The sequence below is a fragment of the Streptomyces sp. NPDC037273 genome, from assembly GCF_055603625.1.
This window is the reverse complement of the sequence record NZ_JBVJVO010000026.1, coordinates 1-56,836: the sequence shown is the minus strand read 5'-3', so window position 1 is coordinate 56,836 and position 56,836 is coordinate 1. Positions and strand designations below refer to the sequence as shown.

At 71.7% G+C, this 56,836-nt stretch carries 48 protein-coding genes and 2 pseudogenes (1 of these 50 cut by a window edge); 15 read left to right on the top strand and 35 right to left on the bottom strand.

Features of this window, described 5'->3' with window-relative positions; all coding sequences use genetic code 11:
• Positions 1-540, top strand: the 3' portion of a protein-coding gene (locus ACZ7G1_RS37505; protein WP_470881706.1) for an ABC transporter permease. The gene continues 501 nt to the left of window position 1, outside the view; only the last 540 of its 1,041 coding nucleotides appear in the window; its start codon lies off the left edge, out of view; it ends in the stop codon at positions 538-540.
• Between the two features lie 45 nt (positions 541-585).
• Here the strand turns inward: ACZ7G1_RS37505 and ACZ7G1_RS37500 are convergent, their stop codons facing one another.
• The 6 genes from ACZ7G1_RS37500 to ACZ7G1_RS37475 form a co-directional block, all read right to left on the bottom strand.
• Positions 586-1,026, bottom strand: coding sequence for an SRPBCC family protein (locus ACZ7G1_RS37500; protein ID WP_470881705.1), 441 nt, complete (start codon positions 1,024-1,026; stop codon positions 586-588).
• A gap of 45 nt (positions 1,027-1,071) precedes the next feature.
• Complete coding sequence (locus ACZ7G1_RS37495; RefSeq protein ID WP_470881704.1) at positions 1,072-1,407, bottom strand: ArsR/SmtB family transcription factor; 336 nt, start codon at positions 1,405-1,407, stop codon at positions 1,072-1,074.
• Positions 1,404-1,883 (bottom strand): SRPBCC family protein, encoded by a 480-nt coding sequence (locus ACZ7G1_RS37490; RefSeq protein WP_470881703.1) that lies wholly within the window; start codon positions 1,881-1,883, stop codon positions 1,404-1,406. The genes ACZ7G1_RS37495 and ACZ7G1_RS37490 overlap by 4 nt, the downstream gene beginning before the upstream one ends.
• 81 nt (positions 1,884-1,964) lie before the next feature.
• Positions 1,965-3,254 (bottom strand): hypothetical protein, encoded by a 1,290-nt coding sequence (locus ACZ7G1_RS37485; RefSeq protein ID WP_470881702.1) that lies wholly within the window; start codon positions 3,252-3,254, stop codon positions 1,965-1,967.
• A gap of 5 nt (positions 3,255-3,259) precedes the next feature.
• Positions 3,260-4,174, bottom strand: a complete 915-nt coding sequence (locus ACZ7G1_RS37480) for an ATP-binding protein (protein WP_470881701.1) — start codon at positions 4,172-4,174, stop codon at positions 3,260-3,262.
• A gap of 100 nt (positions 4,175-4,274) precedes the next feature.
• Positions 4,275-5,228, bottom strand: a complete 954-nt coding sequence (locus ACZ7G1_RS37475) for an ankyrin repeat domain-containing protein (RefSeq protein ID WP_470881700.1) — start codon at positions 5,226-5,228, stop codon at positions 4,275-4,277.
• Between the two features lie 244 nt (positions 5,229-5,472).
• Here ACZ7G1_RS37475 and ACZ7G1_RS37470 point away from each other — a divergent pair, with 244 nt between their 5' ends.
• Positions 5,473-5,997, top strand: a complete 525-nt coding sequence (locus tag ACZ7G1_RS37470) for a hypothetical protein (protein WP_470881699.1) — start codon at positions 5,473-5,475, stop codon at positions 5,995-5,997.
• Positions 5,998-6,016: 19 nt separating this feature from the next.
• Here the strand turns inward: ACZ7G1_RS37470 and ACZ7G1_RS37465 are convergent, their stop codons facing one another.
• The 3 genes from ACZ7G1_RS37465 to ACZ7G1_RS37455 all read right to left on the bottom strand — a co-directional run bounded on the left by ACZ7G1_RS37465 (position 6,017) and on the right by ACZ7G1_RS37455 (position 8,271).
• The gene (locus tag ACZ7G1_RS37465; protein WP_470881698.1) at positions 6,017-6,820 is read right to left on the bottom strand and encodes a thioesterase family protein; all 804 of its coding nucleotides are present in this window, start codon (positions 6,818-6,820) and stop codon (positions 6,017-6,019) included.
• Between the two features lie 126 nt (positions 6,821-6,946).
• A complete protein-coding gene (locus ACZ7G1_RS37460; RefSeq protein WP_470881697.1) occupies positions 6,947-7,291 on the bottom strand; it encodes a GNAT family N-acetyltransferase in 345 nt (114 codons plus the stop codon).
• A gap of 53 nt (positions 7,292-7,344) precedes the next feature.
• Complete coding sequence (locus ACZ7G1_RS37455; RefSeq protein ID WP_470881696.1) at positions 7,345-8,271, bottom strand: pirin family protein; 927 nt, start codon at positions 8,269-8,271, stop codon at positions 7,345-7,347.
• An 88-nt stretch (positions 8,272-8,359) separates the two neighbouring features.
• Between ACZ7G1_RS37455 and ACZ7G1_RS37450 the strand changes: the two genes are divergently transcribed.
• Positions 8,360-8,866 carry a carboxymuconolactone decarboxylase family protein gene (locus ACZ7G1_RS37450; protein ID WP_470881695.1) on the top strand — a complete coding sequence of 169 codons (507 nt, stop codon included), beginning with the start codon at positions 8,360-8,362 and terminating at the stop codon, positions 8,864-8,866.
• A 16-nt stretch (positions 8,867-8,882) separates the two neighbouring features.
• Here ACZ7G1_RS37450 and ACZ7G1_RS37445 read toward each other — a convergent pair whose 3' ends face one another.
• Together ACZ7G1_RS37445 and ACZ7G1_RS37440 are read right to left on the bottom strand one after the other, a co-directional pair.
• A complete protein-coding gene (locus ACZ7G1_RS37445) occupies positions 8,883-10,343 on the bottom strand; it encodes a CBM96 family carbohydrate-binding protein (RefSeq protein WP_470881694.1) in 1,461 nt (486 codons plus the stop codon).
• A 98-nt stretch (positions 10,344-10,441) separates the two neighbouring features.
• The gene (locus ACZ7G1_RS37440; RefSeq protein ID WP_470881693.1) at positions 10,442-10,927 is read right to left on the bottom strand and encodes an Lrp/AsnC family transcriptional regulator; all 486 of its coding nucleotides are present in this window, start codon (positions 10,925-10,927) and stop codon (positions 10,442-10,444) included.
• A 158-nt stretch (positions 10,928-11,085) separates the two neighbouring features.
• Here ACZ7G1_RS37440 and ACZ7G1_RS37435 point away from each other — a divergent pair, with 158 nt between their 5' ends.
• Both ACZ7G1_RS37435 and ACZ7G1_RS37430 read left to right on the top strand, forming a co-directional pair.
• Positions 11,086-12,138 (top strand): DMT family transporter, encoded by a 1,053-nt coding sequence (locus ACZ7G1_RS37435; RefSeq protein ID WP_470881692.1) that lies wholly within the window; start codon positions 11,086-11,088, stop codon positions 12,136-12,138.
• Between the two features lie 112 nt (positions 12,139-12,250).
• Positions 12,251-13,456 carry an amino acid aminotransferase gene (locus ACZ7G1_RS37430; RefSeq protein ID WP_470881691.1) on the top strand — a complete coding sequence of 402 codons (1,206 nt, stop codon included), beginning with the start codon at positions 12,251-12,253 and terminating at the stop codon, positions 13,454-13,456.
• A 21-nt stretch (positions 13,457-13,477) separates the two neighbouring features.
• Here ACZ7G1_RS37430 and ACZ7G1_RS37425 read toward each other — a convergent pair whose 3' ends face one another.
• From ACZ7G1_RS37425 to ACZ7G1_RS37395, 7 genes are all read right to left on the bottom strand, one after another.
• On the bottom strand, positions 13,478-14,344 hold the full coding sequence (locus ACZ7G1_RS37425) for a hypothetical protein (protein WP_470881690.1): 867 nt from the start codon (positions 14,342-14,344) through the stop codon (positions 13,478-13,480).
• Positions 14,341-16,185 carry a GMC family oxidoreductase gene (locus ACZ7G1_RS37420; protein ID WP_470881689.1) on the bottom strand — a complete coding sequence of 615 codons (1,845 nt, stop codon included), beginning with the start codon at positions 16,183-16,185 and terminating at the stop codon, positions 14,341-14,343. Before ACZ7G1_RS37420 ends, ACZ7G1_RS37425 begins: the two co-directional genes overlap by 4 nt.
• The gene (locus ACZ7G1_RS37415) at positions 16,182-16,520 is read right to left on the bottom strand and encodes a hypothetical protein (protein ID WP_470881688.1); all 339 of its coding nucleotides are present in this window, start codon (positions 16,518-16,520) and stop codon (positions 16,182-16,184) included. The genes ACZ7G1_RS37420 and ACZ7G1_RS37415 overlap by 4 nt, the downstream gene beginning before the upstream one ends.
• Before the next feature lie 200 nt (positions 16,521-16,720).
• Positions 16,721-17,629, bottom strand: a complete 909-nt coding sequence (locus tag ACZ7G1_RS37410) for a M56 family metallopeptidase (RefSeq protein WP_470881687.1) — start codon at positions 17,627-17,629, stop codon at positions 16,721-16,723.
• A complete protein-coding gene (locus ACZ7G1_RS37405) occupies positions 17,626-17,994 on the bottom strand; it encodes a BlaI/MecI/CopY family transcriptional regulator (protein WP_470881686.1) in 369 nt (122 codons plus the stop codon). Before ACZ7G1_RS37405 ends, ACZ7G1_RS37410 begins: the two co-directional genes overlap by 4 nt.
• 80 nt (positions 17,995-18,074) lie before the next feature.
• Complete coding sequence (locus ACZ7G1_RS37400) at positions 18,075-19,115, bottom strand: C40 family peptidase (RefSeq protein WP_470881684.1); 1,041 nt, start codon at positions 19,113-19,115, stop codon at positions 18,075-18,077.
• 175 nt (positions 19,116-19,290) lie between these two features.
• Positions 19,291-19,674 (bottom strand): VOC family protein, encoded by a 384-nt coding sequence (locus tag ACZ7G1_RS37395; RefSeq protein WP_470881682.1) that lies wholly within the window; start codon positions 19,672-19,674, stop codon positions 19,291-19,293.
• Between the two features lie 127 nt (positions 19,675-19,801).
• On the opposite strand from ACZ7G1_RS37395, the gene ACZ7G1_RS37390 reads away from it, so the two are divergent.
• Complete coding sequence (locus ACZ7G1_RS37390; RefSeq protein WP_470881680.1) at positions 19,802-20,800, top strand: ArsR/SmtB family transcription factor; 999 nt, start codon at positions 19,802-19,804, stop codon at positions 20,798-20,800.
• A gap of 62 nt (positions 20,801-20,862) precedes the next feature.
• On the opposite strand, the gene ACZ7G1_RS37385 is transcribed toward ACZ7G1_RS37390, so the two are convergent.
• Positions 20,863-21,834 carry an FG-GAP repeat domain-containing protein gene (locus ACZ7G1_RS37385; protein WP_470881678.1) on the bottom strand — a complete coding sequence of 324 codons (972 nt, stop codon included), beginning with the start codon at positions 21,832-21,834 and terminating at the stop codon, positions 20,863-20,865.
• A gap of 106 nt (positions 21,835-21,940) precedes the next feature.
• Positions 21,941-25,321: a pyruvate carboxylase gene (locus ACZ7G1_RS37380; protein WP_470881676.1), complete on the bottom strand. Its 3,381-nt coding sequence runs from the start codon at positions 25,319-25,321 to the stop codon at positions 21,941-21,943.
• 330 nt (positions 25,322-25,651) lie between these two features.
• Between ACZ7G1_RS37380 and ACZ7G1_RS37375 the strand changes: the two genes are divergently transcribed.
• Together ACZ7G1_RS37375 and ACZ7G1_RS37370 are read left to right on the top strand one after the other, a co-directional pair.
• The gene (locus ACZ7G1_RS37375; protein WP_470881674.1) at positions 25,652-26,842 is read left to right on the top strand and encodes a serine hydrolase domain-containing protein; all 1,191 of its coding nucleotides are present in this window, start codon (positions 25,652-25,654) and stop codon (positions 26,840-26,842) included.
• Between the two features lie 75 nt (positions 26,843-26,917).
• A complete protein-coding gene (locus ACZ7G1_RS37370; RefSeq protein WP_470881672.1) occupies positions 26,918-27,178 on the top strand; it encodes a hypothetical protein in 261 nt (86 codons plus the stop codon).
• A gap of 31 nt (positions 27,179-27,209) precedes the next feature.
• Here ACZ7G1_RS37370 and ACZ7G1_RS37365 read toward each other — a convergent pair whose 3' ends face one another.
• On the bottom strand, positions 27,210-30,452 hold the full coding sequence (locus ACZ7G1_RS37365; protein WP_470881670.1) for a hypothetical protein: 3,243 nt from the start codon (positions 30,450-30,452) through the stop codon (positions 27,210-27,212).
• Positions 30,453-30,816: 364 nt separating this feature from the next.
• Between ACZ7G1_RS37365 and ACZ7G1_RS37360 the strand changes: the two genes are divergently transcribed.
• On the top strand, positions 30,817-31,800 hold the full coding sequence (locus ACZ7G1_RS37360; RefSeq protein ID WP_470881669.1) for a LysR family transcriptional regulator: 984 nt from the start codon (positions 30,817-30,819) through the stop codon (positions 31,798-31,800).
• Positions 31,801-31,979: 179 nt separating this feature from the next.
• Here the strand turns inward: ACZ7G1_RS37360 and ACZ7G1_RS37355 are convergent, their stop codons facing one another.
• The 3 genes and pseudogenes from ACZ7G1_RS37355 to ACZ7G1_RS37345 form a co-directional block, all read right to left on the bottom strand.
• Positions 31,980-32,522 carry a GNAT family N-acetyltransferase gene (locus ACZ7G1_RS37355; protein ID WP_470881667.1) on the bottom strand — a complete coding sequence of 181 codons (543 nt, stop codon included), beginning with the start codon at positions 32,520-32,522 and terminating at the stop codon, positions 31,980-31,982.
• Positions 32,523-33,010: 488 nt separating this feature from the next.
• Positions 33,011-33,160 (bottom strand): annotated as a pseudogene (locus ACZ7G1_RS37350) (IS481 family transposase); the annotation flags it as partial.
• A gap of 245 nt (positions 33,161-33,405) precedes the next feature.
• The gene (locus ACZ7G1_RS37345; RefSeq protein ID WP_470881665.1) at positions 33,406-34,311 is read right to left on the bottom strand and encodes an alpha/beta hydrolase family protein; all 906 of its coding nucleotides are present in this window, start codon (positions 34,309-34,311) and stop codon (positions 33,406-33,408) included.
• Positions 34,312-34,476: 165 nt separating this feature from the next.
• On the opposite strand from ACZ7G1_RS37345, the gene ACZ7G1_RS37340 reads away from it, so the two are divergent.
• Positions 34,477-35,415, top strand: a complete 939-nt coding sequence (locus ACZ7G1_RS37340) for a helix-turn-helix domain-containing protein (RefSeq protein WP_470881664.1) — start codon at positions 34,477-34,479, stop codon at positions 35,413-35,415.
• Positions 35,416-35,487: 72 nt separating this feature from the next.
• Positions 35,488-35,727, top strand: a complete 240-nt coding sequence (locus tag ACZ7G1_RS37335) for a hypothetical protein (protein ID WP_470881663.1) — start codon at positions 35,488-35,490, stop codon at positions 35,725-35,727.
• A gap of 192 nt (positions 35,728-35,919) precedes the next feature.
• Here the strand turns inward: ACZ7G1_RS37335 and ACZ7G1_RS37330 are convergent, their stop codons facing one another.
• Positions 35,920-36,549: an SMI1/KNR4 family protein gene (locus ACZ7G1_RS37330; RefSeq protein ID WP_470881661.1), complete on the bottom strand. Its 630-nt coding sequence runs from the start codon at positions 36,547-36,549 to the stop codon at positions 35,920-35,922.
• A gap of 310 nt (positions 36,550-36,859) precedes the next feature.
• Between ACZ7G1_RS37330 and ACZ7G1_RS37325 the strand changes: the two genes are divergently transcribed.
• From ACZ7G1_RS37325 to ACZ7G1_RS37315, 3 genes are all read left to right on the top strand, one after another.
• Positions 36,860-38,461 carry a M4 family metallopeptidase gene (locus ACZ7G1_RS37325; protein ID WP_470881660.1) on the top strand — a complete coding sequence of 534 codons (1,602 nt, stop codon included), beginning with the start codon at positions 36,860-36,862 and terminating at the stop codon, positions 38,459-38,461.
• A 186-nt stretch (positions 38,462-38,647) separates the two neighbouring features.
• Positions 38,648-39,838: a 4-hydroxybenzoate 3-monooxygenase gene (locus ACZ7G1_RS37320; RefSeq protein ID WP_470881658.1), complete on the top strand. Its 1,191-nt coding sequence runs from the start codon at positions 38,648-38,650 to the stop codon at positions 39,836-39,838.
• 86 nt (positions 39,839-39,924) lie between these two features.
• A complete protein-coding gene (locus ACZ7G1_RS37315; RefSeq protein ID WP_470881656.1) occupies positions 39,925-41,757 on the top strand; it encodes a methyltransferase in 1,833 nt (610 codons plus the stop codon).
• Positions 41,758-41,833: 76 nt separating this feature from the next.
• Here the strand turns inward: ACZ7G1_RS37315 and ACZ7G1_RS37310 are convergent, their stop codons facing one another.
• From ACZ7G1_RS37310 to ACZ7G1_RS37280, 7 genes are all read right to left on the bottom strand, one after another.
• Positions 41,834-42,580 carry an IPT/TIG domain-containing protein gene (locus tag ACZ7G1_RS37310; RefSeq protein ID WP_470881655.1) on the bottom strand — a complete coding sequence of 249 codons (747 nt, stop codon included), beginning with the start codon at positions 42,578-42,580 and terminating at the stop codon, positions 41,834-41,836.
• Between the two features lie 244 nt (positions 42,581-42,824).
• Complete coding sequence (locus ACZ7G1_RS37305) at positions 42,825-44,081, bottom strand: TIR domain-containing protein (protein ID WP_470881653.1); 1,257 nt, start codon at positions 44,079-44,081, stop codon at positions 42,825-42,827.
• A gap of 5 nt (positions 44,082-44,086) precedes the next feature.
• On the bottom strand, positions 44,087-47,002 hold the full coding sequence (locus ACZ7G1_RS37300) for a DUF3459 domain-containing protein (RefSeq protein ID WP_470881651.1): 2,916 nt from the start codon (positions 47,000-47,002) through the stop codon (positions 44,087-44,089).
• Positions 47,003-47,055: 53 nt separating this feature from the next.
• On the bottom strand, positions 47,056-48,159 hold the full coding sequence (locus tag ACZ7G1_RS37295; RefSeq protein ID WP_470881649.1) for a hypothetical protein: 1,104 nt from the start codon (positions 48,157-48,159) through the stop codon (positions 47,056-47,058).
• Positions 48,156-49,037: an AAA family ATPase gene (locus ACZ7G1_RS37290; protein WP_470881647.1), complete on the bottom strand. Its 882-nt coding sequence runs from the start codon at positions 49,035-49,037 to the stop codon at positions 48,156-48,158. Before ACZ7G1_RS37290 ends, ACZ7G1_RS37295 begins: the two co-directional genes overlap by 4 nt.
• A gap of 56 nt (positions 49,038-49,093) precedes the next feature.
• Positions 49,094-51,283 carry an NACHT domain-containing protein gene (locus ACZ7G1_RS37285; RefSeq protein WP_470881645.1) on the bottom strand — a complete coding sequence of 730 codons (2,190 nt, stop codon included), beginning with the start codon at positions 51,281-51,283 and terminating at the stop codon, positions 49,094-49,096.
• Positions 51,268-52,158 carry a DUF4231 domain-containing protein gene (locus ACZ7G1_RS37280; RefSeq protein ID WP_470881643.1) on the bottom strand — a complete coding sequence of 297 codons (891 nt, stop codon included), beginning with the start codon at positions 52,156-52,158 and terminating at the stop codon, positions 51,268-51,270. Before ACZ7G1_RS37280 ends, ACZ7G1_RS37285 begins: the two co-directional genes overlap by 16 nt.
• A gap of 130 nt (positions 52,159-52,288) precedes the next feature.
• Here ACZ7G1_RS37280 and ACZ7G1_RS37275 point away from each other — a divergent pair, with 130 nt between their 5' ends.
• Entirely contained in the window at positions 52,289-53,245 is a 957-nt protein-coding gene (locus ACZ7G1_RS37275; RefSeq protein ID WP_470881641.1) for a nucleoside hydrolase, read from the top strand.
• 27 nt (positions 53,246-53,272) lie between these two features.
• Here ACZ7G1_RS37275 and ACZ7G1_RS37270 read toward each other — a convergent pair whose 3' ends face one another.
• The 3 genes and pseudogenes from ACZ7G1_RS37270 to ACZ7G1_RS37260 all read right to left on the bottom strand — a co-directional run.
• A complete protein-coding gene (locus ACZ7G1_RS37270; protein WP_470881639.1) occupies positions 53,273-54,868 on the bottom strand; it encodes a hypothetical protein in 1,596 nt (531 codons plus the stop codon).
• A gap of 252 nt (positions 54,869-55,120) precedes the next feature.
• Positions 55,121-56,548, bottom strand: coding sequence for an amidase (locus tag ACZ7G1_RS37265; RefSeq protein ID WP_470881637.1), 1,428 nt, complete (start codon positions 56,546-56,548; stop codon positions 55,121-55,123).
• A 132-nt stretch (positions 56,549-56,680) separates the two neighbouring features.
• Positions 56,681-56,836 (bottom strand): annotated as a pseudogene (locus ACZ7G1_RS37260) (sugar ABC transporter substrate-binding protein); the annotation flags it as partial.

Genomic DNA, 56,836 nt, shown 5'->3' with positions numbered 1-56,836 from the left:
GGCTACGTCCTCAACGACGACGTCTTCGTCTTCCTCGGCCGCGGAAAGATCGCCGGGCTTCCCGTCATGGTCTGGATCCTCGTCGTCGTCGCCGTCACCGTGCACCTGCTGCTCAAGTACACCGACATCGGGCGCAACCTGTACGCGATCGGCGGCAACGACACCGCCGCCCGGCTCGCCGGCATCGGCATCAACAAGTACCTGATCTGCGTCTACACCCTCATCGGTGCCGTCGCCGCCCTCGCCGGCATCCTGCTCACCGCCCGCACCGGCTCCGGCCAGCCCGTCTCCGGCAGCGAGGGTCTCGAACTCAAGGCCATCACCGCCGCCGCGCTCGGCGGTGCCGCTCTCAAGGGCGGCAAGGGCGGCATCGGCGGCACCCTCCTCGCGGTGGCCCTCCTCGGCTGCCTGGAGAACGGCCTGACGGTGCAGGGCATCAACACCTTCTGGCAGAACGTCGCCCAAGGCGCGCTGCTCGTCCTCGCCGTCGTCATCCAGCAACGCCGGAGCGGCGAGCGCGCCGTCGGTCTCCCGCACTGACGCCCGCCGCCCCGGCCCCCCGCTTCCTCAGCGCCGCCCGCTTCCTCAGTGCCAGTTGCTGATGCGGACGTCGTGCGGCGCGGGGTCTCCCTTGCCGGTTTCGAGCAGCTGCTTGAGGCTCATGAGGAAGGTCGCCCACTTCGTGCCGCAGTGGTACATGAACTCCACGGGCTGCTGCCAGCCGGAGTGGCGGAAGAGCACGATCGTGTAGTCGTCCTCCTGCTTGAGGTCGAACCGGATCCGGGTGCCGATCCATTCGTCGGGGCCGTCGATGACCTCCCAGAGCACGTGCTCGCCGGGCTGGGCTTCGAGGACCTTCATGTCGAACCCGCCGGGTTCGAACCTGAACTGGACGACACCGCCGACCTCGGGGTCGCCCTGCGTGTCCTCCGTCCACCAGCGCGCAAGCCCGTCGACCGTGGTCAGGGCCGCGTAGACGGCCTCGGGGGAGGAGGTCATTCCGACGCGGTGCAGGATGTCAGGCATCTCGCTACCTCATTCTCGGGTGTGTGGGTGGGTGTGCGCGGAGGGTCAGCTCTCCTGGCTGCGCTGGATCGCCTCGGCGATGCGCTTGATGCGGTGCAGTCGGGCATCCCAGGCGTTGCCGACGGCGTTCAACTGGGCTACGGCTCGCGCGAGTTGGGCCTCGTCGACCTCGTATCGGCGCTCCCGTCCGGACGGTGTGACCTGGACGAGTCCGACCCGGTGCAGGACGCCGAGGTGTTTGGCGACGGCCTGCCGTGTGATCGGAAGGTGCTCGCTCAGTGTGGTGGCCGTCCCGCCGCCCGCGAGGAGCAGGTCGAGCATCCGCCGCCGGGTCGGGTCGCCCACGGCGGTCCAGAGGTCGTCGTCGATGGCGGCGCTCATGGCGTCGACGCCAGCCGGGCGACGTAGGTGACGAGGCGCGGCAGGAAGTAGTCCCAGCCGGAGACGTGCTCGCGGTACTGCTCTTCCAGCACCGCCGCCTCCCAGCCCTTCTCCCGGAACCCCGTCTCGCTGAAGCGCAGCAGGGTTCCCGTGCCCGAGGGGATCAGCTCGAAGACCACCAAGAGGGAGTTGGCCGGTGTCGCGGGCTCGGCCTCGTCGTACACCCACCGGAAGGAGAACCGCCGGGGCGGCTCCGCGTCGATCACGGTCACCGGCACGACGTTCGCGTCCGCACCGGCCCGCCCGTCGAAGGTGATGAATCCGGTGCCGCCCGGCACCGGCTCGAGCTCCGCCTCGTCCGGCCACCACTCCCGCAGGTGCTCCGGCTTGCTCACCACCTCGTAGACCACTTCGGGACTCGCGTCGATGTGGATTTCCCGTTCGATGCTTCCGAGCTCGATGCTCACGCGCTCCATGCCGCTCTCCCAGTGTCGCGCAACGTTTGGTTGCACATCAACCGTAAGGCCTCTCCTCGGCATGCGCAACGTTTGGTTGCTCTAAGGGGGTGGCGGGCCGGCCTGCTCCATCCGTTGGTAGACGCGGCAATCGTCGGCTTCCTCCGGACACAGGCGCACCGTGTTCCGGTCGACGACGTCCAGCGTCACCTCGTACGCCAGATAGCGGCACGTGCTGCCCGACCCCGGGTTGACCTGGATGAACGCGCCCTCGTACGTGTTGCCCTCGCCCTGGACCACGGCCTGGGAAGGGGCCATGACCGGCTCGTTGCCGAGCTCCTGCTTGCACCGGCCGGCGTCGATGCCGTGGGTGCCGTCCTGGGTCCCGATGGCCCGGTAGGTGTCCGGTCCGAGGGGTTCCAGGAGCAGCCGGAACTGGCTGCGGCCCTCGCCGCTGGCGTAGGTGCCGGCGAGCGACGGGGGAGGGGGTGCGGAGGAGGAGGCCACGGGGGGAGGTGACGGCGTGTCTCCGCCTCCCGGGGTGGCGTCGGACGATGTGTCTCCGTCCTGGAGGAGAGTGCCGAGCGCGACACCGGCGGCGATGACGGCGGCGGCGCAGCCGGCGGCAACCGTCCACCAGCGCCTGCCGTGTGACGGCGCGTGGGCGCGTGGCGCCGGGGTCGTCTCCGGGGACGGAGGTGGAGGTGAACGTCGGGGTGGAGGAGGCGGGGGTGGAGGCGGAGGCGGAGGCGGGGGTGACGCTGAGGTGGAGGGTGAGGGTTGGGCGGATGTGACGGTCGGTGGATGCTGGGGGGAGGGCTGGACCGGTGGTGCCACGGGCGTGGGTTGGAGCTGGTCGAGGCTGTGTCGGGCGGCCTCCGCACCGGACTCGTCGCCCAGGCGGCCCCACTGGGCGGCGGCCCGCTCGAAACTGTCACGGGCCGCGTCGAGGCGGTCGTCGCAGCATGCCGACAGGCCCTGCTGGTGGGTGAACAGCGCCTCGGACGCCGGGTCGCCCCACTCTCTCGCCGCGTCGATGCCCAGGGCGAGGACGCGGTGCCACGCCTCCCAGCGGCCCTTCAGGGCCAGGACGGGCTGGACCGCGCGCACCAAGGTGATCACGGCCGGCCAGTCACGGCGTTCGGCGACGAAGGCGATCACGGAGAGGGCCGCCCCGGCGACGTCTCCGGCCTCGTCGGTCGTCGGGTCGTGCGCGAGCAGCCATCCGCCCAGTTCGTGGGCGGCGTGCGAGACGTCGAGGTGGGGGAGGAGGAGTGGCCGGACGCTCTCGGCCCGGCACACCGGCAGCCCGAATCTGTCGTCGCGCTCTTCCGCCAGCCCGCGTCGGCGCAGCCGGCGCAGGGCCGCGACGGCACCGTCGGTGTCGCTCATGACCGTCAGGAGGTCACCGGGGAGCAGGGGGCCCGCCATGAGGGCGAGTACGGCGAGTACACGGCGTTCCCCCTCGGTGAGCGTCCCGAGTGCGAGCCTGTCGAGGGACCACGGGTCGCTCCTGGGTGCTCGGTCAGCTCGTCGAAGGTGTACGCGCCCTGACGGGCGAGAGCCGCGCCCTGCCGAAGGGGCAGCGGCCGGCCCTCGACGGCGTCCACGAACCGCTCGACCGGCCCCTGCCCCCGCCCCGGCCCGATGACCTGCGCCGTCTCGCCCGCCCCGCCCCGCTCCTCCCGCCCCGCAGGGAGTGCCGACGACGGGCCGAGCTCGCGTGCCACCAGCTCCCGCGCCGCACTGTCGGCCAGGCCCGAGAGGTTGTGTGACGTCCCCGCCCGGCCGAGGACCGGGTGGGTGGCGCCGAGGACGAAGGCGCAGCCGGGGAGGGCGTCGACGAGGGGACCGACCTGGGCGAAGCCGGCGGTGACGTCGTCGAGGAGAAGCACCGGGTGGAGCTCGCCGAGGGCTTCGGTGCACTGTTCGGGCGTGGGGGCCACGGGGCCCTCGCTGCGGTAGAGCGTGGCGAAGGCGCGACGCAGCAGGTCGTTCGTGGTGTCGTCGCCGGGCCGCAGCAGCGCGGTCGGGACGCCGCGCTCCCGCGCCTCCGCCGCGACGCCCTGGAGGAGGCTCGTCTTGCCGATCCCGCAGGGCCCGCAGAATTCGAGGGGCCGGCGGGCCGCGATGGCGTCGCGGGCGGCGCGCAGCTGTTCCTCGCGCCCGAGGAGCGGCGGCGGGGTGGTGCCGTCGCCCCGTCGTACGAACGACGGGGAAGCCACGGCCGGCTCCGTCGTGACCCGGCCGGGGGCGGGGCCCGGCACCTCGATGTCCAGGTGGCGGTAGCGCAGGTGTCGCGTCGTGTTCATGGGGTCTCCCGGCCCGTGTCAGCCAGGTGGATCGTCGCGACTTCGTTCCCTTCTTCGAGCCTTGGCGCCTGGGCGCCGCGTGTCAAACGCGCGACCGGTCTCAGTGGCTCCAGTAGTCCCGCTCCGGTAGCCGGACCCACAGGTCGGGCGGGCCGACCGTCGCGCGGGCGTCCGTCGGGAGCAGGCCGGTGAAGGCGCAGGCGTAGGCGACGGCGTGGTGGTGGAAGAGGTAGGCGGCCAGGACCTCGTCGGGGGAGTCGCCCTCGTCGGGGCCGCGGCCGGGGTGCAGGTCCCAGGCGTCGAGGGAGCCGTCGCGGGCGATGCTGCCCTGGTTGCCGCTCTTGGGGTTGGCGTACAGGCCGTAGGCGACGGTGCCGGCGGACAGGCGGGCGAGGACACCGGGCATCTGTGGGGCGTACCCCCACGGCTGTGACACGACGCAGCCGCCGGGCACGGAGGTGACGCCGATGACCGGAAGGGTCTCGTCCATGTCGTACGCGTTCGGATCGTCCACGATGTCCTCGGCGTCCTCGTCCGGCACCGGCGTCGCCTCCAGCCGCCGCACGGCCTCGTCCGCGTCGATGCCGGCCACGCAGGCGAGCCCCGTGCCGTCGTAGGGGAACCCGCCCACGGTCTCGACGAGCCGCGCCGCTTCGGCCGCCGCCACCCGCTCCGCCTGGGTCAGGGCCTCGCCGTCCGGGGCGGAGAACAGCTCCGGTGTCGGCCCTGCCAGGCTCAGGCGCCCCGGCGACCAGCCGCCGAGTGACCGCCGCCACGGATCGGCCCCCGCGGCGACCAGGGCCTTCGCGTTGGCGGGCCGCCGCGACACGACCGCCGTCCACAGCGCCGTCACCCCGTTCTCCAGCGCGTCCACGTCCGTGACGCGCCGCGCGAGCTCCGCGACGACCTCCGGGGAGCCGAAGGCCGCCGCCCGGTGGAGCGGCCGTCCCCCGCTCCAGGCGTCCGGGTCGGCGCCCTGCTCCAGGCGCCGCCGGACGTCCTCGTGGTCTTGCCAGTCCCAGCCCACCCCGAGCCAGCCATCCCCGTGTGACATCACTACGCCCCTCCCCAGTGACCGCAGGCTCCAAGAACCTCGTGTCCACACGCTCCCACAGGGCTCTGACAACGGCTGACAGCCGCCGGACGGCCTGCGGTGCCAACCACGGCGCCATAAATGGCTCGCAATGGCGCCATGCGTGTGCCACGATGGCACCACTGATGGCGCTCCGCTCGGTCCACGGGTCGAGCGGTACGCCATCGGCGGGGCGGGATGTCGGTCGAATGCGGGGGAGTCGGTCATGGAGCGGGAGACAGTGCGGAGCCGGCAGGAGTCGGCGCCCGGCGCCTTCGGTGCCTTCGCTCGCTTCGTGCTCCTCGGTGGTGGCGTGGGGGTCGCCTCCAGCTTCGCGGTCGGGGCCGTCGCCGCGTGGGTTCCCTGGGCCGTGGCCAATGCGCTGGTGAGCGTCGTGTCCACGCTCTTCGCCACCGAACTGCACGCTCGGTTCACCTTCGGGGCCGGCGGGCGGGCGACCTGGCGCCAGCACATGCAGTCGTTCGGTTCGGCGGTGGCCGCGTACGCGGCGACGTGTGCGGCGATGCTCGTCCTGCAGGTCCTGGTGGCGGAACCGAGTGCGCCGCTCCAGCAGGGCGTCTATCTGGCGGCGTCCGCGCTGGCCGGTGCCGCGCGGTTCGCGGTGCTGCGGCTCGTCGTCTTCGCGCGGAGCCGCTCGCGCGCCGCCGCCGTCCCCGCTCCTCGCCCGGTGCACACGGCCGCTGTGGACCGGACGCCGGCCGGCCCCGAGAAGCTCTGCCGCGCGGCCTGACCGCCGGGATCGGGCGAGCTCAGGCGCGCGGCTGCGGCCTGACGGTGAGGATCTGCTCGGCCCGGCCGACGGGGCCGTGGACGTCGTGCAGGACGGTGCTGGTGAGGCCCTGGCCGGTGGGGCCGAAGGTGGCCGTGGTGTCGAGGCCGGTCCAGCGGCCCCGGGGCTGGCGGTGGAGATGGATCGTGAGGTCGACGTTGGGGAACATCCAGGCGGTGGGGTCCTGTTGGACGGCGATGCCGTTCGCGGTGTCGACGAGGGTGAGGTACGAGGCGAGGGGGCTGATCTCCTCGCCGGCGACCAGGTCGACGCGCGAGGACAGCCAGGCGGTCCCGCGTCCCTTGCGGGACGGGGGCGTACGGCGGACGTCGATGGAGGAGACGTATCCGCCGTTCCAGTCCGCGTCCATCGCCCACCGGGGGAGCGTCTCGGGGGCGGGCAGCGGCTCGACCGGGCTGTCGGCGACGGAGGAGGAGTCCAGGGACGCCAGGAGCCAGGCGCGGGCGCGGACCACGGCCCGGTCGCCGATGACGACGGTGGCTTCGAGAAGCTCGATCGTGCGGCCCGGGCGGAGGGTCTCCACCGTGATCTCGCACTCGTCCAGGGCGATGCGGCCGAGGATGTCGTAACTGATCCGGCCGAGCAGCAGGCCGCCGGGACGGTTCGCCACGTGCCGGTCGACGGCGTGCGCGACGAGGCCGGCCAGCGGACTGAAGTGCTGCTCGTCGGCGCTCCAGGCGCCGCCCGCGTGGGCCGTGGGCTTGTACCGGTGCTCGCCCGTCCGCTCGTAGTAGCTCTCGCGGGCGGCCGGGCTGGAGCTCACGGTGTCCGTCTCCTCGGAGTGGCGCCCGTACGCGGGCGCGGAAAGGTGTACTACTCACGCATCCTAGGGAACGAGGCGTGACCGGTCACCGTGACCTGCCGCACATCCGGGCGCCGCGAGGCGGGCTCAGCGCCCCAGCTGGGCGTCGAGCCAGGTGAGGACCTCGGGGGTCACGGGGTCGGTGATGTCGGCGAACTCGTCGTGCTTCTTGAGGAACTTGGCCACGTACGGGCAGACGGGGACGATCCGCATCCCGGAGGCGCGGACGTCGGTCAGCGCCTGCTCGACGAGGATCGAGGCGAGCCCCTGGCCGGCATAGGCGTCGTCGACCTCGGTGTGGAAGAAGACCCGCCGGTCGTCGCGGTCGCGGTACGCGGTCAGGCCGGCGCGCTTCTCGTCGACGAGGATCTCGTAGCGGTGGCGGGCGTCGACGCGACGGACGACCGGGGTGGTGGTGGCCTGCTCGCTCATGGTGTTCCTTCCGGTAGGGGGAGTTCGGTGGTGACGGCGTGTCGCAGGGGAGCTCAGTGCTCGCGCCGCGGGTTCCTGCGCGGGGTGAGGACGGCGTTCGGCAGGGCGGGGGCGGGGAGGCGGGCGCCGGGGTATCCGTCGACGGTGCCGAAGCGGTCGGAATGGCGCTCCCAGGCGTCGCGGGCCTCGACGATGTCCTGGTGGTCGCGGCCGATGAAGTTCCACCACATCACGATCTCCTCCTCGAACGGCGGGCCGCCGAGGAGGACCGTCCGGGCCGGGCGGTCGGAGGTGTTGGCGACGGTGAGGGTGGTGCGGCCGGGGGCGGCGTATCCGAGTTCGGCGGGGAGGAGGGGGTGGTCGGCGAAGCTGACGGTGCCTTCGTCGACGAGCAGGCCGTGCTCGAAGCCGGGGTCGACGTCGAGGGTGACGGTGGCGCCGGCGTCGATGAGGATCTCGGCGCCGAGGAGCGGGGTGAAGGTGCGGACCGGGGAGGTGTCGCCGGCGAGCGTGCCGAGGAACACGCGGAGTTCGGCCCCGTCGACGCGGCGGGCCGTCGGGGCGTGGTGCTGGAACTCGCGCGGGGCGTGGCGGTGCGCGTCCGGGAGGGCGACCCAGAGCTGGACGCCGTGCAGGACGGTCGTGGCGGGGGTGGAGACCTCGGTGTGGCTGATGCCGTGCCCGCCGGTCATGAGGTTGATCTCGCCCGGTCGTACGAAGGCGTGGGTGCCCAGGCTGTCGCGGTGCTCGATCTCCCCGGCGAAGAGCCAGCTGACGGTCTGCAGGCCGGTGTGGGGGTGGGGCGCCACGTCCATGCCGCCGGATTCGGAGACCCGGTCGGGACCGTAGTGGTCGGCGAAGCACCAGGCGCCGATGAGGGTGCGGGCTCGCTGGGGGAGGGTGCGGCGTACTGTCATGGCGCGCGGTCCGCCCAGCGGGACGTCCCTGGCGGTGAGGATCTCGATCTCCGTGTCGCCCATGTGCAAGCCCCTCAACCCCGATGTAGTTGCGTTTTCAACTAGTATGGTTGATGATCGTTCCGATGGCAACCGGCGAAGGAGTCACAGGGTGAGCGAGACGGAAAAGACCACGGCGGCCTCCCGGGCCGACGGCCGCGTCTACCTGGACAAGGCGGCCCCCGCCGCCTACCAGGCGCTGGTGAGGACGGCCGACGCCGTCCGGACCACGGCCGCCGAAGCCGGGCTCGACCGGATCCTGGTCGAACTGGTCAACCTCCGCGTGTCCCAGCTCAACGGCTGCGCCTACTGCCTCGACGTCCACACCAGGGCCGCGCTGCGCGCCGGCGAGACCACCCGGCGCCTCGGCGTGCTGCCCGCCTGGCGCGACACGGAGCTCTTCACCGCCCGCGAGCGCGCGGCCCTCGCCCTCGCCGAGGCCACCACCCACCCCGCGGACGCGCTCGCGCAGGACAGGGCGTACGAGGAGGCGCGCGAGGTCCTCGACGACGGCGAGATCTCCGCCGTGATCTGGGTGGCCATCGCCATCAACGCCTTCAACCGGGTCTCGATCCTCAGCAAGCACCCGGTACGGGAAGCCGCCGCCACCTCCTCCTGAAGCGGGCCGGACCGCGTCAGTGGCACTTCCCCGAGCCGTGGTCGTCGTACGTCTTGCCCGCCTCCGGCACGAACCGCCAGTCGTAGCCGTCGGAACGCAGGGTCAGCTTCAGGACGCCGAAGGTGTCGTTGTTGCGGGCCTCGCTGTTGGGCCGGACGGTGGCGAACTCGTACAGGCCCGCGCCGCCGGTGCCGACGACGAACTCGCGGATGCCGCGGGCGGGATCGTGATGGCCGTCGGGGTCCTGCGGTGCGAAGCGCTCGTACTGGTGGCTGTGGCCGGTGAGGATGACCTCGGCGTTGTGGTCGTACAGGGCTTTGACCAGGGGGCCCGTCGCGGTCGCGGGCTCGTGGAGGGCGCTGGAGGTCCAGCGCGGGCTGTGCCAGTACGCCACCGTGCACGGCTTGTCGCTGGCGGTGAGGTCGGCGCGCAGCCACTTCTCCTGGGGTGAGCCGGGGGCCATGGCGATCTCGGAGTCCAGCGAGACGACGTGCCAGTTTCCGATGTCGTACGAGTAGTAACCGCGCCCCTCCGGACCTGCGTTGGCGCCGAAGTAGTCGAAGTAGGCGGACGCGCCCGGGGTGTTGTAGTCGTGGTTGCCCGGAGTGGGGTGCGTGCGTGCCTTGTGGCGGCCCCAGGTGGGCGCGTAGTACGCGGCGAAGTCCGAGGCGGAGCCGTCGGGGTAGGCGTTGTCGCCGAGGGCGACGACCGTGCCCGAGATGTGGTCGAGCAGGGCCGAGGTCGCGGAGTCCTTGGAGTTCGGAGTGGCGATGTCCCCCGCGCCGACGAGCACCGGCACCAGGTCGGGGGCGGGCGGCCAGGCGGCGGGTGCGGGCCGGGTGCCCGTCTCGACGACCAGCCGTGGTGCGGTGGCGCCGGTCTCGCGCGAGTCGTAGTGGGCGCCGTCCGCGCCGGAGGAGGTGACGCCGATGTCGAAGGTGCCGTCGCCCTTCACGTACGGGGTCACGTCGATCTCGTACCAGGTGCCGGGGGAGACCTTGCCGAGGCGGCCGAGGACCTTGCCGGTCATGGCGGGCCGGTCGGCGTAGCTGACGGACCTCTCGGACCAGGTGGCGCCGGGCATCGCGTGGAACGTGCCGCCGTCGTCGCTGCCGGCGCCCGCCGCGTCGTCCACGTGGATCCGGAGCGTCGCGCTGGCCACCGGCTGGGTGAGACCGCTGACGTCGAACCGCAGCAGCGTCTGCTTGACCGGGCTGCCGTCCACGTCCAGTTGGCCGGAAGCGCCGTAGTTCTTACCGGGGTTGTCGCTGTCGACGTAGGTGTCGGCGACCGCCGTGAAGGTCGAGGTGCTCGCCGCCGGGGAGGCGGCGGCGACACGGGTCGGTGCGGCGGCCAAGGCGGCGGGGGCGGCGAAGGTGGTGGTGGCGGCGAAGGTGGCCGTGGCGAGGGAGGCGGCGAGAATGGCGGTGGCGAGGGTGCCGACCCGGGCGACCGTCCTGCCCTTGCGACTGGGCATGCCGACCCTTTCGATCGCGGCCCGCCCCCCGCTCGGTCCAGCTTACGTCCGGAGCGGCGGGCCCTCACCTCGCCGAGAAGCGCCGCCCCGGCCCCCGCTCATGAGCTCGCGCGCGGCCGGGCCGGAACCCCCGGCCGCGGGTACACCCGGGACTGCTTGACGCTGCCGAAGGCGAAGCTGGACTCGATCGAGGCGATGCCCGGGATGGCGTGGATCCGGGTGCGGACCAGGGCCTCGTACGCCTCCAGGCTCTCGATGACGACCCGGAGCAGGTAGTCGCTGCTGCCGGCCATCAGGTAGCAGTCCTGGATGTGGTCGATGAGGCCGACGTGGTGCTCGAAGACGTTGACGGCCTCGGCGGTGTGGCGCTCCAGGCGGATGCGGACGAAGACGGTGATGGGGAGGCCGAAGGCGACCTGGTCGACGGTGGCCGTGTAGCCGCCGATCAGGCCCGATTCCTCGAGGCGGCGCACCCGGCGCAGGCAGGGGGAGGGGGACAGGCGGATCCGGTCGGCGAGGTCCTGGTTCGAGAGGCGCCCGTCGGCCTGCAACTCGTGGATGATCCGGAAGTCGACGGCGTCCATCGGCTCTCCTTGGCTGAACTTGGCAGATTCTGCCCCCATGCTATGTCCGGAGGGCATAACTGGCAATCGTCTGCCCCGCCCGAAGCTCTAGCGTTGCTGATCGGGGCAAAGCCGGACGTCGGTTCCGCCCGGACGGCTTCGAGCGTGAGGGATGGGCGATGGCCACGACACATTCGGTGGGGACGAGGGCGGAAGGGGCGGGGCCGGTGGCGGTGTCCGTCACCGGGGCTCCGGACGCACAGGAGGGTGGCCGCTTCCTGGGCCTCTCCCCGCACGCCGTCGGCATGGTCGCGCTGTTCCTCACCGTGAGCATCTGGGCCGCGTTCGCGCTCAGCGCCCGTGCCCTGAGCAGCTCGACGCTGCTGCCGGCCGATGCCGCGCTGCTGCGCTTCGGCGTGCCGCTGGTGGTCCTGGCTCCCGCGTTGTGGCGGCGCAGGCGCCGGCTGGCCGCCGTGCGCTTCGGGCCCGCGGCCAAGATCATCTGTGGTGCGGGGGTGCCGTTCTTCCTCGCCGCGATGTACGGCGGCTCCCTGACGTCGGCCGCGTTCGTCGGGGCGATCGTGCCCGGCATGGTCCCGCTGTTCGTCTCCGCGCTGATGGTCGCGGGCGGCAAGAGCGCCCCGCGCGGTACGCAGGCGGCGGGGCTCGCGCTGATCGTGGCCGGGGTCGTGGCGCTGGTGTGGCGCTACACCGCCTCGCTCGACGGGGACGTGCTGCTCGGTACGGGAACGCTGCTGGTCGCCAGCGGGCTATGGGCGCTCTACACGGTGGGCCTGCGGGAAGTGGACCTGGACCCCATAGGTTCGATCGGGCTGCTCTGCCTGCCCTCCTTCGCCGTCATCGCACTGCTGAGCCTGACCGGGGTGCTGCCCACCGGACTCGCCCACGCGGAGGGCGCCGACATCGCGCTCTTCCTCGTCGTGCAGGGGCTGGGGGTCGGGCTGTGCGCGGGGCTGCTGTACGCCTTCGCGATCCGCAGGCTCGGCCCGGAGCGCAGTTCCGTCGTCGGCAGCCTCAGCCCGGTCGCCGTCGTGCTGCTCGCCGTACCCCTGCTCCACGAGACGCCGACCCTGCCCGTCGTGGTCGGCGTCCCCCTGATCACCCTCGGTGTCGCGCTCGCCAACGGACGCCGTAGGGCGTGTCTGACCATTCCCGTCGGGTCCGGCCCGCCCGGCACGCACGATCGCCGCACGGCCGAAACGCCCAAGTAGCTCCGCTACGAGGGCGCCCCGGCCGCACGCCGATCGCACGCACCGAACGACCCGGCCTGATCCGACGCGAATGGTCAGGCACGCCCTACCCCCCGAACCAAGGTCTCCGCCGATGCTTGAGCTGCTGCCCGCCCCGCCCGTCGACCCGCTGTGGGACCTCACCGCCGAGTACGCGGCAGACCCGCGCCCCGAGCGCCTCGACCTCGTCCTCGGCGTCTACCGCGACCACACCGGCGTCACGCCCGTGATGGCGGCGGTCAAGGAGGCCGAGATACGTCTGGCGGAACGTTCCGGCTCCAAGGAGTACCTCGGCCTGTCCGGCAACACCGCCTTCAACCGCGCCATGCTCGACACCGTCCTCGGCACCGAGGCCCTCACCTCGCGGGCGACGGCCGTCCAGACCGTGGCGGGCACCGGCGCCCTGCGCCTCCTCGCCGACCTCGTACGCCAGACCCGCCCCGGCACCACGGTGTGGATCAGCGACCCGGCGTACGTCAACCACCGGCCCATCCTCGAAGGCGCCGGGCTCACCGTCCGCACCTACCGCTGGCTCGGCGTCACGGGCCGGCCCGACGGCTCGGACATGCTGGAGGACCTGCGCCAGGCGGGCCCCGGCGACGTCGTCCTGCTGCAGGGCTGCTGCCACAACCCCACCGGCGCGGACCCGTCCTCCGGCACGTGGCGGGAGCTCGCCGGACTCGCCGAGGCCAACGGCTGGGTGCCCTTCGTCGACCTCGCCTACCACGGCCTCGGCGACGGACTCGAAGCCGACCTGGCCCCGACCCGGATGCTCGCCGAACGGCTCCCCGAAGTGCTGATCGCCGTCAGCTGCTCCAAGAACTTCGGCCTCTACAGCGACCGCACCGGCTGCGCCGTCGTCGTCGGCTCCTCGGCGCGGGCCCTCCGGCACGTCGAGACCGCCCTGCAGAACGCCGCGCGCACCCTCTACTCGATGCCGCCGGACCACGGCGCCGCCGTCGTCGCCACGGTCCTGCGGGACGAGCGCCTCAAGGCCGCCTGGCTCGCCGAACTCGACGTGATGCGCCACCGCATCACGGCCAACCGCACCGACCTCGTCGCCCACCTCGCCGCCCTCGGCCACGAGGAGCACGCGCGCGGACTCGCCCGGCAGAAGGGCATGTTCTCCATGCTGCCCCTCACTCCCGAGGGGATGCGCCGGATGCGCCGGCACTCCGGCGTCTACGGCACCACCGCCGGCCGCGTCAACATTGCGGGCGTCCCCGCCCACCGCATCCCCTTCCTCGCCCACGGCATCGACGACGCCCTGCGCACACAGGACGCCGTCGGAACCGTCTGACGGAACGGCGGCGGCGGGCGGTCAGCCGCGCGGCCCCGGCGGCAGGTAGTACGGCCGGTGATGCGCGGCCACCGGCGCCGACTGGAACGTCCAGGCCCCCGCCGCCGGTGTCCCGTCCGGCAGGACCGTCCGCAGGTCGCGCCCCAGGTCGCCGTCGGGGTCGTGGACCGCGAGGCCGGTGCGCCCGGAGAGCGCGGGGGCGGCCAGGTCGTACCAGGCGTACGGCTGCGAGACGTTCATCGGTCCGGCGAGCAGCCGTCCCTCGCGGTCCGTGCCGTAGCCGGTGATCGGGGCGGAGCCCGCGGCGACGGCGGTCAGGCCGTCCAGCTCGGCCGTGAGGCCGAGCAGCGGGGCCGTACCCCGCTCCAGGATGTCGCCGGCGCCGATCCCGGCCGCCTTGCAGCGGACGCTCCAGGTCGCTCCGGAGGGGCCGTTGAGGGACGGCAGGTCGACCTCGAACCAGCCCGGGTACTTGGGCTCCGCGTACAGCTCCCGTCCCGCCCTGATCGCGAAGGGGTTGTCGCACACGACGTGGAGGCGGGCGATGCCGAGCAGCTTCGTCTGGTCCCAGCCTCGCGCGTACTGGGCGTAGCTCAGCCCGGGGAGCCGTCCCGCCTCGGCCGTCGGGTAGGCCACCACGTTGAACTCGATCTCCTGGGTGACTCCGCCGCCGAACGCGTACTGCGCGAAGTACAGCTGGTAGTTGAGCGACACCAGCGCCCGTCCGTCGTCGAACGTGGCCGCGCTCAGGCCCGGATGGTGCTTGGCGAGCAGCGTGCGGACCGGCTCCGGCTCCACCAGCCAGTCGACGCCGATCTGATGCAGGGCCCCGTAATGGAAGGGAAGTTGAAAGGGCTCGGGCACGGGCGGCAGGGGCAGCGAACTCACGCGAGGTCTCCCGAAGTAGTGGTGGTTCGGACGGACAGGGGAAGGTCACGGGCCGTCAGGTCCGCCTCGACGCGCTCGGCGCTCCGCAGCGCCAGCGCGGCCATCGTCAGCGTCGGGTTCGACGTGGCCACCGACGGCATGCTCCCGCACCCCACGACATAAAGGCCTGGGTGCTCCCAGCACCGCTGCCACGCGTCCACCACCGACGTCTCCGGCGAGTCCCCCATGATGTGCGTCCCCGCCGCATGCCCCGCCCCCCGGTATCCATAGGTACGCCCCCGGTGCTCGAACCTCCCCGGCCATTCGGCGGCAGCCCCGTACTCCGTCCGCTCCTCCGCCCCCAACAACGCGAAAACCTGCTCCGACACGGCACGGGCCGAGGCCATCCCCTCCTTGACGTGCTCGTCGAGGTCGTAGGTGACGAGGGGGCGGGGCAAGCCCAGCGCATCACGCTCGGAAGGGTGCAGCGTCACGCGGTTCGCGGGGTCGGCGCCCTGCTCCATCTCGAACTGCAAGGCGAACTGGCGGCGCAGCCGGTCCCCGAGCGCCTCCCGCAACGCGCGCCCGGACAAACCGCGTCGGGTGAGGAAGTGGTCCACGTCCGTCTCGACCGGGCCCTTCGCCCAGATCCAGCCCCACGTCCCGAACTCCACCCGGAACGGCGCCCGCACCCGGCGCGCCGGTCCCGCGCGGAAGCCCTCGAAACCGGAGACGGAACCGGGCCCCCGGTACGCCCCGGAGTGCTCGCCCTCGGGCAACAGGCCCCAGGTGACAAGCACCGGATGGTCCATCAGATTCCGGCCCACCTGGCCGCTGCGTCCGGCGAGCCCGGACAGGAGCAGCAGCCGGGCGTTCTCCACCGCGTGCGCGGCGAGCACGACGACGTCCGCGTGCGCGACCGACACCTCGCCGTCGTAGGAGCGGTACTCGACGCCCGTGGCGCGCCCGTTCCCGTCGACGAGGACACGGCTGACCACGGACCGGTCCCGGAGCGTCACCGAGGCGCTCCACCGCCCCTGCGTCTTGAGCGGGGTGTACTTCGCGTACGAGGGGCAGTGCGGGATGCAACTCGCGTTGCCCACACACCGGTTGTCCGGGTCGGGACGGCCGTCCCGGCCCCGGGGCACATAGCCGCGGCCGCCGTCGTAGCGCGGGTTCGGTACGCCGTTGCGCGCGTGCGGGGTGCCGACCACCCTCAGCTCCACCTCGCCGAGCGCGACGGGGTCCTTGACCCGCCGCCCGTCGAGCCGGGCCGACAGGACGCGGTCCAGACGGGCGGCGGGCAGCGGCCGCATGGGGAACTCGTAACCGTCGGGGAACGGCAGGCCGAGGCGCGTGCGCTGTTCGTCGGCGTCGGCGGCCACTCCCAGGTGCTCCTCGGCCGCCCGGTAGTGGGGTTCGAGTTCCTCGTAGGTGAGCGGCCACCGCCGCCCGTACCCGAAGGCCTCGGTGTCGAAGTCCTCCGGCAGCATGCGGGGCGCGAGGCCGGTCCAGACGTTGCCGGTGCCGCCGTTCGCGCGGACGTACCCGCTGGCGTAGGGGAGCGGGCCGTCCTGCCGCAGATGCCCGGCCGCCCGGAAGCCCGGGGTCCCGTCCGTGCCGGAGAGGTCCGTCTGCTGGGGCCAGGGAGCGGCCGGATGCGGCAGGTAAGGGCCGCCGGGCAGCCTGCCGGCGGCGGTCAGGTAGGCGGTCAGCGGGTCGGTTTCGGTCCCGGGGGTTCCGGTGTCCGCCGCGCCCGCCTCCAGGACGAGCACCCGGTGCCGTCCGCCGCGCCCGAGCCGGTGCGCGACGAGCGAGCCCGCGACGCCCGCGCCGACGACGATCACGTCGTACCGTGTCACCGCCCGCCCCCCTCGGCCCAGCTCCCGTACCCGCCGGGCGCGGCGGCGGGGGCGGAAAGCCCGGCCGCCTTCCACGCCAGGCCCTCGGTGTAGGCGCGCGGGGACACCAGCCTCGGTGGCGGGCCCGGCCAACTGCCCGTGTACCAGAGGTACGTCACCGCCCGGGCCGCCGCGCGCAGGTCCTCGTCCTGGGCGTCGGCCGGTTCGCCGGGTTCCCGTAGCAGCCGCTCGTAGCACCGGTCGCCGAGCTCTCCGGCGACCACGTCCCGGTAGACCTCGACGAGCCCGGTCGCCGCCAGTTCGCCTCCGTCGAAGCCGGTCAGTCGTATCGACAAGTCGGTGAATCGCTGTGTCTGGTCCGTGTGGGGCACGCGGGCATCGGTGCCCCGCCGCCCACCGGCCCATGCCCCGCGCCCGTGGATCGGCTTGATGGTGACGCCGTGCGCTCCCTCGCATGGCTGGTGCCGTTCGGCGCGACGTTCGAGCTTCGCTCACCAGCTCGATCGGGTCGGCGGGTCGGCCGGGTCGGCCGGGGTCAGAGGCCGGGAGGACAGGCGACGAGCAGGGGGAGGAGCGGGACGGCCAGGGCCACCGAGGCCATGGAGCCCCGGAAGGCCGGGTGCGGGGCGCGGTGGGGGCCGAGGACACGGCTCATGCGGAGGAGCGCGGTCGACCCGCCCGCGGCGAAGGCGCCCTCGGGGGCGCGGGCCGCCGCCATCTCGTACATCGCGGTGGCGAGGACCTCGCGGGAATGGTGCCGGAGCGCACGGTCGTCCGCGATCATCTCCAGGAGGACGGCGGTCTGCTCGCGTGCCAGGCGGGCGAGCGGAAGCCCGGGGAAGAGGGTGGCGAAGCCGTGGGTGGCGGCCGGCAGAAGGTGGTGCCGGCCGGAGACGTGGGCGCGTTCGTGGGCCAGGACGGCGCCCATCTGCTCCTCGGTGAGCAGACGGACGGCGGCGTCGCTGACGACGATCCGCGAACGGAACCCCGGCAGGCAGTACGCCCCCGGTGTCGCGTGCGGGAGGACCGTCACGCGCAGCCGGTCGCAGCGCGTGCCCACCTTGTCGAGCCGGTCGCGATGCCGGGCGCGGATCAGCCCGGCGCGGGCGAGGTGACAGACGGCCGCCACGACGTAGGCGCCGACGACGGCGAGGGGCATGGCCAGGGCCAGCCGCTCGGCGGTGCCCGGGTTCGGAGCGGGTGCCGCGGTGCCGAGACCGCAGGCGTGGAGCAGTCCGAGGAGCCCCGCGTGGAGGTGCTCGGTCGGTGTCGCGAGCTGGGAGGCGGCGAGGGCCACCGCGAGCGTGAACGACACGGTGAGGGCGAGCCACACGGCGGCGCCGAGGGCGGGCGCCCGGTAGGGCCAGGCGCTGCGGGTGAGGACGCGCGGCACGGCGAAGCCCACCACCGCCGCGTACCCCAGCAGGGCCGGGGCCGCGTTCACTCCCGCTCCCGCCGTCCGACGGCGCGCAGGGCCTTGCGGAGCGCCGCGATCTCGTCGGCGTCGAGGTTCTCCACGAACTGGGCGAGCGCGGCCGGCCGGTCCTCGCTGGCGCCGAGGCCGTCCTCCATGAGGGCGGCCGCGTAGGCCTCGCGGGACGCGGCGGCCTGGTAGTGCCAGACGCGGCCGTCGCGGGTGCGGGTGAGGTGGCCCTTGTGGAACAGGATGCTCGTCACGGTGGTCACCGTGGTGTAGGCGACGTCCCGGTCCTGGTTGATGTCGTCGACGACCTCCCGGACGGTCGCGGGACGGTCCCATCTCCAGAAGCGGTCCATGATCTCCGCCTCAAGCTCCCCCAGCCGACGCATGGGCCGTGTCCTCTCCGCCGTTCCCGCACTCGGATTCATAGTAGACGCGCAGGTCGGAGAGGCCTCGGCCGCGGACGGGGTCAGCCGATACGGACGCCCCACATGAAGGGCATGCCACTGCGGGCGATGGACTCGTAGCGGACCTGCGCGCCCGGCTTGGGGGAGTGCAGGATCTGCCCGTTGCCCGCGTAGAAGCCGACGTGGCTCAGGTCGGTGCGCATGATGATCAGGTCGCCGGGCCTGAGGTCGCTCAGCGAGCCGATGCGGGTGCCGATGTTCGCCTGCGCCTGGGAGGTGCGGGGTATGGAGACGTCGGCCTGGCGGAACGCCCACGAGGTGAGGCCCGAGCAGTCGAAGGAGTTCGGCCCGCTCGCCCCCCAGACGTACGGCATGCCGACGCGGCTCTTCGCGGCGGCGAAGGCGGCTGCCGCGCGCGAGGAGGCGCTCGTCTCGTCACCCAGGTCGACGCGCGCGCTCGCCCGGTTGGCCCGGTCCTCCCGCTCGGCGATCCGCGCCCGCTCCTTCGCCGTCAGCGTGTTGAGGAGCCGCTGCGCCTCGCGCAGCTTGCCCTGGATCTCGCCCTTCCGCCTCCCCAGCTCCTTCTGCACCCCGTCCAGCTCGCGCAGCTTCCCGGACGCCTCCTCACGCTGCTGCCGGAGCGCCCGCTGCTGCGCCAGGTACTGCTGCAGCACGGCCGTCTGCCGGTCGCCCGCCCGGTCGAGGGTGGAGGCCTTCTCCAGATACGTGTCGGGGTCCCCCGACAGGAACAGCTGAAGTCCCGGGTCCATACCTCCCGAGCGGTACTGCCCCGCCGCCACCGTGCCGATCCGATCCCGGAGTTCGTTGAGCTCTCCCTGCTTGCGCGCGGCTGCGTCCTGGAGCGCGGCCACCTGCTTCCTGAGCGTCTCCGCCTTCTCCCCGGCCCCGTTGTACTTCTCCGTCGCCTGCGTCGCCTGCTCGTAGAGCCGGTCGACCTGCGCCTCCACACCCTTCTTGCTCGGGTCGGGCAGCGGGTCGCCCGACGCCGCCTGCGTCGACAAGGCGACAGCCGCCGCTGCCGTCACGGTGAGCACCCCTGCGTACCGCGGGTTGGTCTGCTTCGGGCGGCGGTGGGAAGCCACGAGGTAGCCCCTTCTCCTCTTGCTCGACCGCCGAACAACTCCACCCACGGCGGACACGGCGGAGCCCCCGCCGCCGCCCCGGCTGGGCGACCGGCTGCGCGAGGGCTCCGCGAATTCTAAGCTTCTTAGTTACTAAGTCTCAATAAGGGTCCCCGTGTGCCCGTGTGCCCCGTCCTCACGAGCCCATTGCGGCACGATCGGACTCGCTCCTCAGCACGCAGAACTCGTTGCCCTCCGGATCGGCGAGCACCGCCCACCCCGACCCGTCCGCGTTCCGGCGATCCGCCACGAGCACCGCCCCGAGCCCCAGCAGCCGGCCGACCTCCTCGTCCCGCGAACCCTCGGGCCGCAGACACAGATGCACGCGGTTCTTCCCCGTCTTCGCCTCGGGCACCTCGTTGAAATACAGCACGAGACCGCCCGCCAGCGTCACCTGCGTCTCCCGGTCCCCCGGCCCGCACTCCGGATCCACCGCCTTCCCCGTCACCCCACTCCAGAACCGCGCCAGTTCATACGCGTCCGCACAGTCGATCGCCACGTTCTGCACCACCGAAAACATGCTCGCCAGCCTCGCCGATCCGTCCCCCGGACGCCAGCGGGGTGCTGCTGACCGGCCTCGAACCCGTCTCCGTACGGGGAGGTGCGCGCTCGCCCGGCCGGCGCCGGCCGGGAGTACGCTCCCTGCCGTGATCGAGATCATCTTCGGGCCCGACGATCTGACGCGGATACGGTTCGCGCGCTCTCCGCTGGAGGAGCTCGTGCACAGTGTGCCGGTGCTGGCGGGGACGCGGAGGGGGGTGGTGCACCGGCCGTGGCTGGGGTTCGCGGTGGGGCGGGTGAGGGGGATGGATCTGCGGGTGCTGTGTGCGCTGGCGCAGGGGCCGAGGGTGGTGCCGGACTTTCTGGCGCCGCCGCCGGAGGCGTTGACCGGGGATTTCCGTGACGAGTTGGACGCGATCGCGGCGACGCCGGCGGAGGTCGTACGGACGGCGCTCGAGGAACTGGACGAGGGGGAGGGCCTGCCTGGGGTGCTGCGGCCGTTGTACGAGGACCCGGAGCGGGAGATGCCGGGGCTCGTGGACGGGATGGCGGCGTACTGGCGGGCGGCGGTGGAGCCGGTGTGGCCGCGGCTGCGGGCACTGCACGACGCGGACATCGCCCATCGGGCGGGGCAGTTGACCACGGGGGGCCTCGCGAAGGTCTTCGACGATCTGCATCCCGAGGCGCGGTACGAGGTGGACCGGCTGCTGATCGACAAGCCGCTGCACTCGGCGCGGCGGACGCCGGACGGGGCGGGGCTGCTGCTCGTTCCGTGTGTGTTCGCGTGGCCGAGGCTGCTGGTGCTGCACAACGAGCCGTACCAGCCGACGCTGACGTACTCGCCGCGCGGGATCGGGCGGTTGTGGACGGACGAGGCGGCCGGGGAGACGGGGCAGCCGCTGGCCGAGCTGATCGGGCGCAGCAGGGCGGCGCTGCTCGCGCACCTGGACCTGCCGTTGTCGACCAGCCAGCTCGCCGCCTATCTGGATCTGACGTCGGCGGCGGTGTCGCAGCATCTGTCGGTGCTGCGACGGTGCAGTCTCGTCACCTCACGCCGCTCGGGGCGCTGGATGCTGCATCAACGGACGCCGCTCGCGGGGGAGTTGCTGGGGGCTCCCGGCCAGCACGCGGCCCCGAAGCCGTAGCCGGGCTTCGGGGCCGTCCCCCGTGTGCTGCCGTCTCCCTGTGGACCCCCGTACCTCAGGGATCAGGCGAAGTAGATCCCCTTGGGGTCGACGGCGGACCAGCCGTCGCCGGCCCCGACCGCCGCGTCCCAGTTGGTGCGGCTGCTGTTGGAGCCGTTGTTGGGGTAGTACTTGAGGGCGTCACCGGACTTGTGGGCGAGGTCGGCGCGCCCGTCGCCGGTGAGGTCGGCGAACCAGATGTTCGCGGGGTTCTGGCCGGACCAGCCGCTGCCGGTGAAGTAGGCGGTGCCCCAGGGCCAACCGCGCCCGCCGCCGGTGGTGTTGGGGGCGACGAGGAAGCTGTCGCCGAAGAGCTCGATGCGCTCGGCGCGCAGGTCGCCGTTGAGGTCGGAGAACCAGATCCCCCGGGGGTTGTGGCCGCCGTAGCCGTAGCCGATGGTCACGGGCGAACCCCAGTTGTTGCCGCTCCCGTTGTTCGGGTAGTAGCGGAGCTCGTCGCCGTTCCTGGCGATGAGGTCGGCCCGGCCGTCGCCGTCGATGTCGGCGAACCAGACGGCCGACGGGTCGGCGCCGGACCAGCCGCTGCCGGTGCGGAACGGCAGTCCGGTCCACGGGTTGGCGCCGAACCTCGGCGTGCCGTTGTGGTACCAGACGCGGAAGCCGTCGCCGTCCAGCTGGATGAGGTCCTTGAACTGGTCGTTGTTGAGGTCCGCGAAGTAGATCCTGGCGGGGTCGACGCCGCTCCAGCCGCTGCCGTTGAGCGCGCTGTCGACGTCCCAGGGCCAACTCCGGTCCCAGCCCTTGGTGTTGTGCCAGATGCGGAAGGAGTCGCCCTCCTTCTTCACCAGCTCGGCGGCGGCGTCGCCGGTGAAGGAGGAGGGGCCGCTGAGGGACAGCGGCGCGGCGGCGGCCGGCGAGCCGGTGCCGGCCGCGCCGGTGATCCCGAGGGCGAGCGCGGTCAGGCCGAGGGCGAGCGTCCTCAGGCTCCGGAACGCCCTGCCGGTGGTCGTTCCGGCGGTGGTCATGCTGGTCATGGCCGTCCTCACGGTGGAAGGTGGTAAGAGGTTTCGGCACCCGTTGCCCGGTGCCGAGAAGACCTTCCGCCGAGCGCGCCCGCCCCGGCCACTATTTCGTCACCGCTTAAACGGAGCCGATCTCGACCAGGAGGTCCCCGCCTTCCACCTGCTGGATCCTGGTGATCGCGAGGCGGGTCACCCGCCCGCTCCGGGTGGCGGTGATCGACGCCTCCATCTTCATCGCCTCGATCGTCGCCACCGTCGCACCGGCCTCGACCTCGTCGCCCTCGGCGACGGCCAGCGTGACCACACCGGCGAACGGCGCGGCGACATGGCCGGGGTCGGACCGGTCGGCCTTCTCGGTCACCGGGAGGTCGGCCGCCGCCGCGTTGTCCCGCACCTGGATCGGCCGCAACTGGCCGTTCAGGGTGGACAGGACCGTGCGCATGCCGCGTTCGTCGGCCTCGCCGATGGCTTCGAGCTCGATGAGGAGCCGGACGCCGGGCCCGAAGTCGACGGCGTACTCCTTCCCCGGGCGGAGCCCGTAGAAGAAGTCCTTGCTGTCGAGGACGCTGGTGTCGCCGAAGGCCTGGCGGTGAGACTCGTACGCCTTCGTCGGCCCCGGGAAGAGCAGGCGGTTGAGCGTGGCGCGCCGGTCCTTGGCGAGGCCGGCGCGGTCCTCGGCGGTGAGGTCGCGCGGAGGCTTGGGCGCGGGGCGGCCTTCGAGGGCCTTGCTGCGGAAGGGCTCCGGCCAGCCGCCGGGCGGGGTCCCGAGCTCGCCGTGGAGGAACCCGACGACGGAGTCGGGGATGTCGAAGCGGTTGGGCGCCGCCTCGAAGTCCTCCGGCGCGACACCGGCGCCCACGAGGTGCAGCGCCAGGTCGCCCACCACCTTCGACGAGGGGGTGACCTTCACCAGCCGGCCCAGCATCCGGTCGGCGGCCGCGTACGTCGACTCGACGTCCTCGAAGCGGTCGCCGAGGCCGAGCGCGACGGCCTGGGTGCGCAGGTTGGAGAGCTGCCCGCCGGGGATCTCGTGGTGGTAGACGCGCCCGGTCGGCGAGTCCAGGCCCGCCTCGAAGGGGGCGTAGATCTTGCGGACGCTCTCCCAGTACGGCTCCAGGTCGCCGACCGCCTGGAGGTCGAGCCCGGTGGGGCGTTCGGAGTGGTCGGTCGCGGCGACGATCGCCGAGAGCGACGGCTGCGAGGTCGTGCCCGCCATGGAGGCGACCGCGCCGTCCACCGCGTCGGCGCCCGCCTGGATCGCCGCGAGGTAGGTGGCGAGCTGACCGCCCGCCGTGTCGTGGGTGTGCAGGTGCACGGGCAGGTCGAACTCCCGGCGCAGCGCCGAGACCAGCTTGGCCGCGGCCGGGGCACGCAGCAGACCGGCCATGTCCTTGACCGCGAGGACGTGGGCGCCCGCGGCGACGATCCGTTCGGCGAGCCGCAGGTAGTAGTCCAGCGTGTAGAGCCGTTCCGCCGGGTCGGACAGGTCGGCCGTGTAGCAGAGCGCGACCTCGGCGACGGCCGTGCCGGTCTCCCGTACGGCGTCGATCGCCGGCCGCATCTGGTCGACGTCGTTCAGCGCGTCGAAGATCCGGAAGATGTCGATGCCGGTGGCGGCGGCCTCCTGCACGAAGGCGTCGGTCACCTCCGTCGGGTACGGGGTGTACCCCACGGTGTTACGGCCCCGCAGCAGCATCTGCAGACAGAGGTTCGGCACGGCCTCGCGCAGCGCGGCGAGCCGCTCCCAGGGGTCCTCGGCGAGGAAGCGCAGGGCGACGTCGTACGTGGCTCCGCCCCAGCATTCGAGGGAGAGCAGCTGCGGCAGGGTGTGCGCCACCGTCGGGGCGACGGCGAGGAGGTCCTTGGTCCGCACCCGGGTCGCGAGGAGGGACTGGTGGGCGTCGCGGAAGGTGGTGTCGGTGACCCCCAGGGTCGGCGACTCGCGCAGGCTCCGCGCGAACCCCTCCGGACCCAGCTCCGCGAGGCGCTGCCGCGAGCCGGCCGGCGGCTGGCCCGCCGGAAGGCGCGGCAGCTTGGTGGCCGGGGCGACGAGCTCGGGCCGGGGGCCGTGCGGCTTGTTCACGGTGACGTCCGCGAGGTACGTCAGCAGCTTCGTGCCGCGGTCCGCCGAGTGACGTGCGGTCAGCAGGTGCGGACGCTGCTCGATGAACGCCGTCGTGACGCGGCCCGCCTGGAAGTCCGGGTCGTCGAGCACGGCCTGCAGGAACGGGATGTTCGTGGACACGCCCCGGATGCGGAACTCGGCGACCGCGCGCCGCGCCCGGTCGACGGCCGTCCTGAAGTCCCGGCCCCGGCAGGTCAGCTTGACCAGCATCGAGTCGAAGTGGGCGCTGACCTCCGTGCCCGCGTGCGTCGTACCGCCGTCGAGCCGGATGCCGGAGCCGCCCGGCGAGCGGTAGGCGCTGATCATGCCGGTGTCCGGGCGGAAGCCGTTGGCCGGGTCCTCGGTGGTGATCCGGCACTGCAGGGCGGCGCCGTGCAGGACGACGGACTCCTGGGTGAGGCCGAGGTCCGCGAGGGTCTCACCGGAGGCGATGCGCAGCTGCGACTGCACCAGGTCGATGTCGGTGACCTCCTCGGTCACCGTGTGCTCGACCTGGATGCGCGGGTTCATCTCGATGAAGACGTGGTTGCCCTCGGGGTCGAGGAGGAACTCGACCGTACCCGCGTTGCGGTAGCCGATGCGGCGGGCGAACCGCACCGCGTCCTCGCAGATCCGCCGCCGCACCTCCGGGTCGAGGTTCGGGGCGGGCGCCAGCTCGATGACCTTCTGGTGGCGGCGCTGCAGCGAGCAGTCGCGCTCGAACAGGTGGATGACATTGCCCTCGGCGTCGGCGAGGATCTGCACCTCGATGTGGCGCGGGTCGACGACGGCCTTCTCCAGGAACACGGTCGCGTCGCCGAAAGCGGACTCCGCCTCGCGCGCCGCCGCCTCGATGGACTCCCGCAGCACCGCCGGGTCCTCGACCCGCCGCATGCCACGGCCGCCACCGCCGGCCACGGCCTTCACGAACACCGGGAAACCGATCTCCCCGGCCGCCGCCACCAGCTCGTCCACGTCCGTCGAGGGCGCCGAGGACCCGAGCACGGGCACGCCCGCCTCACGGGCCGCCGCCACGGCACGCGCCTTGTTGCCGGTCAGCTCCAGGGTCTGCGCGGAAGGCCCCACGAACGTGATGCCCGCCTCCTCGCAGGCGCGCGCCAGTTCCGGGTTCTCGGACAGGAACCCGTACCCCGGATAGACCGCGTCGGCACCCGCGAGACGGGCCGCCCGGATCACCTCGTCCACGGACAGGTAGGCCCGCACCGGATGGCCGGGCTCACCGATCTCGTACGCCTCGTCGGCCTTCAGCCGGTGCAGCGAGTTGCGGTCCTCGTGGGGGAAGACGGCCACCGTGCGCGCGCCCAGTTCGTAGCCGGCGCGGAACGCGCGGATCGCGATCTCCCCGCGGTTCGCCACCAGTACCTTGCGGAACATCCTGCTCCCTTCACCCTGCCGGTGATGAGCCCTACGGGTCGCCGATATCTCCCCCGGGTCCGCGCCGCCCCGAGGACGGCACTCACCCGCGTCGCGCCCGGCTCGTTCTGGCAACGCTAAGGGCTGCGCCGTGGCCATCTGAAGGTCCCACGACAGTGACATGGATCATCGCCACCACGCTGTACGCGGACGCCCGGAGCCGTCACGGGTCACGCTCCGCCTGGGCCGGATGGACCACCGGGCGGGCGGCCCCCGACACCACGTCCGATGCTGAACCGGACCCTCTGAACCGGGCGTCACACCGCCCGGCAGCACCGTGAAGGAGTCCCCGTGCCGGCACGCCCCCGCCCCCGCTCGCGCGCACGTCTGCGCCTCCCCGTCGCCGGCCTCGCCGCGTCCGCCGCGCTCGCCGCCCTGGTCCAGCCCGCGCAGGCCACGGCCACGCCCACGCCGAAGCCGCCGGACAAGGGCCTGCAGAAGGAGCTGGACGGGCTCGTCCGCACGGCCGGAGGACCGCCCGGCGTCATCGTGGTGCTGCGGCACGGCGACCGCACGAAGGTCTACCGGGCCGGCGTCTCCGACCTCGACACCGGCCGCCCGCCCCACCCCACCGACCACATGCGGATCGCGAGCGTCGCCAAGGCCTTCAGCGGCGCGGTCGCGCTGCGCCTGGTGGACCGGCACCGGCTCGACCTCGACGACACCATCGGCGAACGCCTGCCGGCCCTGCCCGCCGCCTGGCACCAGGTGACCCTGCGCCAGCTGCTCAACCACACCAGCGGCCTTCCCGACTTCTCCAAGGCGCCCGCCTTCATCGCCATCCTGCGCAAGGACCCCCGGCACCGCTTCGACTCCCGCCGCCTGCTCGACTTCGTCGCCGACAAGCCACTGGAGTTCCCGCCGGGATCGACCTACGCCTACTCGAACTCCGACAACATCGCCGTCGCGCTGATGGCCGAGGCCGCCACCGGACGACCCTACGAGCGGCTCCTCGACCACCTCGTCTACCGGCCCCTCGACCTGGAGCGGACCAGCCTCCCGCAGGGCTACCGCATGCCGAAGCCCTACCTCCACGGCTACGACGTCACCCCGCCCGCCCCGCCCGAGGACATCAGCGAACTCATCGGCGCCTCCGGCGTCTGGGCCTCCGGCGGCGTCGTCTCCACCCCGAAGGACCTCAACGCCTTCATCCGCGCCTGGGCCGGCGGACCGCACTTCCTGTCCGAGGAGACCCGGGCCCAGCAGCGCACGTTCCTCACCGGCGCCGCGTCCGAGCCCGCCGGCCCCGGCGTCAACGCCGCCGGACTCGCGATCTTCCGCTACCGGACGCGCTGCGGCACCGTCTACGGCCACACCGGCAACACCCCGGGCTACACCCAGTTCGCGGCCGGCACGGCCGACGGCTCCCGCGCCCTCACCTTCTCGCTGACCACCCAGACCAGCAAGACCGTCAAACCCGAGCTGCTCGCCAAGGTCCGCGCGGTCCAGGAGGACTTCGTCTGCGCCCTGCTGCGGCACTGACCCGCCGGAGCCGGGGCCCGGGGACCCGCGCGGGCCGATGCAGTTGCCTTCGTGGCGGCTCCGTACCATCCATGGGTGATCAACCCGTTCTTCCGCACACCCAGACGCCGCTTCATCACCCTGGCTGCGCTGGCCGGCGTCGTCGCCTTCGGGTGGTACGCCGTTCAACCGGTCTCTCCGCGATGCACGACCTACGCAGTCGGCTCAGGGTCCCTCACGTCCGCCGGCACCTCGGCGGAAGAGAGGGAAGCCGCAGCCAGGCAGGCTTACGAGGACGCCTTGGCCGACGGCACATGCGGACCGTCACACGCCCGATTCCGCGACTGGCTCGGCTGACCTGAGCCCGCCGAGGCGGGCTCGGGCTCCGTCAGTAGTTGCCCAGACGGATGTTGCCCTGGATGTAGCGGAAGTACGGGTCGGTGATCGCCTTGTTGTCGTCGAGCTGCGCGAAGCCCGCCTTGGGGTCGGTGTCGTTCTTGGCGAACTTGTTGAACCAGTCCGAGACGATCTGGGCCTGGCCCTCGATGGTGAAGCCGCCCGCGAACTCAGGCCCGGCGGGGCCGTACTGGTAGGAGCCCTCTCCCTCGACCGTGGCGGAGACGGCGTCGGCGAACCAGGAGAGGTCGAAGCCGGTCCACTTGATCTGCCAGGCGTGGACGAGCTCGTGGACGAGGGTCTCGTACGGGATGATCCGCAGGCCGGTCTGCCCCTTCTCGCCGGTGTCGTAGCCGATGGGGTCGTCGTAGCCCTGCTGGCCCATGTTGAGGCGGATCTTGCCGCCGACGGGCGACGACATCGTGAAGGCCGCCGTCTTCTCGTCCCCGCCGTGCGCCGCGACGTTGGTGATGCACAGGTCCCCGTGCGCGGGGAGGGTGCCCCCGAAGACGTGCTCGTTGATGAGCCGGTACGCCTCCTCGGGGACTTCCTTCTCGTCGTAGCCGAGCTCGCTGATGCCGTGGGCGGCGATGGCGAGCAGGGTGTTGCCCGGCCCGGCCATCCACAGCACGTTCTCCACGATCACCGCACCGGCGCCGAACTCCCCGGTGGCGAGGAGCGAGCCGAGCTCGACCCCGATGAAGATCGCGAGGCCGCCGGCCACGTCGCCGATCAGGGACCCCACGAACCACTTGAGGCCCAGTGAGACGACGCCCTCCAGGGTCTGGCCGATGTGGCTGGTGTACTCCAGGACCATGGAGGCCTCGGCGCCGAGGAGGTCCGACAGGATGCCCTTGACCACTCCGGTCGGCGGATGGATCTCCTCCCAGTCGTGGTTCGGTCTCCCGGCCGTCACGCTGCCGTTGTGGGACAGGGCGATCATGCGCTTGTCGGCGCGGACGTAGAAGGCGACGCCGAAGTCGTAGCCGTCCGCACCGCTGTCGTGGGCGTGGCCGTACCACTGCACGCTGCCGTCGACGCAGATGTTCACCCCGGCCCAGCCGCCGAGCGCCGCGAGACCGCCGCTCTCGATGGGCCGCTGGAGCTTGACGACCGGGACGGGGAGCCGGTACCAGGGGTGCCACTGCTCCTGGAACCGGAAACCGTGGATGCCCGAGTCGGCGCCGACCCCGAAGACGTCGATGGCGAACACGTGCGAGGGCGGGGGAAAGACGCGCATCTGTACCGCGAGCGGGGTGCGCTCCGGCAGCCGGTCCTTCTCCTTGCCCCGGGCGAACCAGTACTTCGGCTGACCGTCCTCGCCGGGATGGTTCCAGTTGTCGCCGTCGAAGTACGCCGAGTACACGTGGCCGTCGCCGCCGACCCCGAACAGCTCCAGGTGCGAGCCGTCGCGGCGGCTGGTCGCGGTGAGCGGGGTGCCGACGGGGAAGGTCATGCCGGGGATCTGGTACCAGTCGTGCCAGCCGTGGTCCCACCAGGCGCCCCACACCTCGCCGTGTTCGTCGACGGCCCAGATCTCCGACTTGTCGGCGTCGCGCGAGGCGGCGGCGATCCGGGTGCCGGCCGGGAAGGTCCTGGTGCCGATCCGGGTCCAGTTGGACGGGTCCCAGGAGCCGTTCCAGCCGATGGTCCACACGGCGCCGTGCTCGTCGACGCCCCAGATCTCCATGGTGTCGTCGTTGCGGCTGACCGAGGTGAGGGGCGCCCGCTGCGGGAACTTCGGCCCCGGCAGGGTGTACCAGTCCTTCCACTGCCCGTTCCACCACACCCCGTTGACCGTGCCGGCGGCGTCCACCAGCCATACGTCCATGAGGTCCGAGTTGCGGCTCAGCGAGGTCACCGGAGTCGACGCCGGGAAGAGTCCGCTGCCCGCGACCTGCAGCCACCGGGTGTCCCACTTGTCGTCCGCGTTCCACCAGGCCGTACGGAGCACCCCGCCGCCGTCCACGGCGAAGAGGTCCAGATAGTTCGTGGACCGGGTGACGGCCGAGATCACGGTGCCGTCCGCGAAGGTCTGCGCGCCGAGGGTGATGTACTCGTGCCACATCCCGTTCCACCACTGGCTCCGCACCAGCCCGTTCTCGCCGACCGCGAACACGTCGAGCTGTCCCTGGTGCCGGGAGACGACGGCGACCGGGGTACGCGCCGGGAACCGCACGTCCTCGCCCGCCATGCTGTGCTCGCCGTACTTGGAGACCTTCTCGGCCTCGTCCCGTACGGCCTTCGCGGCCTGGTGCCGGCCGGCCCGGTCGAGACGGTCGGCCCACACCCCCATCGCCCACACCAGCGCGCCCGTGGCGCCCTCGTTGTGCGGGTCCAGGTGGGCGACGCGGCGGTAGAGACCGACCGCGAACTCGGTCTCCCGGAGCATCTCGTCGACGGGGAGGTACTGGGCCACCATCAGGATCCGCCGCCCGTAGCCCTGGAGGTTCCCCGCGGCGAACGGCTCCTCGATGACGCCCTTGGTGATCTGGATGGACTCGCGCGCCGACTGCTCGGCCCCGATCCCCTGATCCGCGGCCGCCTGGCGCGGGGCGAGCCGGCCGGACAGCGACTCCGCCACCTGGTCGCGCAGCCGGATGCTCGCGGGCTCGGCCGCCGAGAGCCTCCGGTACACGGCGATGGCGGCCTCGGTGGCGGTGACGGCCTCACCGGGCGGCAGGAACCGCGCGACGTCGCCGATCAGCTGGGCGTGCCCGGCGGCGTTCGGAGGCAGCGGCGGCACCGCCAGGATCCGCTCCGTGAGCCGCACCGCCTCCCGCGCCGACTCCGCCGCGCCCGCCGCCTGCCCCGCCGTCGCCTGGCGCGGGGCGAGCATGCCCGCGAGGACCCAGGGCAGCCAGGCGAGCTGCTCCAGATCGTCCGGCCGCGCCGCCGACAGCTCCCGGTAGACGGCCACCGACGACTCGGTGGCGGTCACCCCTTCGGCCGCCGGAAGATACCCGGCGGCCACCGCGATCCGCCGGGCGAAGCCCTGGCGCGACTGCGGGAAGGCGCCTTCCGCGAGCAGCTCCCGGGTGATGCCGATGCCCTCACGGGCGGCGGCCGCGGCCTCGTCGGGCCGCAGCGGTGCGAGCGCCGGGGCGAGCCGGTCGCACAGCGCCGACGCGAGGGCGCCGCGCCAGTTGTTCCGCTCCGGGCTCTGCGGCTCGTTCCGCAGCAGGTCCCGGTACTTCTGTACGTCCTGTTGGGCGTCGGTCAAGGGATCGGCCATGAGTGTCCTCCGTTTCGTCCACGAAGGTGCCCTTCGCCCCATGTGCCCAACAAGCGCGGGCCGATGAATCACTCTCCAAGGGGCGGCGTCCGGGCGGCGCGTGCTCTCTGGGCCGACGCGCCCCCGGCGTGCGCCGGATCGGTCCCGGGTGGGTGCCGGATCGGTCCCGGGCGTGTGCCCGGATCGGTCCTTGGGCGACGTGCGATGCCGGTGCAAAGACGTGGCATGCGCACGTAGATTTTGCCGTCCCGTGGTTGCCGCCCGGACGGGCCCGCCGGAGGCTGGGTGACCATGCCGTCGGGCAGCTGGTACTGCTGGTCACGGGGGGTGCACAGGGGCCCTCCGCCCTGAGCGGGGAATGTTCATGCACCTTGAGTTCCGGCACCTCCGTGTCCTGCTCACCGTCGCCGAGTCCGGCAGCATCCGCAAAGCCGCCGCACGTCTGCAGCTGTCCCAGCCCGCGACGAGCGCGCAGTTGAAACGGATCGAGCACGAACTCGGCGGGCCGCTCTTCGTCCGCAGCGCCGAGGGCGTGAAGCCGAACGAGAACGGCCAGTACGTCCTGCGGTGCGCGCGCGACCTCGTCGTCGGCTTCGACCGGCTGCGCGAGTACGCCCGGTCGGCCGCCGAGACGGACAAGGGGACGACGGTCGCGCCGCTGCGCGCCGGCGGGACCGCCGGTCCCCTCGTATCGCTGCTGGTGTCCGCCCTGTTCGAGCTCGTGCCGGAGAACCGGCTCACCATCGACGCCCGCCGTTCGGTGCACACCCTGGTGAAAGCCCTGAGCCGGTCGAAATGCGACATCACGGTCTTCGGTGAGTTCCCCGGCTTCCCCCTGCCGGTCGGCGACACCGTGGCGACCCGCACCCTGCTCCGCGAACCGGTCTTCGTCCTGCTCGCCGACGACCACCCGCTGGCCCGCCAGGAGCGGGTCAGCCTGCGGGACCTGAGCGAGGAGGAGTGGGTGATGCCCGAGGCCGACGAGAGCGGGGTGCACGCCTATCTCCATCTCACCTGCCAGTCGGCGGGGTTCAGCCCGCGCATCGCGCACGTCACGCCGGACCTGTCCGTGGCGCAGATCCTGGTCGCGGGCCGCCGTGCCGTCTGCGGGGTGTGGCCCAGCGCAGACGTGCCCGCCCAGGGGACCGTGCAGCGGCCTCTCGTCGACGTCCCGTTCCACCGGCGCCTCCAGCTGGCCTGGAACACGGAGACGGTTCCGGCCGAGCTCGCCGACGCGGTGGGGGAGCGCCTGACGGAGGCGTACCTCTCGCTGGTACGGCAGCGGCCGCAGTACCTGGCCTGGTGGGAGAACGGCGGCGAGGAGTTCGCGCGGGGGGCCTCGGGCTGACGCGTCTTCGTGAGGAGCGGCGCCCCGGCTGTCCTTTGACAGTGAAGTCGGTCGTTCTGTTCTCGTCGACCCGCGGCGACTGGATGGGTGGGCAAACGATCAGGTGAGCTGGGTCGGGTTCGTGACCGAGGCCCGACACTGACGGATGAACCCCGGTCGCCCTGCCGGCCGGCTTTCCGTCACATAGGGAGCGAGAACAGCCGTACCGGCCCTGACGGCCAGCGGGCATCGTCGCGCAAGGGCCTCACCATGGTCCGCAGCGGCATGGTCACCAGGCGGCCTCCGGGTTGTTCGACAAGTACGTCGTTGTCGAGCGGGTGCCATCCGAGGCGCTTGTAGAGCGGCACAGAGGGGAGGCCGGCAGAACAGGAGTGCGTGCCGAGGACCCATCGTGCGGGCGTGCTCAAGGGCAGCTGTGACGACGAGCCGAGCCGAGCCAGGCCATGGCCCTGCATGCTGGGTGCGACGGCCACCCCGCCGACGCCCACCACCTCTGTCGCGGCGTCGCCGATCGCGACAGGCAGTCGCAGCAGGCCGGCGTGTGCCACAAGCCGGTCCTCGTGTCTGATGCCGAAGTGCTCTTCTTTCGGCAGCCAGGTCAGATCGGTCGAGGCGACACCGAAGGGATCATCGCTGATGCCCAGGATCTCTTCCTGGTCCGCCTTGGTGTACTGGGGGAGCCGCGTCACGGTCGGTGCCACAGAGAATCGGTTCTCAGACATTGCCACATGATGCTCTCTCTGCCGAGCACTGCCCAAACGATTCTCCGCCGACATCGCAGGCCTTGCGCGAGTCCGGTGCCGTGCCCTGACCTGGGGCGACTGGGTTGGACGTCAAACGATTCAGTCCTGGTCTGCCGCCTCCGAGATCGAGATGTGGTACCAGTCCTGGGCGATGCCTTGCCTGGAACCCTCGTGGCGGGGACTGGCCGGCGTGGGCAGCGGCGTACTCATCGAGGATGGCGTCGATCAGCGGACCGATCCGCCCCTCGGCCGGGCCCACGACGGGAGGCCGCTGCCCGCGGGGCGGGGGCGTGGGCGAGTTCAGCGCCTGCCGGACGGTGGCCTGGCTGACACGATGACGTCTCGCCAGGTGCGGAAAAGGTCGTTGAGACGGTTCAGTCAGGAGCGGCGCCCCGGCTGCGTCAGGGGTGTCCTTTGACGGCGAACTTAGCCCTTTGCCATCCAAGCTAGTTGTATTGACCCGCGACGCTGTAGCCGATCACGGGACTGCCGCCCTTACGGGCGTCGGTTGTGGCCTGCCGGTTGCCGGCGGCCTGCTGGCGGGGCATGATCCGATGCCCGCCGACATCGGGGATGTTGCCGAGCTTCTTGATGTCGACGTGGACCAGTTCACCCGGGCGTGGTGGTCAGCAGGGCGTTGGGGTGGGACAAGGAGACCGCTGCGGTGATGTGTGGGCTGGACGCGGGCGCCGCCGACCTCGACCAAGCCGCCTGACCCGGCTTCGGGCGGCCGACATCGTGAGGGCTGAAGACGAGACGCGCGAAACCAGGGATGTTTGCCTCGCTGCTGTAGCGGCGATGGAGACGAGCGCCGTTGTGCGTCACCCTCGGGCCGTCAGGCGGCCCGAGGGTGACATGGGTTTCAGTTCACGTGCTTGTCGAACCACTCGACCAGCTGCTCGGGTTGCTCGGAGAAGTAGTTGTAGCCGTCCCAGCGCCGGGTGCTGCCCTCGATCCAGAACAGCTTCTTGTCGCCGACGGGGACGGCGTCGAAGATTGCCTGCACATCGGAGGGCTTGGTCAGCGCGTCGTCACGCACCTGGGTGATGAAGGTGGGCACCTGGCAGTTCTTGGCGTACTCGATCGGCGACACCTCGTCGATGGTGAAGCTGAGGTTCAGTTCCACCTCCCGGTCGACGGCCTCGAACTGGCCTGTGATCCCCATCGCTTCAAGGTTGCGCTCGACCATCGCGCGCATCGAGATGGGCTGGATGGCGACCAGGGCGTGCACGTCCGCGAAAAGCTCCGGGTGCCGGGTCATCGCCATGAACGTGGCGTTGGCGCCCATGCAGCGGCTGAGCAGGCCCACCTTCATGGTGGCCGCGTCGGGGCGGGATCTGGCGTACCGCAGCGAGCCGGCCACGTCACGGGACTCGAACTGGCCCCAGGTGAAGATGGAGCCGTTGGCGTCGCCGCTCTGGCCGTGGTTGCGTGCGTCGTAGGTCAGCACGTTGTAACCGGCCTCATGCAGGTGCTGGTACTCCCGCATGTAGTTGACCTCGATGGTGTTGCCGGGGACGAACTGCCACGGGGGCAGGTGCGAGGGGAAGCCGTAGCGGTTCATGGGCATCGGGTGGTTGGCGATGATCAGCTTGTCCGAGCCCGGGCAGGGGATCCACCAAGCTTCCAGCGGGGTGCCGTCCAGTGACGGGAACGTGACGTCCTCGTACACCATCCCGTACTCGTCCGGCGTGTGCAGGATCGGCGCACGCACCGGGCTGCTGAGGCCCTTCGCCAGACCCTTGACCATCTCCGAAATATCCGCCATGACAGTATCTCTTTCTCTTTCTATTTCCTGGTGAGATCGTCTGGTATTTCCTTCGGCTATCTGAACGTAACTTTCGGGCTGGGGAGAAGCCACTGGTGAAAGGTGTACTGGCAGGGCACCCCTCCTTCCGGGATGGCTCCGGGATGTCGCCCTAACCTGGAAACCGTGGACAATGCAGCCGAGACCCGGGAGTTTCTGACCTCCCGCCGCGCCAGGATCAGCCCGCAGCAGGTGGGTTTGCCCGCCCATGGCCCCCGTCGGGTACCGGGACTGAGGCGCGCAGAGGTCGCGCAGCTCGCCGGGGTGAGCGTCGAGTACTACGCGCGGTTGGAGCGCGGTGACCTGTCCGGAGTGTCGGACCAGGTCCTTGACGCCCTCGCTCGGGCGCTGCGGCTGAGCGAGGACGACCGCACCCATCTGGAGGACCTTGCCCGCGCCGCCGGCCCGGGACGTCGACGCCGACGCCGGGCGGCCGCCGCCTCGGTGCGGCCGAACCTGCGGCGTCTCCTGGACTCCATGGCCTGCCCGGCGTTCGTCCTGAACGGCCGTGGTGACGTCCTGGCCGCCAACAGCCTCGGCCGTGCCCTCTACGCCCCCATGATCGAAGCTGCCGGGGGAGCCACCCCCAACCACGGCCGGTTCATATTCCTGGACCCCCGCTCCCGCCAGTTCTGGGGCGACTGGGAAAGTGCCGCCGACAACCTGGTCGCTCTCCTGCACGCCCAGGCCGGCCGCGACCCCTACGACAAGGACCTCACCGACCTCATCGGTGAGCTGTCCACCCGCAGTGACGATTTCCGTACCCGCTGGGCCGGCCACGACGTCCGCCAGTACCACCAGGGCGCCAAAGCCATCCACCACCCCGTGGTCGGCACTCTTCACCTCGCCTACGAATCCCTCGACCTGCCCGCCGACGGCCTCATCCTGTTCGCCTACGGCGCCGAGCCGGGCAGCGACTCCGAAGACGCCCTCCGCATCCTGGCCAGCTGGGCCGCCGACCACGTCCCCGAGCCGGCCGAGCGCTCCCCCGGCAGGACGAGCAACGTCCGGCGGCCCGGGGTTCGGCGAGACGCCCCTCGCGCCGACGGCCAACCGGAACTGTGACGGCAGAAACAGCGACCATCAGGAGAGGACGGGAACGACGCACAGCAAGGTGTCACTGCGGACAACGCAGCGATGCTGCTGATCGACCACCAGACCGGCACGATGTCCTGGACGCACTCGCACGACGTGGAGGGCGTGAAGAAGAGCGCTCTCAACCTGGCCAAGATCGCCACCGCCGTCGGCATGCCGCGCGACGACGCCGCGCTACGTCGCATGGAGCAGGCCGGCGCCGTGATCACCTCGACGGCACAGATCATCTCCGAACTGGCGGTCGACTGGACCCCCCGAGGGAGCAGGGGCCGGCCGCCCTGATGGGGCTCTGACCCGGGCTGCACCTCCCGTCGAGTCGAACAGCCCCGCGGGCCGACACCGTGACAGGCGCCGTCCCGGCACCCCCACCACCCCGCCGCCGCTGTCCCAACGTGCCTTCGCCCGGACCAACTCGGTTCGGGCGAAGGCACGTTCGCGTGCGACAGACGAACCCTGCGCGAAGCCCTGACAGGACTATGTGATCCAGGGCTTTCCAGGCAGACATAGACCCCGGCCGCACCCTGTCAGGAAGGCGACAGACTCTGGCCCTCGTCCTTCTGCGGCCTCTACTCCCGGCCTCCGCCCGACGACACCGTCCCACACCGCGACTGGCTTGTCGCAGAAGGGCATCGCGCCGTATTCGTCGATCAGCCAGACGTGACCGCGCTGCGGCCCGGTGACGACCAGGTGCCAGTACATGCCGCAGCCGTCGGTGCCCAGCAACAGGGAGCCGTGGTCGAACGCGGCGTCCATGCGCCTCTCGAGCTCCTGCTCCGACAGTGCCTCGGCGTCCTCCTCGTCGTTTTCCCACATCCACGCCGCCGTGAGGGGAAACGGTTCGGCAAGCAGGCGCTCGGCACGGTCGGAGCCCCAGTCCGAGGGCGATTGCGCGAAGGGCAGCAGACCGTAGTAGGGCGGCCCGGCACGCAGGCCGTCGCAGACCTCCGCCACGAACGTGCGGTACGGCTCCGGCAGCACGATGCCGTGCTCCGCCTCGAAGGACCGCACTGCCTCCCAGCCGGCCGGCGGCGCCGCCTCGGGACGGGGCGCGAAGATCTCGCGGAGGGTGGCCAACTCGGTCGGGTCGCAGGTTTCCGTGTCCATACCGATCATCGTGCAAGATCCGAAGCGGACGGCCCGGCTGGTCTCGGCCCACGCCCGTATGGCCACCAGCACCCCCGGCAGTTCACCTCGCATGGCTAGGTTCGCCGGCAAGGAAAGCCCGAACGGCCGGGTTCGCTGTCAGACGCCTCGATTGGATGGCGGAGCACAAGGGGCTCGGCACCGGCACCGTATAACTCCACAGTTGTATCCCACATGGGATCGCGTCAGGAACATGTCACCTGGTGAACACTTCGCGTCAACGTCCCAGGACGTCGTCACCCCCCACGACGAGCGAAGGAAACACCCCGTCATGCCCCGTCCTCTCCTCGCCCTCTCCACGATGGTCGCCGCCGCCGTCATCACCACGGGCACCCTGGCCGCCCCCGCCTACTCGCAGACCGACGCGGAGCGGAGCGGCTCCTCCGTCCGCGACACGGCGATATCCCGCGCCGAGGCGAACGTGACCCGCCACGCCGACACCTTCGGCTTCGGCGCCGGCCAGGCGCTCCAGGTCAAGGACGTCGTGATCGACGCCGACGGCACTCAGCACGTCCGCTTCGAGCGGACCTACCGCGGCCTCCCCGTCGTCGGCGGCGACTTCGTCGTCCACCAGAAGGCCGACGGGTCGCTGAAGGGCTCCTCCCACGCCAAGGCCCACAAGGTCGCCCTCGCCTCCGTCACGCCCAAGGTCGACGGCAAGGGCACCGCGGCCGGCGCCCTGAAGCGCGCGCAGGGCGTGGTCGACAACGCCAAGTCCACCCCCGAGCTCATCGTCTGGGCCGCCGACGGCACCGCCCGCCTGGCCTGGCGCACCACCGTGCAGGGCCTGGGTGACAAGGGCCAGCCGCACGGTGAGGTGTTCGTCACCGACGCCTCCACCGGCGCCGCGATCGAGAACTACGCCACCGAGCGCGAGGCGGCCGGCACCGGCCACTCCGAGTACACCGGCGACATCACCCTGGACACCACCCTCCAGGCCAACGGCACCTTCGCCCTGATCGACCCGCTCCGCGGCCACATCACCAAGGACGCCCACAACGTCTCGTCCTCGTCCCTGAACAGCTCCTCCGGCACCCTGTTCACCGACGCCGACAACATCTGGGGCGACGGCCGCAAGTTCTCCACCGACCGCTCCACCGCCGCCGTCGACGCCCACGCCAACACGGCGAAGACGTACGACTACTACAAGAGCACCTTCGGCCGGAACGGCATCAAGAACGACGGCCGCGGCGCCACCGTCTTCGTCCACGTCGGCACCAACTGGGACAACGCCCAGTGGTCGGACGCCTGCTTCTGCATGATGACCGGCGACGGCAACGGCACGGTCGACCCCGAGCAGGTCGACCTCGACACCATGGGCCACGAGATGACCCACGGCGTCACCTCCGCCACCGCCAACCTGCGCTACAGCGGCGAGTCCGGCGGCCTCAACGAGGCCACCAGCGACATCTTCGGCACGATGGTCGAGTGGTACGCCAACAACACGGTCGACACCCCCGACTACCTCTTCAGCGACCAGTCCACCCCGCCGTGGCTGCGCCGCATGGACAAGCCCTCCCTCGACGGCCGCTCCGCCGACTCCTGGTCGAAGTCCGTCGGCCGTCTCGACGTCCACAACTCCTCCGGCGTCGGCAACCACTGGTTCTACCTCGCCAGCGAGGGCAGCGGCACCAAGACGATCAACGGCGTCACCTACAACAGCCCCACGTCCAACGGCTCCACCGTCACCGGCATCGGCAACCAGAAGGCCGCCGCCATCTGGTACCGCGCGCTGACCGTCTACATGACCTCCACCACCGACTACAAGGGCGCCCGCGTGGCGACCCTCAACGCGGCGAAGGACCTCTACGGCGCCACCAGCACCGAGTACGCCACCGTGGGCAAGGCCTGGGCCGCGGTCAACGTCCTCTGACCCCTGTTCGATCCTCCTCGGGCCCCGCCGATGCCGGCGGGGCCCGAGGGCGTTGGTGGCGGGGCCGAGGACGTTGGTTGCGGGGTCGAGGACCGTGTGCGCGTGGAGAATCCTTTTCTCTTGGAACGTGGCATTCGGGTGATGTTGGCCCCGCGGCGCACCAACCCGTGCCTAAGATCCACTCCCGTGACAGACAGTCAACACACAGTGGATGAACGGGAGTCGGCAGACGTCGTCATCCTCGGGGCCGGTCCCGCCGGCCTCGTCCTGGCCAACCTCATACAGCGCAGCGGCATCGACTGCGTCGTCCTCGAACGCACCGGGCGCGACCACATCCTGAACCGTGCCCGAGCCGGATTCCTCGCCGCCCACACCGCGCGCGTCCTCCGGCGCCACGGTCTGGACGAAGGACTGCGGCGGCGCGGAAAGGAACACGGCGTCTGCGAGTTCCGCACCGAGGAGGGACGTTTCCGCCTCGACTACTCGGAGCGCGGCAACGGCGAACCCCACACCGTCTACCCCCAGCACGAGCTCGTCGGCGACCTGCTCGCCGCGTACCTCGACGCCGGCGGCCGCATCCGCTTCGGCACCGAGGCACTGGAGGTCGGCGACCTCGACGGCGGCAGCCCCTGGGTGTCGGCCCGGGAACCCGACGGACGCATCGTACGGTGGCGGGCGAAGTACGTCGCCGCCTGCGACGGCCGATACGGCGCGGGCCGCAGCTCCCTGCCGGGCGGGGCCGTAAACCACCAGCGCGACCACGGCGTCACCTGGCTCGGACTCCTCGCCGAGGCACCGCCCAGCATCGACGCCGTCGGATACGCGACCCACCCCCACGGCTTCGCCGGACACATGGCCCGCTCCGCCGACGTCACCCGCTACTACCTCCAGGTCGAGCGCGGCACCGCCGCCGGCGAATGGAGCGAGGAGCGGATCTGGGACGAACTCGACGTGCGGATGCGCGGCGCCGAGTACGGCCCCCTGCGGCGCGGCCCGATCCTCCAGCGCACCGTCGTCGACCTGGAGTCGGACGTGCTCGACACGCTCCGGTACGGCTCCCTCCTCCTCGCCGGCGACGCCGCCGGCCTGATCAGCCCCTCCGCCGCCAAGGGCGCCAACCTCGCCGTACTCGAAGGCGAACTCCTCGCCGAGGCGATCACCGCCGACCTCCACCGCGGCGAGCCCGAACCGCTCGCCGCCTACTCGGAACGGTCCCTGACGCACATCTGGCGCGCCCAGGAGTTCTCCCACTGGATGATCGGCCTCCTGCACAGCGGCTCGTCCTTCGAGGAACGCATGGGCCGGGCCCGCATGGACGCGCTGCGGACCTCACGCACCCACCAGGACTGGTTCGCCGAGCAGTACGTCGGCATCTGACCACCCGTCCCCCCACGCTTCAAGGCCCCGGCCGCCCGCCGTCCGGGGCCTGATCCCCTTCGCTCTTCTCCCGAGGATGCCCGCTGATGAGTACCCCTGCCATGGCGCCCGGTCTCGCACCCGACGACCTCCGGCGCCTGCGCGCCACCACCGAGTTCGTCCGCGAACAGGAGACCTCCGTCCTCCTCTCCCGCGTCCTGCCCGGCCTCGACGGCCCCGAACTGCGGGCCGTGGCCGACCGCTGCCGCTTCGCCCACGCCGCCCTCCTCGTCTTCCCGGCCGCGCTCCCGGGCCTCCGGGCCGGACTCGCCGCCTGCGGGCTCCCCGAGGACCCGGGATCCCAGCCGAGCGTCGTCGTCCGCGACCGCCTCGCCGCCCGCCACGGACTCGACGCCGCCGATCTTGACGTAAGGATTCTCCGGCCCGTCGTACCCGGCCCCGGCGGAGAGCACCGTACGGTCGAGATCTTCGCCCTCGCCGTACCCCCGGCCGCCGAGCCGCCCGCCACCTCCGTGGTGCCGGCCCTCTCCGCGCTCGCCGCCCACGAGCGCCACCACGACCACGAGGCCCACCTCGCCTTCGACGTCTACCGCCCCGACCCCCTCGTCCTCAGCGGCCTCCGCGCCAGCCTCGCCCGGCACGGCGCCGTCCCCGACGGCGGCGGCTACAACCCCCACGAGGACGGCACCGTCTTCTACTTCGCCACCCCCACCCACACCAAGACCGACTACCGCCGCATGGAGCTGTACGCGAGCGGCGACCACCGCGACCTGCTCGCCGAACACCTGGCGGACCAGGAAACAGGCACAGCCTCCGGCGACGGCCTAGGCGTCGGCATCGGCCTCGGCGTCGACATCGGCGATGGCCTCCGCCTCGGCGATGGCGCGACCGCACCCACGGCCCCCGAATCCCGGGCGGCGGAAACGCTCCTGCGTCAGCTGACCGGAGCCTGGACCACCCAGGCCCTCGCCACCTGCGCCGAACTGCGCCTCCCGGAGGCCCTCAGCCCGGACACGCCCCTCGGCGTCCCGCGCCTCGCGGAGGCCGTCGGCGCGCATCCGCAGGCCCTGGAAACGCTGCTGCGCTACCTCGCGATGCTCGGCGTGGTCACCGAGGACCACGACGGATTCCGCCTCACCACCGCCGGCCTGCTGCTCCGCGAGGACGCCCCCGGCTCGATGCGCCCCCTGGCACAGATGTACGGCGGCCCCTTCTACCAGTCCTTCGGGCAGCTGACCCACTCCGTCCGGACCGGCGAACCGGGCTTCGACCACCTCTACGGCGAGAACCACTTCCTCCACTTCGCCAAGGACCCCGTCCTCGCCGCCACCTTCGACCGCTCCATGGCCGCGAGCTCCCGGATGTTCGACCCGCTGCCCTCGCACCCCGTCCTCACGGACGCCGCGTCCGGCCCCGCACCCCGCACGGTCGTCGACGTCGCCGGCGGCACCGGCGAACTCCTCGGGCGAGTCCTCGCCGCCCACCCGTCCCTGCGCGGAGTGCTCCTGGAACGGCCGCACGTCGTCGCCGCCGCACGCGACCGGCTCGCTACCGCCGGCGTCGCCGACCGCTGCGCCTTCCAGACGGGCGACTTCGCCGACGTACCGCCGGCGGGGGACGTGTACCTGCTTTCCCGGGTCCTCCACGACTGGGACGACGACCGGTGCCGCGACATCCTCCGCCACCTGGCCCGCGCGATGCCGCCGCACGCCGACCTCCTCATCGTCGAACGCCTCCTGCCCACCGACGCCACCCCGTCCCTCGCCACCGCCTGGGACCTCCACATGCTCTGCAACACAGGCGGCCGCGAACGCCGCGCCGACGAGTACGCGCAGCTTCTCGACGCCGCCGGCCTCGAACTCGTCGGCCACCGCCCGCTCCCCCTGGACGCCCACGTCCTCCACGCACGAAAGCGCTGAGAACACCCGAGAGGGGCCGCCGACACGCGGCGGCCCCCGTCGGCCGTGTGCCTAGGGCAGTCCGGCGCGCGTCACGTCACGACGCCTTGCCGAAATGGACGACGAACATGCCGTTCTCGAGATACGGCTTCGTCACATACAGCTCGTACTCGCCGGTGTCCGCGTTGCGGGTGGCGCCGGCGAACACCTTCTCCCCGAGCAGGGCCGCGTTCGTCGTGATGCTCTTGGCGATGACACCGAGACACTCCTCGACCCCCGCGTCGCCCGAGAGCTCCGCCGAGAAGTCGACGGCGAGGGTCGGTTCCTTGAGCACCAGACAGATGTCGACGGTCGTACGGGCGGGGATCCTGAGGTCGGCCGGGAAGCGGACCCGCAGCACCGAGCCGCCTTCATAGCCCCCCAGCTCGACCCGCGAGGCGGGAGCCGCCTCGAAGTCGGCGCAGTACGTGTCCGGCGACACCTCCGTGAGCCGGAAGTCGATCCCCGCCGAGGAGACGGGCGCGCCGTTCCTGAACACCGCCACCTCCGAGAAGGTCAGCAGCGTGTCGCCGAAATCCACCTTCTCCGTGTGGATGTCCGTCCCCGTCCCCGGCCACATCAGCAGATCGCCCGACGTGATCCTCCCGACCGGCCCGATCCGCACCTTCAACTCGGTGTCCGTGGACCCCGGCTCCGGGCGCGCACACGCTCCCATCCCGCCGATCACCACACAGTTGTTCCTCACGTGCGGCGCGAAACCGCGCCCCCTCAGCGTCACCACCGTGCCCTCCCGCCCTTCAGCGGGCTCCACGGACTCGATGGACACGGCCTTACGGGTCAGCATTGCGCTGTTCCTCCTCGCCTGTTCGACCTGCCATGACACGCCCCGGCGCCGCCAGAGTGCGGAAACGCCGGGCGCCGCACCGAGTGAACCGGCCCCCGGAGCCGGGCGGCGGGACCCCGGCCGTCCGTGCACTCGAACGGGACGGCAGAAACGAAAAGCCACGTCTGTTCGGTCGGTAGCACTCACGGGTGACAACGCGCCGGGGCGCGTACGCCGGTACGTCATCGGCGCGTACGCCAGTACGTCATCGGCGCGAGCGGAACTCCCGGTGCGTCCGCACCATGTCCTGCTCCTGACCGAGCGTCATCCCCTCCAGGCGGAGATGGCTTCCGGACCCGGCGCGCGCCCCCGCCTGCTCGTGCGCGAAGAGGAACAGCAGGCGGGGGAACTCGGCGAGGAGCGTCTCCAGGAGCCGGTCGTCCGGAGGGTGACGGAGGACGATGGTGAAGGGACCCGACCGCTCCTCGTGACGGGCGAGATGGTGATCCAGAGCCGCGTCGTCGCACGGTATGTCGAACAGGATCTCGTGGAGGAGTACGTCCCTGATCTCCGCGATCAGCTCCTCGGCGAACCCCCCGGCACCCATCCCGGGGACCGGCTTGTGAACCACCCAGGGCACGGGGCTCTCGCTCGCCCTGCGGACGTACATGTCCGGCGTCTCCCCGAGCGTCGACCGCAGCAGCGCGACCCGGTCCCCATCCACCGACGCCACCCGTCGCAGGCCCTCGGCGTCGTCCTTCGGAACGCGCGCGAAGGGGACCACCGTATCGACGAGGTCGGCACGGCACTCCGGTTCCCGCACCTGGTGCAGAAAGCTCTTGAACGCGTCCTTCAGCGCGCACGGATCGCCCGGCTGCCGCACCGGCCGCTCCGCGAGCAGCCCCTGGGCGACCCGATGGCGGGAGTGGTCGGTGGCGTACGCGAGGGTGGCGACGCCCAGGACCGAGGCCGTCCTCTCCAGAGCGGCGTCGGAGACGTCGCTGATCAGCCCCGCCACGAACTCGGTGACCTCGGGATGCGGCACCCCACCCATCCGCTCGACCAGCGGCCGGAGGGCCGAGACGACCTCGTCGGGCGGAGCCCCCGGACCGGCCTCGGCCGGCCAGTCGACCATGTCGAAGCGCCCGAGGTCCAGCTTCTCGAGAGCGGATCCCTTGAGGTCGGCGCGCCCTACTCCGGGCAACAGCACCGGAATGAGCGCGTACTTGCCGTCACTGGCCACCCGCTCGGCAAGGGCGATGATCACCTCCTCCGCGACGTAGAACGAGCTCAGCGCGTGCGGCGAGATGAGGACGATCAGCCCGTGGGCGCTCTTCACCTCCCTGAGGACCTCCTCGTTCCACTCGACACCGCCGATCAGGACGGACCTGTCCACCACGGGATCACAACCGCCACCGCGGACATGGGCCTCCATCGCGTCGAGGTACTTGACGCAGCGGCAGCCGCTCTCGGGGGTGCACTTCGACGAGCTGTGGCTGAGGAAGATCCGGGGACGCGCCATGGCCGCTACACCTCGGTGCGCAGGGAAGACGCTCCGGCGAGGCGGAGCAGCCAGCGGACGCTCATGCCCGGAATCGCGACGTTCGCGGGCTTCCCGGGACGACTCTCGAACACGGTGCCGTCGACGAGGTCCAGCAGGCGCCACGCCGACTCGGCGCGCCAGACCCGCTGGGGATCCATGGTGACGAACGTGTGCCGGGGGGTGTAGTTCGCCAGGCAGACGATCGTCTCCTCACCGTGTGTGCGGAGTGTCGCGAACGTCCCCGGACTGGACGGGAAGTTGTCCACGGTGCCTCGGGAGAGGGCCAGATGCGCACGGCGCAGCCTGAGGAGGGCGGCGGCCCCCGGCTCGCGCAGCAGGTCGAGCGGCAGCGCGGGGCAGCCGGGGAGGCCGAGCAGAACGGCGGCCGCCAGTCGCCGCTGGGCCGGGTCGAGGCCGCCGGGCAGTACGTGCTGCCACTGCAAGCCCGGACGAGCCGAGTACCGAGAGGACTGTGCCCTCGCCAGGACGAAGAGCGCGGTCCATGCGTCATCCGATGGGTGGTCGGCCTCGCGGATACCCCGGGCCAGGGCGTCACCGAGGGACGAGGTCGCCATGTGGAACATGGCGCCTGGGTCGGCCGGACCGGCCGCCGCGAAGTCCTCGTCGGCGGTCCGGGACGGCGGGCCGCCGCGCACGAGCACGCGATCCTCGTATCCGTCGAGGAGGTGGTGCAGGTCGTTCAGGAGCCGTCGGCCGGTGCCTTCCACCGCGTGGAGGCGGACGCCGCCGGCGCCCCGGTCGAGCAGACGGCGCACACCGTCGTAGACCCTGGCCTTGGCGACCGGGCTCAGCCTGCCGAACTCTCCCTCCGGGAGGAGGAGGTCGACGATGACGCGGATGCCGTGCCGATCGGCGGCCTCGACCACGCCGGCGACGGCTCCGAGATCGTGGGCTACGGGCCCGCCGGGCACGATGCCCCGTGGGTCGCTGACGAAGACAGGCGGTACGAGGGGGCCGACCGCAAGGCACCGCACTCCGGCGGCGGCGATCTCCGGCATCTGTTCCACCAGCTCGGAGGCGAGCTCCCCGCGCGCCCCCAGGTCGCCCGTCTCGGCCATGGCGCACCCGCGGAACCACGGCGGCACCGCAGGGCCGGGCCGATCCTCCACGGCCTCGGGCGCGACGAGGTGGCGGCGACCATCCTCGGTCCGCAGCTCCACCGGACCTCCCTCACCGCTGACGATCCATCCGCCGTCCCGGTGGGCGAACACGCGGTCCGCGTGGACGGCCAGGTCCGTCTCCCGCGGCCTCCGCCGCTCGACATCGCCGAGGTGCCAGACCAGCATGCGTTCGTCACCGCCGACCGCGGCCACCCACTGGCCGTCGGTGCTCACGGCGAGGCCCGTGATCGCCCAGGGGGCCGTACCGAGGAGGAATTCCTGGCGGCCGTCATCGCGCCACGCCGTCACGGCGCCGTCGAGCCGTCCGCCCACGATCCATGCCCCGTCGCCGCTCCCCGTCACCGTCGTGAAGCCGATGCCCAGGAGCTGCTGGGGGGATCCGAAGTAGTCGGCCCTGCACAGCCACAGGTCGCCCACCCCGTCGACCAGGGCCACGCCGCCCCCGTCCGGGGACTGCCAGGTCGCACTGACGCCCGCGACAGGGTGCCCGCACCGGAATGCCGGCCTCGAAGCACTTCGGAGGAGGAGTTCGCCGTCGGAGACGAACAGGGCCGTCAGCTCTTCGGCCCCGGCGCCGAAGGACAGACTCACCAGCTCCCCGTCACCCGTCATGGTCGGCCCGCTCTCCACGCCGCGCCGCCCCGGCGCGTACTGCTGGACCGCGTTGTCCTGGATCCAGGCGAGCCGGCTTCCGTCGGCGGACAGGGTCAGGCTGTGGCGTGCGGTGCCGCTCGGCCAAGGGGCCACCTCGTCCATCACGGTGCCGTCGCCGTTGTGCAGCACGATCGTCCCGTCCTTCATGAGGACCGCGTAGTGGGCGCGTGTCCGGCCCGTCACGTCCCCGTCACGGGGTGCCTTCGCTGCGACAGCCACCTCGCTCGCGGCCCCCGGATGGGCGAGGGTTATCCACACCTTGCCCGATCCCCGCAGCTGCTGCACCACGGTGACCGGCAGGGAGACGCTCTGCCCCCGCCGGATCTCCAGGCGGTGGAGAGCGGTGTGCCGGGCGGGTACCAGCGTGCTCCGCACGTCGAGGCGCACGGTGTGTCCGCCGACGGCGCGTATCGGCAGGCTGTCCGCGGCCGCCGGGTAACTGACCACCACGCCGCCCGGCCTGGCCCGTACGCCGACGGTGACCTCGCGCCGGACGAGGGCGCGGGCACCGTCGGTGACCGACGCGGGGCGATCGAAGCGGTCGGTCGGCGGCTCGATGCCGAGCCTCTCCGAGGACGCGACCTGGATCCGCCACGCGTCGTCGAGGCCGAGGACCTCCTCGGGGAGGCGGGGCAGGTAGCGGAGCGCCCATCGGCCGAGGTCGTCCGCCGCGTCGTCGGCGTCGGCGGCGACCGCCATGAGCATCCGCCGGAGTCCGGCCCGTACGACGCGGTCCGCCGTCTCGGACGGGAAGAGCGCCTCCCAGGTCAGCTCCTCGAACCAGCGCACCACGGGGGGTGACTCGCGATGCGCCTCCTCGGTGAACTTCCTGATCGCCACCGCGGACGTCGGGTCCCGCCGGGCCAGTCGGCCCCGCAGGACCTCGGCAGCCCCGCTGTCGAGCAGAAGCATGTGCTCGCCCGCCGCCTCCACCAGCGGCGAGAACCACAACTCCGCCTCCAGGCCCGCGGTGGAATCGGGCACGAAGCGCAGCCGGGCGCGGCGCAGGAACGCCCGCTCGACACCGGCGGCGAGACAGAGGGATTCGGCCAGGCGGACGAGGTCGGGCCTCACCTCGGCGAGTTCGGTGATGAAGTCCTCCATGTCCCTGTGGACGGACAGCCCCTCCGTGCCCCGTTCCCCTCCGCGCCCGGTCACTACAGCCCCACTGCTCTGCGCACCCGCGCCGTCGTCTCCTGCGCACGCCGGATCGACATGTCGCGCGTGAGGGGGATGAAGGCGACGCGCCTGCGTAACACCTCGGGATACGCGTATGCCTGATAAGGCGTCAGGCATACGACGGGGCAGCCCGCGTGGACGACGGATTCGACGAACGCCTGCCACTCGCCCGTACCCGCGACGGTCGAGCCGGAGAACGGCGGGCGCATCCGCCCGAGATCGGAGAAGAGGACGACCGGCGTGCCAGGCGCCGGCGGCCGGTACGGGTCACGGGCGAGCGGATCGTCGCGGACCACCCCGCGCCGGGGGGTGCCGCGGAACCGCAGCACCTCGACCCTGTCCCGTCCGGCGATGCTGCCCAGGAGGTCGCTCAGCCAGATCCGGTCGTCCTGGAACGGCACCATCGCCTTGCCGTGGTCGAGCAGGAGCTGCACACCGCGCCGGGTGGTGAGGCGCCGCCGGCGCGGGATCGCGACCAGCGCCTTCTGGCGGGCGACCCCGCGGAGAAGGGCCGCCTGGTCGCAAACGGTGCTCTCGGCCGGCACCGCCACGGCTCCGAACATCACTCCGCGCGCCCAACCCTGCTTCCAGGGCGGTTCGTGGCGAAGCCCGGTGGTCACGGTGGGGCGACGGAGCAGTTCGGCCTCGGGGCCGCTCGGCACGGTGGTCTCCTCGATGACCGCCGCGCCGACGACCGGCGCGGACAGGCCGTCGAGCGTCGTGAGGGAGAAGTCGACCGGGCGGTCGGCGCGCTGCCCCGCGCGTCGCGGGGCGGGCGCCCGACGAGGTGTCGGCGACGCGTCGGCCGGTCGGTCCGGGACCAACCTCGCCCGCACGGCAGAGGCCTCGCCCACGTGCCGGGCCTCTGCCTCGGTGCCGCCGTCGTCGGCCATGCGGACCGGACCGGCCGGCCGGGCCACCGGAGACGGCCGGTCGGCCGCGGTTGAGGGTACGAGGGCGGGCACGTCAGGCCCGAGCCCGAGCAGAGCGGCGATGGCGGCCACCGTCTCGGAATCCGAGGCCCGTAACCCCGCGGTTGCCCGGACCAGGTCGCCGAGGAACACCTCCCCCCGCGCGCTCACGCGAAGGACTCCAGTCCCTCGCGCCGCTTGTAGAGCGTGATGGCACGCAGCTGGTCCCACTCCTCCGTCCCCGGTACGACACCCAGCTGCAGACAGGCCTTCACCGCGTCCAGGAACTCGGCCGTGCTCGGACCCGCCTCGGAATCCGCCATCTTCCCGCGGGCGAAGAGGATGGCGTCCGCCACCTGCCCGGCGAGGTCCTCGTCGTAGTCGTCCCCGAGGTGTGAGGCCGCCACCTCCAGGAGGTGCTCGCGCGACGGCGCACCCAGTACGAAGACGACGCAGCGCCTCAGGAACGGCCGGGGCAGCTCGCGTTCGTCATTGGAGGTGATGACGACGAGGGGTTCCATGCCCGGCTGCGCGGACACGTTCAACCGGTCGTCCCACGGCTTCGGGAACGACAGCGAACCCAGCGGACCCAGAAGGCTGTTGGGGAGATCGGGGTCCGCCTTGTCGATCTCGTCGATCAGGACCACGGACCGCCGGCCCCGCTCGGCCTTGAAGGCCCGCCAGAGCGGGCCGTGGGCGTAGTACGTGCCGATGGGGCACAGCTTCTTGGCCTGCGCGTCGTTCAGTCGTCGCAGCGCGTCGAACCGCCACAGCAGGTCCTCGGGTTCCGTCCTCGCCGTCACCACGTGCTGATGGAAGTCCCAGCCGAGGATGCGGGCGACGTTCGGGGCGAGCGACGACTTGCCCGAGCCCGGCGGCCCGAAGAGCAGGAGGGGGCGGCCGGTCTTGAGCGCGACGTTGACGGCCAGCACGACCTTCTCGTTGTCGAAGACGTACACCTCGCCGTCGGTCGCGTACCGCGACGCGCCCTCGCGGGTCTCGTCGCCCCTGCCTTGAGCGGGGTCGAACTCCTTCTCGTACTGCAGCACTTGCCCCTACCTCGGCCGCCGGTCAGTCCTGTCATTCTGCACCGCCCCGCCCTGCCTCACGTGTGGATGCGGAGACCCGGCAGCACGGCCACGCCCTTCAGCCGCTTCCCCAGCCGGGCCGGGGCGAAGGGATCACGCTCGACCGGGAGATAGAGGGCGCGCAGCCGGCCCGCCGAGGCCAGCGTGTCGAGCACCTCGTCGGCCGGTGTCGGCGAGATCTCCAGGAACATCACGCCGGTCGAGGCCAGTGCCGACAGGTCGAGCAGCCGGAAGCAGTCGGAGATCACCAGCGTGCGCAGCCTGGGCAGCCCCGCGAGGTCGTCGAGGTGCGTCAGGGACGGGTTGTCGTCGATCACGAGCGTGTGGAGGAGCGGCGCCCGCCGCAGCGCGGAGAAGTCCGCCACGTCTCCGCGGTACTGGAGGCGACCCCCGTCGCCCGTGGCTCCTCTCTGCGCCACCCGCCCTTGGTTCCGGGGGAGTTCGGTCGACCTGGCGGCGGGCGTCCGGCCGACGGTCTCGTGGTTCCAGGTCTCGACGACGAGCGGGGAGAGAGAGCGGGGCCCGGATCGGAACCGTTCGCCGTCGTCCGCCGGTTCCGGAGCGGGCGGAGTCGGTGCCGGGACCCGTGCCCGGTATGCCTCGGCTTCCGGTCCTCCGATCATCTCGACTGTGAGCAGCAGGAGTTGCGTGGTGGGGTCGTCCGGTACCAGGTCCTCAGGATCGGGAAGAAGTGGCAGGACGCTCGCGCCGCCGCGGGCCAGCGCGAGCGCGCCGTCCGCGGTGCGGGGCGGGATGATTTCCCCCAGGCGCGCCTCGACCTCCTCGCGGACGCGGTGGTCGAGCTCCGGCACTTCCCGGACGGCCTCGGCGGCCAGTGGCCAAAGCTGCCAGCTGAGCTCGGGCTCCACTTGGCCGCGGCTCAGCAGTGCCTCGATGAGTCCGGTCCGTTCTCTCGGTCGCGCGTATCCGACGGCGTGGAGGAAGACGCCCCGCCACTGCTCCTCGCCGACGCGCCGGAGCAGCTCGGTGATGGAGTCACTCTCCAGGAGGTCCTTCGCGGCGAGGAACTCCTGAAGCGAGCGATGGGTGAAAGCGACGCTCCGTCCACCGGGCGAGGTCAGGACGCCGCTGTGCCTGAGCATCCGCCCGAGGACCTCCCCGGCGGCGTCGTCCGCAAGGGAGGGAAGCGCATGGGAAAGGGCTGCCGCCGTCTGCCGGCGCGCCTGCGCGAGGCTTGCCTCCCGGAGCCCGTTCCGTTGCAGGAACACGGCGATCCGCTGGAGGACCATCACCTGTTGGGTATCGGAGAGCAGCAGTTCGTCAGGCGAGTCGAACGGGGCGGCGGGGGGCCGGCTCAGGAGCATCGTGAGAATGGCACGGCACAACTCGGCTCGGTTCAGGGGAGGATGGAGGCCGCGTTCGTAGTACGTCGTGCAGAGGTAGGAACAGATCAGGGGATTGGCCACCAGCTCCCTCAGGGTGGGATGCGTCTCGACGTCCCCGAGGAAAGACTCTCTGGCCCGGACCGTGGCCCTCATGTTCCTGGAGGGAAGGAACTCGTCCCGCCATAGTTCGACGAAGTGCCGCACATCGGAAACGTGCATGGGATTGAGGTCGAAGTCCTGGAAGTCGAACGACGTCAGGCCCCTGTCGACCTCCCTCCCGCGCTTGGCCACGAGGCAGGCGGTGTGGGGGTAGGCCTTCAGGATCTCGCGGAGCCAGGCCACCGTGACCTGCTGGTCGCCAGGGGAGGCCTCGTCGAACGCGTCGACGAGCAACAGTCCGCGTCCGGCCACCAGTACCCGCTCGATCCAACCGGGAGACGCCAGGGAATCCGGCAGCTTCACGTCGAGACCGCGCAGGAGACCTTCCGCGTCGCCCGTGGCGTGTCCTCTTCGCAGGGAGCCCACGGTGAAGGGGAAGGGCACCAATCCGTCACCCGTGAGGCGGGCGAGCCCGCGAGCACGCTCCTCGACCGACCTCCGGATCAGCGTCGTCTTCCCGGACCCCGCGACCCCGCGGAGCACCGAACGCCGCCCCGGACCGATGACCTGCTCCGCGGGAAACGCCGGCCCGCCCCCGCTCGCGGGGACGGCGGTCAGCGGAACGTAGACCTCGGCCGCCTCGACGGGCTCCCCATCCGCCCTCCTTCGGCGTCGTGGAATGAGCAGCTCGGCGTATCGGCGCTCGATCTCGAGGTCCCGGGTCCCGCCGTCCAGCGCCCCCTCGCTCACCCGACGGTCCACCTGATCATCCACGCCTCGTTCTGGATGGAGACGGCGTGCTCGCACCTCTGGACGAGCTCCGCGGCCGCGTCCTCGCTCCGGTCGGCGCTCCCGGCCCAGCGGCCGAGCAGCCGCTCCAGTTCCTCGGCCGTGCGGAGGAACTCCAGGTGCTGGTAGGCGTATCGCTGCGCTATGCCGTGGGCGGTGACCGCGATCGTGACCGAGGCGGCGACGCCGACCCAGGCGGCGAGGCCTCCGAGGGAGAACGCGCCGGCGGCGGCGGCGAGCAGTGCGCCCAAGGCTCCCAGGGCGAGCTCGACCTTGCCAAGGCGCTCGACCCTGGTTTGCATCCATGCGGCCTTGGGCCGGTAGTAGCCGTCGATCTGGCCGCGCAGGCGGTGCCGCACGTAGCTGTCGACGTCGACCACCGGCGGCAGCGACCGGACCTTCGGCGAGACGCCTGAGGTGTGGCGTAAGAGGTCGGTGGCGTCGCTGCGGAACGCGTCGACCCGGTCGGCGAGCAGCGTCACGGCCTGGTCCCGGTCCCGGTAGGGCCCGACGCCGGCGAGGCACGTGTAGACCTCGCCCTTGAGGGCCTCCGACACCGCGCGGGTGCGGATCCAGTCGCTGAGGCGGCCGGGGCCTCCGCGGTGGGCGAGCAGGGGAGACGCGCCGGCGGCCAGTGCGGCGAGGAAAGCGAGTGCCGCTCCCACGCCCTTGTTCCAGTCCATGGCCTGCGCGGCGGCCGTGGCGAGCACCGCGGCTGTGACGGCCAGTGTCAGCGCCCTGGAGCGTGCCGCCTCCACCTGCGTCTTCAGCCGGTTCGCGCTCTGGGACCAGATGCTCTGCTGGTCCCAGACCTTCTGTATCGCCACGTGCTCCTGGGTCACTGTCACGCGTCGATTCTGACGCCTGCTCATGTCCCGCGCCACGAAACAGTAGTTCGCGATGTCGACTCGCGCGGGAACGCGCCCTTCCTGGGCCCGCCTCCTTCGCTCGCGCGGGGGAGTGTGCGACGGTGGACGCATGCCAGTCCCCGTGATTCTCGACTGCGATCCCGGACATGACGACGCCTTCAACATCCTGCTCGCCGCCGCGCATCCCGCGATCGACCTGCTCGCGATCACCACGGTCGCGGGGAACCAGACGCTGGAGAAGACCACGCTGAACGCCCGCAGGGTCTGTTCGGTGGCGGGGATCAAGGGTGTGCCGGTCGCGGCGGGGCGGGACAGGCCGCTGCACGGGCCGGCGAGGGTCGCGGAGGACATTCACGGGGAGTCGGGCCTGGACGGGCCCGGTTTTGCGGAGGGGGAGCCGGAGGTGCCGCGGGACCCGCGCGACGCCGTCAGCCTGATCAGGGAGACGCTGCTCGCGCACCCGACACCGGTGACGCTCGTCCCGACGGGGCCGCTGACGAACATCGCGGTGTTCCTGCTCGCGCATCCCGAACTCGTGGGGCGGATCGAGCGGATCGTGCTGATGGGCGGTTCGACGGACCGAGGCAACACGACACCCGCCGCCGAGTTCAACGTTCTCTGTGATCCGGAGGCGGCGGACATCGTGTTCCGCAGCGGGCTGCCCGTCACGATGTTCGGGCTCAACGCCACCCACCAGGTACGGGCCACTCCTGAGGTGATCGCGCGGATCGCGGCCCTCGGGACGCCGCTCGCAGGGCTCTGCGTCGATCTGCTCACGTACTTCGCGTCGACCTACCGTGAGGTGTTCGGCTTCGACGCGCCCCCGCTCCATGATCCGCTGACCGTCGCCCACCTCATCGACCCGTCGCTCACCAGGTTGGTGCGGGCGGCGGTGGCCGTAGAGCTGAACGGCACCCACACGCGGGGCGCCACGGTCGTGGACCTGCACGGGGTGACGGGGCGGCCCGCCCAGGTCGACGTCGCCGTGGAGGTCGACGCCGACCGGTTCTGGGACCTGATCGTGGAGGCCGTACGCGCGCTCGGCGGTCCGGCGATCCCGGCCTGATCGGAGTACGGGGAGAGGGAGCCGCCGCTACGGCTGGGCGTCGAGCCAGCTCAGCTTGTGGCCGTAGAGGACGCGCTGGCAGTAGTCCGTGCCGGCGGGGTCGGCCGGGTCGCGGGTGGAGGTGCAGTCGGAGGCCGAGCCGGGGCGGTGCTCCGAGAGGGACCAGAGGCGGCCGGTGCCGCGATCGATGTAGAGGTCCTCGGCGCCACGGGCGGTCTTGACGGCCGCTCCCTTCTGTACCAGTTGGCCGTTGCTCCACTGGTAGCGCCAGAGGTTCCCGGGCTCGTCGGTGCCCTTGGACTCGTTGACGTACAGGGTGCCGCCGGCGGCCGCCGCGCCCTGGGCGCCGCCGTTGGTCAGCGGCAGGTAGTTGGCCCAGCCTTCGGCGGTGACGTCGGCCGAGCGGCCTTCGAGGTCGGCGACGGGGTAGGAGGCGATCCGGCCGGTGGAGGGGTAGCCGGTGGCCGGACGGCAGTACTCGCCCATGAGGAGGCGGTCAGGGGTGGTGCTGCGGTCGAGGGAGATGTACGAGGCCTTGGGGGCGCCGGTCGACACACAGGCGTAGGACCCGGCCGGGTTGCTCTGGGTCGCCTTGAACTTCCAGGCGGCGACCTGCGGCATCACGTAGCGGTAGCCGAAGCTGTACCAGACGTTGTCGTGGCGGCCGACCTTTGTCTTGTCCTGGACGTCGGCCGTCGTCTTCACACCGTCCGTGTCCGCGCCCATCGCGTCGTGCGTGGCGGGGTCGCCGTCCGGGTCCAGGTCCATGATGTAGCGCATGTCGAAGACGCGCAGGCCGTTGCGGGTGTCGGCGACGTACAGGTAGTTGCCGTACCAGACGATCCCGCCGGCGTGGACGCCCTTCTGGATCGGGTACTCGGAGGCGTGCAGCCCGTCGAAGGAGACGTGGTCGGCGGAGTTGATGTACGTCCAGCCGAGCAGCACGTGGCGGTACTTGATCTCGGGGCTGCCGGTGGCCGGGTTGGTCCGGCTCTGTACGAAGGTGATCCGGACGCCCTTCTGGTTGCAGGCGTCGTCGGCCTCCAGCTCGGCCGTGGTGCAGTCACCGGTCGCCGGGTTCGGGTCGGTCTCGCGGCCCGGGTCCCAGCCGTCGTACGAGGCGAACAGCTGGATGTTCCCCGCCGTGCCCCACAGTTCGTTGTCCTTGGCGTCGGACACGCCGCTGAAGCCCTGGGGCACCCACTCGCGCGACGTCGAATCGTCGCTCTGTAGGCAGTACTTGATATCAGGATCGGACGCGGTGCCGAACGGGTCGCGGGAACACCACGGATCCACCGTCCGGTTCGCGCCGATCAGCAGGTTCTGCACACCCGACTTGGGCAGCACCGAGTCAAGCCGCGTCACCCGCGTCGTGGTCTCGGCGTTCAGCGCGCCCGGCGACATCGTGAAGTCACCCGGCACGGCCGCGCCACCCGGCGACGTCCAGGCCTCCGCCGCCATCGGCGACGCGACCGCCTCGGCCGCCAGCGGCTCCTGGACCGTGGAATCCGCGGCCCCGCGCGGAACGTCCCCGGCCTGGGCCGGAGTCACCAGACCGGTGAACGCGAGCGAGGCCGCGGCGGCTGCCGTCAGCCAGGCTCGACGTATTCGCCTTGAGGGCATGTGAGGTCGCCTCCGTTGCTCGTGTGTCGGACAACTCGACTGCCGGACAACTCGTGTGCCGGACAACTCGTGTGTCAGACAACTCCTGTGTCGGACAGGTCGAACGGAGCCTTCCAGAACGCCGGTACGAGACGACCCCCCGGCGGCAATTCGGTGCAGGACCTGCCGCCGACCCGCACAAGATCCACACGGGGCCTGGGAGATCCGGATGACGGCAGGTCAGAAGCGTTGCGCCGGTGACCGCTTCCCCCCTCAGAGAGCCGGACGGCCGCCCCAGGGACGTACCGACTCGACGGCCGAGGCGACCCGGAACACGGTCGCGTCGTCATAGGTGCGCCCGACGATCTGCACACCCGTCGGCACGCCCGTCGAGGCGAACCCGGACGGGACGCTCAGGACCGGGCAGCGGCTGGCGATGTTGAAGACCGTGGTCATCGCCGCCTCCAGATAGGTGTCGAGCTCGACGCCGTTGATCACGACCTTGGTGGAGAGGTAGTCGTCGTCCGCCCGCAGCGCCGGGATCGCCGTCGTCGGGCACAGCAGCACGTCGTAACGGTCAAGGAGCACGCCGAGCGTCGTCTGGATCGACGCCTCCAGTTCGAGACCCCGCATGATGCTGCCCGGCTCACGCACCGCCTCGGCGGTCCGCTCGGCGAAGTCCAGCGCGTACGCGTTCAGGAGGTCGCCGTGCTCGGCGGCGACCGACGCGACGTACGGGCCGAAGATCGACCCGAAGTGGATGTGCGCCGCCTCCATCACCTGCGCACGCGTGAGGGGAACCTCCACCTCCTCGACGACAGCCCCCGCCGTCCGCAACGCCTCCGCGACCGCGCGCGTGTTGGCCTCGACCTCGGGATCGACCGGCCAGTCCCCGAGCGTCACCGAAAGCGCCACCCGCAGCCCCGTCACGCCCTCGAAACGCTCCGGCAGAGTCAGCTTCGGCCGCAGTGACACCGCGTCGAGGTGATGCGGACCCGCGATCACGTTCTGCAGCAGCACCACATCGGCCACGGTCCGCGCCATCGGGCCGTCATGGCAGTACGTGTCGAGGTTGAACGGCGCCATCGCCGGCACCCGGCCGTACGGCGGCTTGTACCCGACCGTGCCCGTGAACGACGCCGGGATGCGGATCGAACCGCCGATGTCCGAGCCCGTCGCCAGCGTCGTCTCACCGGCCGCCAGCGCCGCACCGGCACCCCCCGACGAACCACCCGGACTGAACTCCAGGTTCCACGGATTGCGCGTCACACCCCACAGCCGCGACTGCGTGAACGCCGCACAGCTGAACTCCGGCGTCGTCGTCCGCGCGTGCACGATGCCACCCGCCGCCCGCACCCGCTCCACCACCGGGTGCGTCTCGTCGGCGATCTCGTCCCGGAACGCCAGCGAACCGTCCGTGCTCCTACGGCCCGCGATCGGCTGCTCCTCCTTCGTCGCCACCGCGAGCCCCTCCAGCGCCCGCGGCGCCTGCCCCTTGCCCCCGTACCGCGCCTCCGCCTCGCGCGCCGCCGCCATCGCCTCCTCGAAGGTCCGCTCGGCAAGCGCGTTCACCTTCGACTCGACGGCCTCCGCGCGCGCGATCACCGCGCCCATCAACTCGACCGGAGACAACGACCGGTCCCGGAAGCGCGACAGCGCTTCGGCGGCCGGCATATAGGCGAGGTCAGACACATCGGTCATGAGCGGGGCCCTTCGTCAGGAGATGCAGGATGCTGCCGGCCGAGCGGCCACCCGCCCCGCCGGCAGCATCGAACCGCTGCCCCGCTCCAGGCGTCAACGATGTTGACGTAAGCCCCTGCCCTGCTCGGCGCCCTACTTGTTGACGGTGAAGCCTTGGTCGTTGCCGTACTTGATGGTGGTGTCCTGCCAGGTCTTGAGTGCGTCGGTGAGGGGGGTGGGGGTGACGTAGGCCTTGCCGGCGGTGTCGTTGAAGATGGAGTTGGCGTAGACCTGGTAGGGGAGGTAGGT

Bases quoted from the DNA above. Each gene is read 5' to 3' on its own strand.
- ACZ7G1_RS37500 (WP_470881705.1), bottom strand. From the start codon at position 1,026: ATGCCTGACATCCTGCACCGCGTCGGAATGACCTCCTCCCCCGAGGCC.
- ACZ7G1_RS37495 (WP_470881704.1), bottom strand. From the start codon at position 1,407: ATGAGCGCCGCCATCGACGACGACCTCTGGACCGCCGTGGGCGACCCG.
- ACZ7G1_RS37490 (WP_470881703.1), bottom strand. From the start codon at position 1,883: ATGGAGCGCGTGAGCATCGAGCTCGGAAGCATCGAACGGGAAATCCAC.
- ACZ7G1_RS37485 (WP_470881702.1), bottom strand. From the start codon at position 3,254: ATGAGCGACACCGACGGTGCCGTCGCGGCCCTGCGCCGGCTGCGCCGA.
- ACZ7G1_RS37480 (WP_470881701.1), bottom strand. From the start codon at position 4,174: ATGAACACGACGCGACACCTGCGCTACCGCCACCTGGACATCGAGGTG.
- ACZ7G1_RS37475 (WP_470881700.1), bottom strand. From the start codon at position 5,228: ATGTCACACGGGGATGGCTGGCTCGGGGTGGGCTGGGACTGGCAAGAC.
- ACZ7G1_RS37470 (WP_470881699.1), top strand. From the start codon at position 5,473: ATGGAGCGGGAGACAGTGCGGAGCCGGCAGGAGTCGGCGCCCGGCGCC.
- ACZ7G1_RS37460 (WP_470881697.1), bottom strand. From the start codon at position 7,291: ATGAGCGAGCAGGCCACCACCACCCCGGTCGTCCGTCGCGTCGACGCC.
- ACZ7G1_RS37455 (WP_470881696.1), bottom strand. From the start codon at position 8,271: ATGGGCGACACGGAGATCGAGATCCTCACCGCCAGGGACGTCCCGCTG.
- ACZ7G1_RS37445 (WP_470881694.1), bottom strand. From the start codon at position 10,343: ATGCCCAGTCGCAAGGGCAGGACGGTCGCCCGGGTCGGCACCCTCGCC.
- ACZ7G1_RS37440 (WP_470881693.1), bottom strand. From the start codon at position 10,927: ATGGACGCCGTCGACTTCCGGATCATCCACGAGTTGCAGGCCGACGGG.
- ACZ7G1_RS37435 (WP_470881692.1), top strand. From the start codon at position 11,086: ATGGCCACGACACATTCGGTGGGGACGAGGGCGGAAGGGGCGGGGCCG.
- ACZ7G1_RS37430 (WP_470881691.1), top strand. From the start codon at position 12,251: ATGCTTGAGCTGCTGCCCGCCCCGCCCGTCGACCCGCTGTGGGACCTC.
- ACZ7G1_RS37405 (WP_470881686.1), bottom strand. From the start codon at position 17,994: ATGCGTCGGCTGGGGGAGCTTGAGGCGGAGATCATGGACCGCTTCTGG.
- ACZ7G1_RS37395 (WP_470881682.1), bottom strand. From the start codon at position 19,674: ATGTTTTCGGTGGTGCAGAACGTGGCGATCGACTGTGCGGACGCGTAT.
- ACZ7G1_RS37385 (WP_470881678.1), bottom strand. From the start codon at position 21,834: ATGACCAGCATGACCACCGCCGGAACGACCACCGGCAGGGCGTTCCGG.
- ACZ7G1_RS37380 (WP_470881676.1), bottom strand. From the start codon at position 25,321: ATGTTCCGCAAGGTACTGGTGGCGAACCGCGGGGAGATCGCGATCCGC.
- ACZ7G1_RS37365 (WP_470881670.1), bottom strand. From the start codon at position 30,452: ATGGCCGATCCCTTGACCGACGCCCAACAGGACGTACAGAAGTACCGG.
- ACZ7G1_RS37360 (WP_470881669.1), top strand. From the start codon at position 30,817: ATGCACCTTGAGTTCCGGCACCTCCGTGTCCTGCTCACCGTCGCCGAG.
- ACZ7G1_RS37355 (WP_470881667.1), bottom strand. From the start codon at position 32,522: ATGTCTGAGAACCGATTCTCTGTGGCACCGACCGTGACGCGGCTCCCC.
- ACZ7G1_RS37345 (WP_470881665.1), bottom strand. From the start codon at position 34,311: ATGGCGGATATTTCGGAGATGGTCAAGGGTCTGGCGAAGGGCCTCAGC.
- ACZ7G1_RS37335 (WP_470881663.1), top strand. From the start codon at position 35,488: ATGCTGCTGATCGACCACCAGACCGGCACGATGTCCTGGACGCACTCG.
- ACZ7G1_RS37330 (WP_470881661.1), bottom strand. From the start codon at position 36,549: ATGGACACGGAAACCTGCGACCCGACCGAGTTGGCCACCCTCCGCGAG.
- ACZ7G1_RS37325 (WP_470881660.1), top strand. From the start codon at position 36,860: ATGCCCCGTCCTCTCCTCGCCCTCTCCACGATGGTCGCCGCCGCCGTC.
- ACZ7G1_RS37315 (WP_470881656.1), top strand. From the start codon at position 39,925: ATGAGTACCCCTGCCATGGCGCCCGGTCTCGCACCCGACGACCTCCGG.
- ACZ7G1_RS37310 (WP_470881655.1), bottom strand. From the start codon at position 42,580: ATGCTGACCCGTAAGGCCGTGTCCATCGAGTCCGTGGAGCCCGCTGAA.
- ACZ7G1_RS37305 (WP_470881653.1), bottom strand. From the start codon at position 44,081: ATGGCGCGTCCCCGGATCTTCCTCAGCCACAGCTCGTCGAAGTGCACC.
- ACZ7G1_RS37300 (WP_470881651.1), bottom strand. From the start codon at position 47,002: ATGGAGGACTTCATCACCGAACTCGCCGAGGTGAGGCCCGACCTCGTC.
- ACZ7G1_RS37275 (WP_470881641.1), top strand. From the start codon at position 52,289: ATGCCAGTCCCCGTGATTCTCGACTGCGATCCCGGACATGACGACGCC.
- ACZ7G1_RS37270 (WP_470881639.1), bottom strand. From the start codon at position 54,868: ATGCCCTCAAGGCGAATACGTCGAGCCTGGCTGACGGCAGCCGCCGCG.
- ACZ7G1_RS37265 (WP_470881637.1), bottom strand. From the start codon at position 56,548: ATGACCGATGTGTCTGACCTCGCCTATATGCCGGCCGCCGAAGCGCTG.